We start from the raw sequence: 57,671 nt of genomic DNA, 5'->3' as shown, positions 1-57,671 counted from the left end.
GCCCTGGGCATGCAGGCGTTGGGCCGCAGCCGCCTGTTCAGCCACCGACAGCACCGGGCTGAGCAGGGCCTCGGTCAATTCCTCAGTGTTCGGCTTGATCAACCAGGGGCCTGCCGCCAGGCCGGCGCGCAGGGCGTCGCCGCTGGTGTCCAGGGCGACTTTCAAGCCCAGGTCCTTGAGCCGTACCAGCAGCGCCTGCAACCACTGTGGGCTGACGCCACGGGGCAGGCTGCCGGCAACGACCACCGCGTCATGGCCCGGGGCGATCTGTTCCAGGCGCTCCAGCAACGCGTGTTGCGCCGCCTCGTCGACCTCCGGTCCCGGGCCGTTGACGTCGGTCACACGGCCGTCACTTTCGGCCAGCTTGATGTTGCTGCGGGTCTGCCCCGGCACGCGGATAAAGGCGTCGACAAATCCCCGCTGGGCAAACAGTGCTTCGAAGGCTTGCGGGTTGTCGGCGCCGAGAAAGCCGCTGACGGTCAGTTGGTGACCAAGGTCCGCCAGCACCTGGGCGACGTTCACGCCCTTGCCGGCGGCATGGGTGTACATGGCCTGGCTGCGGTTGACGGTCCCCGGTTCCAGACGCGCCAGTTGCACGGTGAGGTCCAGCGCCGGGTTCAGGGTCAGGGTCAGGATCTTGGCCATTACAGGGCCTCCACGAGGGCGCGCACGTCATCCGCGCTACCGACGGCCAGGGCCTCCTGCGCCAGGACCTGGACCCGGCTCAGGCTCAACTCGCGAATGCGCGCCTTGACCTCGGCAATGCTGCGCCCGGAGACGCTGAGTTCATCCACCCCGAGCCCGACCAGCACCGGCACCGCCAGCGGATCGGCCGCCAGTTCGCCGCAGACCCCAACCCATTTGCCATGGGCATGGGCGGCGCGCACGGTGATGTCGATCAGTTGCAGCACCGCCGGGTGCAGGCCATCGGCCTGGGCCGACAGGGTCGGATGGCCACGGTCGATGGCCAGGGTGTACTGGGTCAGGTCGTTGGTGCCGACGCTGAAGAAGTCCACTTCCTTGGCCAGGACCGGCGCCAGCAAGGCGGCGGAGGGCACTTCGATCATGATCCCCAGTTGCAGGTCGGCGACCGGGATTTCCAGGCGCAGGCGCTCGGTCATGTCCCGGGCCTGGCGCCATTCGTCGACGCTGCCGACCATGGGGAACATGATCCGCAGCGGGCGGTTGTCGGCTGAGCGCAGCAGGGCGCGCAGCTGGGCTTCCATGATTTGCGGGCGTTGCAGGGTCAGGCGAATGCCGCGCACGCCGAGGAAGGGGTTTTCTTCCTTGGCGATCGGCCAGTAAGGCAGCGGTTTGTCGCCGCCCACGTCCAGGGTCCGCACCACCAGCGGGCGCCCGGCCAGGCCGTCGAGGACGCGGCGGTATTCGGCTTCCTGGGTGGCTTCATCCGGCGCTTGCGGGTGGGCCATGAAAATCAGTTCGGTGCGCAGCAGGCCGATGCCTTCGGCGCCGTTTTCCACGGCGCTGGCGACGCCGGCGCTTTCACCGATATTGGCGAACACCTCAACGTGATGGCCGTCGGTGGTGTGAGCCAGTTGATGGCGTTGTTCGGCGGCGGCCTTGAGCCGTTGCTCGCGGCTGTCGCGCTCTTCGCCGGCCCGTTGCAGGGTGCTGCTGTCGGCATCCACATGCAGCCGCCCGCGTTGGCCGTCGAGCAGCAGCGGCGTGCCAGGCTTGATCAGCAACACCGCCGCGCCCGCCCCGACCAGGGCCGGAATGCCCAGGGCCCGGGCAACGATGGCGCTGTGGGCGGTGGCACCGCCCCGGGCCGTGAGGATCCCGGCCACCCGCGCCGGGTCGAGGCGCGCCACGTCCGACGGTCCGACTTCGTCCATCACCAGAATGTAGGGTTGCTCCGGCTCGGCCGGGGTCTCGATGCCGCACAGTTGGGCCAGCACGCGGCGGCCAATGTCCCGCAGATCGGCAGCGCGCTCGGCGAGCAGGGCGTCCTGCAACGACTCCTGCTGGCGGGCGGCAGCTTCGATCACGGCCATCCAGGCGGCTTCGGCGCTTTCACCCTGCTTGAGGCGGGTGTCGACTTCATCGGTCAGTTCCGGGTCGTCGAGCATCTCCTGGTGGGTGATGAAAATCTCGCGAATGGCCTTGGCCTGGCTGCGCTGGATCAGCCCTTCGATATCGCCGCGCACCTGCGCCAGTGCCTGTTGCAGGCGCTGGCGCTCGGTGGCGGTGGACTCGCCGCGCAGCGGGTAATCGATGGCCTGTTGCACCTGAATATGTGCCGGGCCGATGGCGATCCCCGGGGCGGCAGCAATCGCCTGGATCAGGCTGCCGGAAGCCGGGGCGCTGAGGGGCGCCTCGATTTCTTCCGCGGCGGCCGGAGTTTCGCTGACCGCCGGCAGTGGCTCGACCTCTTCGCCCAGGCCCTGCTCAATGGCCGCCAGCAACGCCGGCAAGGCATCGGCGGCGATGGTCGGCTCGGCGATCAGTTCCAGGACCTGGCCGCGCCGGGCACCGAGACTGAGCAGCTTACTCAGGCTTTTCATCGACACCGAGGCACCCTGGCTGTCGAGGATGCGGATGCGGATCTCGCCCTCGAAGCTCTTGGCCAGTTGCGCCAGGACCTTGGCCGGGCGTGCATGCAGGCCGTGGGCGTTGGCCAGGGCAATTCGGGCGCTGGGCCAGTCGGCCGGCAGTTCGCCGCCGAGCACTTCCAATACCGCGCGGCTGCTGGTGGCGCGCCCCAGTTCGTGGCCCCGGCCTTCGATCAGCAGCGCGCACAGGCGTTCGAGCAGCGCCTGGTGCGCCTCACCGAGGCTGGCCAGGCAGAACAGCCCGCTCAGCGGTTGACCGAGGTAGCGGATGGGTTTGTCCGGGGTGACGAAGGCCAGCCCCGGGCGCTTGACCGTCTGCTCGCTGTGCAGCCACCACAGGCCATCGCCCAGGGGCAGCGCCTCGACTTGCTGCAACACCGCGGCAAAGCCGTTACTCACGCAGTCCGCCTGACGCAACAGGCGTGCGCCACGCCAGACCAGTTCTTCAAAATCTTCTGCGGCCACGCCCAGGCCGATCATCTGTGCATCCAGCGCCAGCTCTTGTGGCGCGCCCTGCAGCAGTTTCAGCAGGGCTTCGGCCGAGCTGGCACGACGCAGGGCCTGGCCCAGGTCGGTCTCGCCCAGGGCCCGGGTCAGCAGTTGCAGCAGGCGCAGGTGCTCATCGGATTTGGCGGCAATGCCGATCGCCAAGTAGACGATCTGGCCATCGCCCCAGTCCACGCCCTCGGGGAATTGCAGCAGGCGCACGCCGGTGGCAAACACCTGGTCGCGGGTCTGCGGCGTGCCGTGGGGGATGGCAATACCCTGGCCGAGAAAGGTCGAGCCCTGGGCCTCGCGCGCGTTGAGGCCGGCGAGGTAACCCTCGGCCACCAGGCCGTCGGCAACCAGTTTGTCGGCGAGCAGCTGCAGCGCCGCGGACTTATCCACAGCCGATTGGCCCATGGATATCTGCTCTATGGTGAGCTCGAGCATGCTTTCTCCTATTTAGCGCAGGGGGGCAGCGCTAGGTATTGTTTTGAATGAATCAAAGCTTAGGCGTGTTTGCTGTCGCAAACGGCCGAGGGTGCTTGGCAGGCCCTCCAGCCGTTTCTTCAAGCCTAGAAAATACGCTTGCTGAAACGTTTAATCTAGAATGTTTGGCACGTTACTCGATAATCTCTCATCCTTGAAGCCCTACCGGTCGAATGCATGTTGCGACAATGGTCGCCTGCCCTTATCGGGTAGGATTGACGAAAATGTCCGGCAAGCACCAAAAAAACAAGGAAATCCCGGGTTGAAACTCAGTGATATAGCCAGGCTGGCCGGTGTGTCGGTGACAACCGCCAGCTACGTCATCAACGGCAAAGCCGAACAGCAACGCATCAGCAACGCCACCGTCGAACGGGTGCGCGCGGTGGTCGAGGAGCACGGCTTTACCCCCAACCCCCAGGCCGCCGGGCTGCGCAGCCGACGCACGCGCACCCTCGGGTTTATCCTGCCGGACCTGGAAAACCCCAGTTACGCGCGGATCGCCAAGTTGCTGGAACAAGGCGCCCGCGCCCGTGGTTATCAGTTGCTGATCGCCAGCTCCGACGATGCCCCGGACAGCGAGCGGCAACTGCTGCAACTGTTTCGCGCACGGCGTTGCGACGCCCTGTTCGTCGCCAGTTGCCTGCCCGCCGACGATGACAGCTACCGCACCCTGCAAGCCCAGGGCCTGCCGATCATTGCCATCGACCGGGTGATGCAGCCCGAGCTGTTCTGCTCGGTGATCAGCGACGATCAGCAGGCCAGCCTGCAATTGACCCGCAGCCTACTGCAGCCCCAGCCCAAGCAGATCGTGCTGATCGGCGCACGCCCCGAGCTGAGCATCAGCCAGGATCGTCGCGCGGGCTTCCAGCAGGCGCTGGCGGGCTTCGCCGGCGAGGTGCTGGTGGAGCATGGCGAGGCCTTCAGTCGCGATTGCGGCCGGCAATTGATGCAAGAGCTGTTGCAGCGCCTGGGGCATCTGCCGGATGCGCTGGTCACTACTTCTTATGTGCTGTTGCAGGGGGTGTTCGATGCCCTGCACGACTTCCCGCTCAAATCGCGGCCACTGCGCCTGGGGACCTTCGGCGACACCCAGTTGCTGGACTTCCTGCCACTGCCGGTCAATGCCATGGCCCAGCAGCATCAGCTGATTGCCGACCAGGCCCTGCAACTGGCCCTGGCCGCCGTCGAGCAAGCCCATTACCAGCCTGGCGTGCACGCCATCCCCCGGACTTTCAAGCAGCGTATTCACGAGGCCTGAACGTGGAGCTGATCGACACCCACACCCACCTCGACTTCCCGGACTTCGACGCCGACCGTACGGCGTTGCTGGCCGACAGCCGCGCCCTCGGGGTGCGGCGCATGGTGCTGCTGGGGGTGTATCAGGACAACTGGCAGCGGATCTGGGACCTGGTGCAAGGCGACCGCGAGCTGTACGCCGCCTTCGGCCTGCACCCGGTGTACCTCGATCAGCACCAGCCCGCCGACCTCACGCACCTCGGTGACTGGCTGGCACGCCTGGCCGGCCATCGGCAGGTGTGTGCGGTGGGTGAGATCGGCCTGGATTACTTTCTTGAACACCTGGACCGCCCGCGTCAGCAGCAGCTGTTCGAGGCGCAACTGCAACTGGCGGCCGACTTCCAGCTCCCGGCCCTGCTCCATGTACGGCGCAGCCATGCCGCGGTGATCGCCACGCTCAAGCGCTTCAAGCTCAAGCGCGCGGGGATCATCCACGCGTTCGCCGGCAGCCGCGAGGAAGCCCGGGAATACATCAAGCTGGGGTTCAAGTTGGGCCTCGGCGGCGCCGCGACCTGGCCCCAGGCCCTGCGTATGCACAAGGTGCTGGCCGATTTGCCGCTGGAAGCGCTGGTGCTGGAGACCGACTCACCGGACATGGCGCCGGCCATGTACCCCGGCCAGCGCAACAGCCCGCAACACCTGCCGGCCATTTGCGCCGCCCTGGCGCAGATCATGGGCCTGAGCGCCGAACAACTGGCCGCTGCGAGCACGGCCAACGCCTGCGAGCTGTTCAACTGGCCACCCGCCTGAAGTGGCCGGCGGTAGCGGCCGTCAGACGCGAAACGCGCTGATCAGCTGCTTTAGCTGCACCACCTGCGCCGACAACCGGCGGCTGGCGTCTTCGGTCTGGTGCGCGCCCTCGGCGGTGCGCTCTCCGGCCCGGTTGATCTCGACAATGTTCTGATCGATGTCGTGGGCCACGGCGGTCTGCTGCTCAACCGCCGCGGCAATCTGCTGGTTCTGGTCGACGATCATGCCCACCGCGCCAAGAATGTTCTCCAGGGCCTGCTGGACCTTTTCCGACTGCCCCACGGTGCCGCTGGCCATCTCATGGCTGACGCCCATGGCCTTGACCGCTGCGCCCACGCCGCCATGCAGCTTGGCGATCATCTGGTCAATTTCCTCGGTGGATTGCTGGGTGCGCTTGGCCAGGGTCCGCACCTCGTCGGCCACCACCGCAAAACCACGCCCCTGCTCGCCGGCCCGAGCAGCCTCGATGGCGGCATTGAGCGCCAGCAGGTTGGTCTGTTCGGCGATGCTCTTGATCACTTCCAGGACTCGGCTGATGGACTGGCTGTCACTGGCCAGCTGGTTGATCACCCGCACCGACTGGTCGATCTCCCCCGCAAGCAGGGCGATGCTGTCCTGCTGCGATTCCACCAGGCCTCGACCATTGATGGTCTCGTCGTTGACGCTGTGGGCACTGCTGACCGCCGCCGCTGCGCTGCGGGCCACTTCCTGGGCGGTGGCCGACATCTGGTTCATCGCCGTGGCCACCTGTTCGATCTGGCTGCGCTGCCCGGCCACCGCCTGGTTGCTTTGCGCCGACACGCTCTCGACTTGCCCGGCCTGGCGCTCGACTTCGCCCACGGTCTGCCCCACCAGCTCGATCAGATCGTGGATCTTGGCCACGGTGCCGTTGAACACTTTGCCCAGCTCCCCCAGCTCATCGCGGCTGTGGGCGGTGAAACTGACCGTCATGTCCCCCGCCGCGACCTTGTCCATCACCGCCCCCAGGCGCCGGAGGGTGGTCCGGGTCGAGGCGTAGAAACCGCCGTACAGGTAGACAATCAGCAAAAACACCCCGGCCAGGGCCGCCACCAGCAGCACCATGTGGCTGCGGTTCTGTCCCAGGCGCTGTTGCAGTTCGACGCCGAGAAACTTCAGGGTCGCTTCGTTGAGCTGGTAGGTCTGATCCATCAGGCCGCTGACCTGGTCGTAAAAGCCCTGCCACGGCGTGTCGAGGGTGTCGGCCATCACCACCTTTTCCTCGAACAGCTCACTGGCCTGTTTCAGGCTGCTTTTACTGGCGCTGGCCAGGCCGTCCAGCGCGCTGTGGGCGGCCTTGCTCAACCCCAGGGCGTCTTGCAGCTTGAGGCCGTACTCGGCCTGGAGTTTTTCAATCTGCACCAGCAACTCGTCGAAGCGGGTGCTGGCCGAGGAGTTGAGAAAGCCCTGGCCCAGGGAGTAGGCACCCATCGCCCGCCCCTCGCCCAGGGTCTGGGTGATCTGCGGGGTGACGCTGGTCACCAGTTCGCTCAATTGGCGGATATCACTCTGCCCATCCCGGCTCAGGCCCGATTGGCTGGCGATGATCTGGCTGAAGATTTGCGCGCTGCCCAGCAGCTTGCCGATCAACGCACTTTTACTCTGCAGCGAGTTCTCGCTTTGCTGGACCTTGAAGGCCGCGATCATTTCATCGCGCTTGGCGTCGAATACCCCGATCTGCTCCGGATCGACCGCCACCGCACGCAAGCCTTGCAGGCGTTCGAGCACGGTGCGCTCCAGGGCGCTGATCTTGCTCTCGGTATCGCCGCCCTTGGCGGACTGGCCGAGGGTGGCGTTGATCTGCACCAGGTTGTTCAGGGTTTCCAGGTCGCGCCGCAAGGTCAGGCTGCTGCCCAGCAGGTCGAGGCTTTGCAGCTCGACCTGGGTGCCCTGGAACTCTCGATAGGAATCGCGCACCAGGTAGAAGTTGGTGACCAGCATCGGCAGGAAGAACAACACGCTGATCAGGCTGAACTTCATGCCGAAGCTCAGGCGGTTCATCAGTGCGACGGCGGGATAGAGCAAACTCTTCAAAAGTAGTCTCCCTTCGGGCTTTTTATTGTTATGGGCAGCCGCGCAAAAGGGTCAGAGTGCCACTATTGAGCGTCACGTCTGTATAGCTCAAATCGGCGAAAGGGTTTGTAACTTAAAGTTAACCGCACGCGGGAAACCGGCGCGGGTACTGGGGGATGCGAGAAGGGTTTGAGGCGGGGATCGGGTCAGGGCTGGCGGGCAGCCCCGACCCGGGTCAATCAGCCCAGCACGGTCCACAGGGCAAAGCCTGCGTACCACAGCAGGGCCGCGCGCAGCAGCAACTCCCAGAGCTGGTCCAGGCTATTGACGCCATCGGCGCCCGCCACCGGAGCGGGAATTTCGCCGGCCACCAGGCCGACCTTTTCCACCAACTGTGCAGCGCTGATGTTCCAGTTCAGCAGCTCATGCAGCATCACCCGGCTGACCGCGACAAAGTTGCCGACCAGGGCAAAGCTCGCCGCCAGCAAACGCACCGGAAGCCAGTCGAAGGCATGCCGCAATTGCCCGGCGCGCTCCACCAGGGCTGGCGCCGTGCCGTGCTCGGCGGCCAGGGCCAGCAGCCGATAACTCAAGGCCGCCACCGGCCCCAGCAGGAAGTACCAGAAAATCACCGCGAAGAAGCTTTGATAGGCCTGCCACAGCAAATGCCCTTGCACCCGCTCCAGCAACTGCTCACCGCTGTCGGCGCAGATCCCCAGGTCACGCTGGGCGACATGGGCCGCGGCCTGCAGGTCTTCGCGGCGCCAGGCATCGCGAAACGGTCCGAGCCCCCCCAGCAGATCGCCACGCCCCAGGCTGTAGATCACCACCAGCAAATGCACCGGCAGCGCCAGCAAGCCATAGGCCACCGGCTCCAGTACCCACAGCAGCATGCCCAGCAGGATTGCCGGCAACAGCACCAGCAACGTGAGGATCAACCAGGGCCGATTGCCCAACCGCGGGCTGGCTTGCAACCGGGCCAGTTCCCCGAGCCAGGCACCGTCGCGCTGCACGCGATGACGCAGGGCGGAAAACTTCTCGACCCAGACAGCCAGCAGCAACACCAGAAAACTCATTGTGCGTCCCCCCTTTCCAGGGCTGCGCGATAGCGCGCCCAGTCAAAACCTGGTCCCGGGTCGGTCTTGCGACCCGGGGCGATATCGCTATGACCGCAAATCCGCTGCACGGTGATAGCGCTGTATACAGCCTGTAACTGCCGGGTCAGGGCAATCAGCGAGTGGTACTGGGCATCGGTGAACGGCAACTCATCGGTGCCCTCCAGTTCAATGCCCAGGGAAAAGTCGTTGCAGGTCTCGCGCCCCTCGAAACAGGACACTCCGGCATGCCAGGCGCGATCCAGGCACGAGACAAACTGGGTCACGCTGCCATCACGCTCGATCAGGAAATGCGCAGACACCCGCAGCTCGGCGATCCCGGAAAAATAAGGGTGTTCGGTGACATCCAGACGGTTTTGAAAGAATTCCTGCACTTTACCGGTAGCAAACTGCCCTGGAGGCAGGCTGATGTTGTGAATCACCAGCAGGGAAATTTCATCGCAAGGGCGCAGATTGAAGTTGGGCGACGGGCAATGGCGCACGCCGTGACACCAACCACTGGCAGGGTCCAACTGCATACAGATTCCTTCAACTAGAGCCTTGGGTGGCTCAGTATGCCGCGATCCAGGCCCAGGTTGCGATCACTTGCCGCGATTGAGGCGCTGCAGGTTGTCGATCACCGATTCCAGGGCCCGGTCGAACAGCAAGGTATCGTCGAGGGTGCGCACGGCGGCGCGGTGAAACTCCAGGGCCAGGCCCATGCGGGTGCGTTCCAGGACCTTCATCCCGGTGCGATTGACGAAGATGTACTTGGCGCCGGGCTGGACGATGGCCGCCAATTTGCAGCGCACAGTGTTTTCCTCGTCTTCCTGAAACTCGACCCAGGCACCCAGGCGCAACTGGTCCACCAGCAGCAGGCTGGTGTCGTTGGCGGCCAGGGCCACGGGCGCGGCTTCCAGGGGGCCCTCTTCGGCCGACGCCAGGACTATTTCCTGCTCCACCGCAACCATCGCTGGTGCCTGGGTTTCGAGGGCGACAACCCGGGGCTCGGGGTTTGGGGTCAGGCGCTCGAAAACCTGAAGGTGCAAGACTTCCAGCTGGCTGAAAAACTCACTGGTGGCAAAAGGATCGAATGCGGCGCTGCTCAGTCCGTCTCGCAGCCCCTTGAGCAACCCCGGCACCAGGTTCAGCAGTTGCAGGGCGGCATCGGGCTCATCGTGGCGCTCAACGCTCCACACCAGCTCTTCCATGGTCTGCACGGCGGCTTGCCACTCGGACGACTGCTCGCCGTGCTTGAGGCAGGTCAGCAACAGCACCTTGCTCCAGGCCTGCTGCACAAACTCCACCACCACCTGGGGCAATACCTTGCCCAGCAAGCCGTGGTTCAGCACCTGCTCAACGCGCCGACGCGCCAGCTCGGCCTTGGCCCGCCCTTCTTCGGCATCGCGGGTGCGCTGTTCGAGCAGTTCGCTGCGGCGCCGCTCATCGGCGGTAAAGGCCAGGAAGTCCGCGAGCAACTCGGAGAAAATCGCCGGATCATCGACAAAATCATTCAGCAGCCGTTGCACCACCTGCTCGATCCGCAGGTACAGGCTGTCGCGCTGATGATCGTCGCAGGCGCCCCAGCCCAGGGCGGCCGCAGCAATTTCATTGAGCAGGCGCCGGGCCGGGTGGGAGCCACGGCTGAAGAAGCTCTTATCCAGCACCGCGACCTTGAGCATCGGGATCTGCAGGCGGCCGATCAATGCCTTGAGCGAGTCCGGCACGGTGCGGTCATCGAGAATGAATTCGAAAAGCATGGCAATCAGGTTGATCACATCCTCATCGGCCACCCCGACCACCCGGGATTTACCACTCTTGACGCTGACCCGAGTGAGCAATTGCTCAAGCTGATTGCGCAGGTCGAAGTCGTCCTGGGCGCCGGCCGGCACATATTGTTGCAGGTGCGAAAGCAGGCGCAGCAAGTCGCGGGTCGAGATTGGCTGGGTTTCGGCGCTGGCCTCGAGGGTCGGGGCAACGCTGCCACGCACGTGGAATAACAGCTCCTGCAAGGCGGCAAACACTTCCTGGACACTGTCGTCGATCTGCGGCCCGCCCGATTTGACTGCGGCCTCGCTGGCACTGGCATGGGTGTCGGGGGCGGTGCGATCGGTGCTGCGACGGGCCGGCGCGGGCATCAGCTCAGGCAGGACGCCAGTGGCAATCAACAGCTGGTTGGCTTCGGCGTACAACTGGTGGACTTCGCTGAGCACGTAACGCTCGAAGAGCTTGAGGATGATCAGCTTGACCTTGATCTCCACCCCCAGGTTGCGCCCCGCCTGCATAAAGTACTCGCAGAGCAGTGTCGGCCCCAGGGGGTTGCTGCGTTGATCCAGGCGTTTGCCAAGCAGCGCAGCCAGGCGTGCATGCAGCTGGCCCAACGCCAGGCCATCGCGATTGAGCACCTTGGCCACCATGGCGTCGACGGCCACGGTCCGCTCCAGATCGTCACGGCTCGACTGCGCTGCGGGGTCGTAGCTCACCGCCTGGTGTGCCGCCGCAGTCGGATCGTACTGCACAAGGCCGACAAAGGCCTCGAAGAACATTTCGAGAAAGCCGCGCTCGATGCTTTTGCGCTTGAGGCGCAGGTCGCGCATGGCCTCGAAGAAGGTGTTCTGGTCGACATTGTTTTGCGCCCTGTCGGCCATTTCAAACAGCGTGTCGTCCGCGTTATCGAACAACTCCTGCAAGCCGTGGCGCAGCTGCTGTGCGGCCTTGTCACGCACCTGGAGCAGAATCACAGGCAGGCGGGCGAGCGGCGACGCGGTCGCCTGATCGGTAGCCGCCTTGTGCAAAGGCACTACATTCCCGTCGTTGTGCATCCAAGCCTCCAGAAAGGTGTCGCTGTGCTTCAAGGTGAAAATGGCGGGCGCCGACCGCTCACAGTCGAGTACCTGCAGGCACTCACTGCATGGGGATTTTCAGGGGAAACAAGAGGACGTCAAAGCCATGACGCCAATTACAAGGCGGATTATCTGGCAAAAAGCGTTCCGAGTGCCAGCAGACTCTGCTGATCCTTTGAAATAGCCCGCAATTTATGACCGTCAATAACGGCAAATGACTCGATTGATGCGACAAAAGGCGACGACACACGCGATAAGTGCCGTGCGCGCGCCTTGGGTTCACTCACGGCATGGCCCTATAATCGGCCCCACTTTGTTAGTGGAGCCCGTTATGCCGAATCTACGTCTCGCCGATTTGACCGCCGAAATCGAAGCCAACGTGCGCCGTGCGTTGCTCGAAGACATCGGCAGCGGCGACATCACCGCGCAACTGATCCCGGCCGAGCGCCTGGCCAAAGCCACCATCATTACCCGTGAGGCGGCGGTCATCAGCGGCACGGCCTGGGTCGATGCGGTGTTCCGGCAGTTGGATCCGCGGGTTGCCGTGCATTGGCAGGTCCGCGATGGCGATCGGGTCAGCCCCAACCAGGCGCTGTTCCACCTCGAAGGCCCGGCACGCTCCCTGCTCAGCGGCGAGCGCTGCGCGCTGAACTTCCTGCAACTGTTGTCCGGCGTCGCCACCCGCGCGCAGTACTATGCCGACTTCGTCGCCGACACCCAGGTCAAGCTGCTGGATACGCGTAAAACGCTTCCAGGGCTGCGCCTGGCACAAAAGTACGCCGTGACCTGCGGCAGCTGCCATAACCACCGCATTGGCCTGTACGACGCCTTCCTGATCAAGGAAAACCATATCGCCGCCTGCGGGGGCATCCCTGAAGCCATCAAGGCCGCCCACAAGATCGCCCCGGGCAAGCCGGTCGAAATCGAAGTGGAAAGCCTGGCAGAGCTGCAGGAAGCTCTGGCAGCCGGGGCGGACATCATCATGCTCGACGAGTTGAGCCTGGATGACATGCGCGAAGCGGTGCGTCTGAATGCCGGCAAGGCCAAGCTCGAAGCCAGCGGCGGGATCAACGAAAGCACCTTGCGCACCATCGCCGAGACGGGTGTGGATTACATTTCGATTGGTGCCATGACCAAGGATGTGAAAGCGGTGGATCTGTCGATGCGGCTCAGCATCTAAGTGACAAGGCACAAGCTGCAAGCCGCAAGCTGATCTGCTTTGGCTTGCAGCTTGTAGCTGCTTTTAAACCACCAGATTGTTCATCTCGCAGTACTCTTCCCAATCCACGCCCAATACCTCTGCCGCCTCCTTGTGCAGAACCAGGCGCGCCGCCTCGAACTCTTCCGGGGTCGAGGTGTACTTCAACGTCAGTTCCCACGGCTGCAAGCCCTGGGCTTCTGCCTCATCCTCAAACGCCCATTGGATCTGGTCTTTCTGATCGTCGGCACTCAGGTCCTTGATCTCTTCCGCCAACTGCGGCGAGTCCAGCAGGTACTGCTTGAGTGCTTCTTCGTGTCTGGCTTCTTGGGTCAATGCTTTAGCGGTCATGTCGTTCTCGTTGATCTGGGGAATGGAAGATGGATCTGGATCATCAAGGATCTCTCTGACGCAAAAAACCGTGACAAGCCCGGTTTGTCTGGCCTTCAGAACCATTCGGGGATCATCTGAAAACTGCTACGGGGGTGTTCGTGCAAAGTCCGAATATAGGACCTTTGGCTGACGATTTATACGAGTCGTTACATCAAATCTACAAATAAGCCGACGCCGTCAGGTGTCGACCATTTGTGCAGACGCCCAGGAACAAGTTCCACAGCACAAAGTCATAGCGATGTGCCATCTAGGCACCTCACAAGGAATTCAGGTGATGCGCAATTTTTCGAAGCTTCCGGCCACCCTGTTTGCAACCGGCATGGCTGCCCTGCTGCTCGGCAGTATGGTGCTGCCCAACACGGCTCAGGCAGGGGTTGAACTCAGTTCTGACCACCCTTCGTATTCGGACAAACTGGCTGCCGTGCACAACTCATTCGGCAAGGACGTCGTGGTCCGAAGCGACTTCAGTATTGATGGGATGGAAAAGCTGCAGAGCACGGTCAAGAGCAACTCGGTTGAAATCGAAACCCTGAAAAAAACCATCAAGGACCAGGCGCGCCTTATCGAAGAGCTCAAGCGCAACAACGGCTCGAGTTCCAGTTCGAACGCCAGTGAACTGTCCGACCTCAAGCGCACCGTTCGTGAGCAGCAAAGCGACCTGAAGAACCTCGGCAAACAACTGGACGATCTCAAGCGCAGCGCTGGCTCCAGTTCGAGCGCCAGCGACTTGTCCAGCCTCAAGCGTGAAGTCAGCGACCAGGACCGAGCCCTGGACCAGCTCAAGCGCACGGTCGAGGAGTTGAGCAGAAAAGTGAAGTGATGGGGGGCGCTGGTGCCCGAGACAGGAATCGAACCTGCGACCTTCGCGTTACGAGTGCGCTGCTCTACCGACTGAGCTACACGGGCAGTGAGCTAAACCTAGCACAGCTTTGATCCGCGTCCACCGTCGCCACCGTCTCGGTAACGGGCGGACAAAAAAATGCCCCGCAGCTTTCACTGCGGGGCATTTTCATAACGCTGAAGCGTCAGGCGCGGGTGCGATTAAACGCCCGAAGCCTTGGCCGCTGCCACGTCTTTGATGGACAGCTTGATCCGGCCGCGGTTGTCCACGTCCAGTACCAGTACTTCCACTTCCTGGCCTTCTTTCAGGATGTCGGTCACTTTCTCTACGCGAGCGTCGCTCAGCATCGAGATGTGAACCAGACCGTCCTTGCCAGGCAGGATGTTGACGAATGCGCCGAAGTCGACGATGCGCTCAACCTTGCCGACGTAGATCTTGCCGATCTCGGCTTCCGCGGTGATGCCCAGAACGCGCTGACGCGCGGCTTCTGCGGCTTCCTTGGTTTCGCCGAAGATCTTGATCGAGCCGTCGTCTTCGATATCGATCGAAGCCTTGGTCTCTTCGCAGATCGCACGGATGGTCGCGCCGCCTTTACCGATGACATCACGGATTTTGTCGGTGTCGATTTTCATCGCGATCATGGTCGGAGCGTTTTCCGACAGTTCGTTACGCGACTGACCAATGATCTGGTTCATCTGGCCGAGGATGTTCAGGCGCGCGTCCAGGGCTTGGCCCAGGGCGATCTCCATGATTTCTTCGGTGATGCCTTTGATCTTGATGTCCATCTGCAGCGCGGTCACACCTTTGGCGGTACCGGCTACTTTGAAATCCATGTCGCCCAGGTGGTCTTCGTCACCCAGGATGTCGGTCAGGATGGCGAACTTCTCGCCTTCTTTAACCAGACCCATGGCGATACCGGCAACCGGTGCCTTCATCGGCACACCAGCGTCCATCAGAGCCAGGGAAGCGCCGCAGACCGAAGCCATGGAGCTGGAACCGTTGGACTCGGTGATTTCCGATACCACGCGGATGGTGTACGGGAACACGTCGGCAGCAGGCAGCATGGCCTGAACCGAACGACGAGCCAGACGACCGTGACCGATTTCGCGGCGACCGGCGCCACCCATGCGACCACACTCACCTACCGAGAACGGTGGGAAGTTGTAGTGCAGCATGAACGGGTCTTTTTTCTCGCCTTCCAGGGTGTCCAGCAGCTGTGCGTCACGGGCGGTGCCCAGAGTTGCAACAACCAGGGCCTGGGTTTCGCCACGGGTGAACAAAGCCGAACCGTGGGTCTTTGGCAGAACGCCGACTTCGATGTTCAGCGGACGTACGGTCTTGGTGTCGCGGCCGTCGATACGTGGCTTGCCGTTGACGATGTTTTCGCGAACGGTGCGGTATTCGATTTCGCCGAAGGCAGCTTTGACTTCGCTGGAAGTCGGCTGGCCTTCTTCACCGGACAGCTTGGCGACGACCTGGTCTTTCAGCTCACCCAGGCGCGCATAGCGGTCAGCCTTGATGGTGATGGTGTAAGCCTGGGAGATGGCTTCGCCGAACTCGGAGCGGATAGCGCCCAGCAGTGCGGTGGCTTCTGGCTGTGGAGCCCAGGTCCAGGTTGGCTTGGCGGCTTCGGCGGCCAGTTCCTTGACGGCGTTGATCACCACCTGAAACTCGTCGTGGGCGAACAGTACGGCGCCCAGCATCTGGTCTTCGGTCAGCTCTTTGGCTTCCGACTCAACCATCAACACGGCTTCCGAAGTACCGGCAACGACCATGTCCAGGCTCGATGCTTTCAGTTGCTCGTAAGTCGGGTTCAGCAGGTAGCCGGTGCTTTCATGGAAAGCAACGCGAGCGGCGCCGATCGGGCCGTCGAATGGAATACCGGAGATCGCCAGCGCAGCCGAGGTACCGATCATCGCAGCGACGTCCGGATCGGTTTTCTTGCTGGTGGACAGCACGGTGCAGACAACCTGCACTTCGTTCATGAAGCCTTCTGGGAACAGAGGGCGGATCGGACGGTCGATCAGACGCGAGGTCAGGGTTTCTTTCTCGGAAGGACGGCCTTCACGCTTGAAGAAACCGCCAGGGATCTTACCGGCAGCGTAAGTCTTTTCCTGGTAGTGAACGGACAGAGGGAAAAAGCCCTTGCCTGGATCGGCTTGCTTGGCACCGACTACGGTCACCAATACGCTGACGTCGTCGTCAACGGTGACCAATACTGCGCCGGAGGCCTGACGGGCGATACGGCCAGTCTCGAGGGTAACGGTCGACTGACCGAACTGGAATTTTTTGATTACCGGGTTCACGGTGTCCTACCTTCTTTGTGGCTCTTGGGGAACTTGTCTTCTTGCGAAATTCTTGGGCAACGCCGGGAATCGGCCCAGCTGTCATTGTCCAGGTAAAACTATTGTCCAGATAAAACTTGAGGCTGGGAGCCTGCCATGCGCCAGCGGGAAACCCGCTGACGCACAGCAAACAACCAACCTCTAGCGCAATCGCTTATTAGCGACGCAGACCCAGGCGAGCGATCAGCGAGCTGTAACGGCTCACGTCCTTGCCTTTCAGGTAGTCCAGCAGCTTACGGCGCTGGTTTACCATGCGGATCAGACCACGACGGGAGTGGTGATCTTTACCGTTGGCCTTGAAGTGACCTTGCAGTTTGTTGATGTTGTGGGTCAGCAGTGCAACTTGCACTTCTGGCGAACCAGTGTCACCAACAGCTTGCTGGTAGTCAGCTACGATTTGAGCTTTTTCTTGAACGTCGAGAGCCATGAGGCAATCCTTTTATCAGGAAACGATTCGCGAGAACCGCTTCAATAGGCCGAGGGCAAACCCTCGTATTTTAAAATGAGAAGTGACCATGCCTATTAACAGCCACCCTCGTCCGGTCATTCTGACCGAATCAATCGACGCGGCGCGATGCGCCCGTCTTCGCTCACTTCACCGATACCGATGAAACGACCGTTGTGATCCTGTACCCGTACCATGCCGAACTTCGGGGCATCCGGGGCTCGTACCGGCTGGCCGTTGAGCCAGTAGAACGAGCTGTGCTCCGAGAACTGCAACAGCGGCCAATCCAGCAGGCCGCTGTCCGATGGCATCAGGAAGCGGTCGACCGCTTCGTTGCCGCCTTCGGCATGTACCGCTTCCAACTCTTCCAGCGTGACCGTCTGCGCCAGGGTGAAAGGTCCGGCCTGGGTACGTCGCAGTTCAGCAACGTAAGCGCCACAGCCGAGCTCTTCACCAATATCCTCCACCAGGGTGCGGATATAGGTGCCTTTGCTGCAATCCACTGCAAGCCGCGCAGTATCGCTTTCGAAGGCCAGTAATTCCAAGCGCGCAATAGTAACAGAACGCGCTTCGCGCTCCACTACTTCGCCTGCACGAGCCAGCTTGTACAGCGGCTGGCCATCACGTTTGAGTGCCGAGTACATCGGCGGTATCTGACTGATTTGCCCGCGAAATCTCGGCAACGCCGCTTCGACATCGGTGCGACCAACGGTCACCGGGCGCTCCTGCAAAACCTCGCCCTCGGCGTCCGCCGTAGTCGTGGTCTTGCCCAGTTGCGCCAGGGTTTCGTAACTCTTGTCGGAGTCGAGCAGGTACTGGGAGAACTTGGTCGCCTCACCGAAGCACAGCGGCAATACGCCAGTGGCCAGCGGGTCGAGGCTACCGGTATGCCCGGCCTTTTCAGCATTCAGCAGCCAGCGCACCTTCTGCAAGGCAGCGTTGGAGGTGAACCCCAACGGCTTGTCGAGCAGGATGATGCCGCTGACGTTACGACGGATACGTTTGACCTGAGCCACCGATTACTCCTTGGTGTCTTCGGGTTCTGCCGCAACCGGGTGCTGATTGTCCTCAGCCACGGCACGTTCGATCAGGGCCGACAGGTGGGCACCACGCACGACGCTTTCGTCGTAGTGGAAGTGCAACTGCGGAACGCTGCGCAACTTCATCTCACGGGCCAACTGCATCCGCAGGAAGCCTGCCGCCGAGTTCAGCACCTTGATGCTTTGAGCGATGTCTTCAGCGCTGTCCTGGCCCATCACGGTGATGAAAATCTTGGCGTGACCGACGTCACGGCTGACTTCCACGGCGGTGATGGTCACCAGACCGACGCGCGGGTCTTTCACTTCACGACGGATCAGCTGTGCCAGCTCACGCTGCATCTGATCGCCGATACGTTGGGTACGGCTATATTCTTTTGCCATGTCTTGTTACCTGTTACTGCCCTGCGGTGAAACCCGCATGGTCTGAAAGCGGCAAACGCCCGGCCTGACAGAAGCCAGACCGGGCGTTGCGTTTAGAGTCCTGCTATGGTCCGAGCATGTTTCATGCTGCAGCCCATAGCGGCCCTTGAAGTGCGCGAGTTAGAGGCTGCGAGCAACCTGAACCTTCTCGAAGACTTCGATCTTGTCACCGACTTTGACGTCGTTGTAGCTCTTCACGCCGATACCGCATTCCATGCCGGCACGTACTTCGGAAGCGTCATCCTTGAAGCGGCGCAGGGATTCCAGCTCGCCTTCGAAGATAACGATGTCTTCACGCAGTACACGGATTGGACGGTTACGGTGCACAACACCTTCGATAACCATGCAACCGGCGATCGCGCCAAACTTCGGCGAACGGAACACGTCGCGGACTTCAGCAACACCCAGGATGTTCTCCCGCACGTCGCTGCCAAGCATACCGGTGAGGGCTTTCTTGACGTCTTCGATGATGTCGTAGATCACGTTGTAGTAACGCATATCCAGACCTTCCTGCTCGACGATCTTGCGAGCGCCAGCATCGGCACGCACGTTGAAGCCGAACAGTACAGCGTTGGAGGCCAGTGCCAGGTTGGCGTCGGACTCGGTGATACCACCGACACCGCCACCCACAACACGCACTTGCACTTCGTCGTTACCCAGGCCGTTCAAGGCACCGTTCAACGCTTCCAGCGAACCACGGACATCGGATTTGAGGACGATGTTGAGCGTCTTCTTCTCTTCCTGACCCATGTTCTCGAAGATGTTTTCAAGCTTGCCGGCGTGAGCACGGGCCAGCTTGACTTCGCGGAACTTGCCTTGACGGAACAGAGCCACTTCACGGGCTTTCTTCTCGTCGGCAACCACGCTCATCTCGTCGCCAGCGTCCGGGGTACCGTCCAGGCCGAGGATCTCGACAGGGATGGAAGGACCGGCTTCCTTGATTGGCTTGCCGTTCTCGTCGAGCATGGCGCGAACGCGGCCATAGTTCGAACCGACCAGCACCATGTCGCCTTGGCGCAGGGTACCGTCTTGAACCAGAACGGTAGCAACCGGGCCACGACCTTTGTCGAGACGCGATTCAACCACGACGCCACGGCCAGGAGCCGACGGAGTCGCTTTCAGTTCCAGGACTTCAGCCTGCAGCAGAACAGCTTCGAGCAACTCGTCCACACCAGTACCGACTTTCGCCGAAACCGATACGAACGGGGTGTCGCCGCCCCACTCTTCCGAGGTCACGCCGTGAACCGACAGTTCGCTACGGATGCGATCGAGATCGGCGCCCGGCTTGTCGATTTTGTTCACTGCAACAACCAGTGGAACACCAGCGGCCTTGGCGTGCTGGACAGCTTCAATGGTCTGCGGCATCACGCCGTCGTCCGCTGCAACCACCAGGATCACGATGTCAGTCGCCTTGGCACCACGGGCACGCATGGCGGTAAACGCGGCGTGACCTGGGGTGTCGAGGAAGGTGACCATGCCGCGTTCGGTTTCAACGTGGTATGCACCGATGTGCTGGGTGATACCACCGGCTTCGCCGGCCGCTACCTTGGCACGACGGATGTAGTCGAGCAGCGAGGTCTTACCGTGGTCAACGTGGCCCATTACGGTCACGACTGGTGCACGGGAGAAGGTCTCGCCTTCAAACTTCAGGGACTCGGCCAGGGAATCTTCCAGGGCAGTGTCGCTGACCAGGGTCACTTTGTGGCCCAGCTCTTCAGCAACCAGTTGGGCAGTTTCCTGATCCAGTACCTGGTTGATGGTGGCCGGAGTGCCCAGCTTGAACATGAACTTGATGATTTCAGCTGCCTTGACCGACATCTGTTGAGCGAGATCGCCCACAGTGATGGTCTCGCCGATCTTCACTTCGCGCACGACAGGGCCGGTTGGGCTCTGGAAACCGTGGGCGTTGCGTTTTTTCAGCTTGGCCTTGCCGCGACCACCACGACGGAAGCCATCGCTTTCTTCGTCGGTAGTACGTGGGGCAACGCGAGGTGCCGGTGCCTTTTCCTTGACCGAAGCACGATGCGGAGCGTTTTTGCGCTCACCATCGCCACTGCCACGACGATTGTTATCGTCGGCACGTGGTTTGTCAGGACGGCGCTGTTCTTCACGCTTGCGAGTGTCGACAGCAGGGGCTGGAGCAGCGGCCACGACCGGCGCGCTTTCACGCACAGGCTCGGCAACTGCGGCAGGAGCTGCAGCAACTTCGGTAGTCGTGGTTTGCGCAGCAGCAGGCTGGCGACGCGCTTCTTCTTCGGCGCGACGCTTGGCTTCTTCTTCAGCCTTCTGACGTGCAGCATTTTCTACTGCGCGACGTTCTTCCAGTTCGCGTTTGCGCTCGGCTTCGATTTCTTCCGGGCTGCGCTGTACGAAGACTTTCTTCTTGCGTACTTCAACGCTGATGCTTTTGCTGCCAGCAACACGCAGGGTGCTGGTGGTTTTACGCTGCAAAGTGATCTTGCGCGGTTCTTCCACTTTCGCCTTGTGGCTGCTTTTCAAGTGAGTCAGCAACGACTGCTTCTCACTGTCGCTCACATGTTCCTCGGCGGCGGTGTGCGGCAGACCTGCCTCACGCATCTGCTGCAACAGGCGCTCTACCGGTGTTTTGACCTCATCGGCCAGTTGTTTCACCGTGACTTGCGTCATGCACTTCTCTCCTCAGGCCGCGCCTAATTACTCGAACCAATGGGCTCGGGCGGCCATGATCAACTTGCCGGCACGATCATCGTCAATGCCGTCGATGTCGAGCAGGTCGTCAATAGACTGCTCGGCCAGGTCTTCGCGGGTAATTACGCCGCGCACCGCCAGTTCCATCGCCAAATCCTTGTCCATACCCTCAAGCGAGAGCAGGTCTTCGGCCGGATGGGCGTCTGCCAGCTTTTCCTCAGTAGCGATGGCTTTAGTCAACAAGCGATCCTTGGCCCGAGCGCGAAGCTCGTTGACGGTGTCTTCGTCAAAGCCGTCGATGTTGAGCATTTCTTCCAACGGTACGTAGGCAATCTCTTCCAGGCTGGTAAAGCCTTCATCTACCAGCACCTGCGCCAGGTCTTCGTCGACTTCCAGCTCGTCGATGAAGTTGCGCAGGATGTCGCCGGTTTCTGCTTGCTGCTTAGCCTGGATGTCCGATTCGGTCATGACGTTCAGGGTCCAGCCAGTCAACTGGCTGGCCAGACGCACGTTCTGACCACCGCGACCGATGGCCTGGGCCAGATTGTCTGCGCCAACGGCGATGTCCATGGCATGGGCATCTTCGTCAACGATAATTGCCGCAACCTCAGCCGGGGACATGGCGTTGATCACGAACTGCGCCGGGTTGTCATCCCACAGGACGATATCCACACGCTCGCCACCCAACTCACCGGAAACGGCCTGGACGCGCGAACCGCGCATACCAATGCACGCGCCCTGCGGGTCGATGCGCTTGTCTTTGGAGCGGACCGCGATCTTGGCGCGCGAACCCGGGTCACGGGAGGCAGCCATTACTTCGATCAGGCCTTCAGCGATTTCCGGCACTTCAATACGGAACAGCTCGATCAGCATTTCCGGCGCGGTACGCGACAGGATCAGCTGAGGGCCGCGGTTCTCGGTGCGGATTTCCTTGAGCAGCGCACGCAGGCGCACGCCAACCCGGAAAGTTTCGCGAGAAATGATGTCTTCACGGGCCAGCAACGCTTCTGCGTTGTTACCCAGGTCGACGATCACATTGTCGCGGGTGACTTTTTTCACGGTGCCGGAGATGATTTCACCCAGGCGCTCGCGATAGGCATCGACGACTTGAGCACGCTCAGCTTCGCGAACCTTCTGCACGATGACTTGCTTGGCAGTCTGTGCAGCGATGCGGCCGAACTCGATGGAGTCGATCTTTTCTTCAACGACGTCGCCAACCTTGGCGCCAGGATGCGTTTCAGCAACCTTGCTCGGCCAGGTTTCGATCGCAGGATCGTCCAGGTCGGCTTCCTCGACGACAGTCCAGCGACGGAAAGTCTCGTAGGCACCGGTGTGGCGGTTGATTTCCACACGCAGGTCAACTTCGTCTTCAAAACGCTTTTTGGTAGCCGTGGCCAAAGCCAGCTCCAGCGCTTCAAAAATCACGCTTGCCGGTACACCCTTTTCATTGGATACCGACTCAACAACCAGCAGTACTTCTTTGCTCATCGTACGCCTCGCCTTTCGCAAGCCATTGGATCCGCGGGATCCGCGTCTCAGTCAAAACTGGGAATTATGTTGGCCTTGTCGATCATATCGATCGGCAACAGGAACTCATGGTCTTCTACCTGCACCACGATGTCCTGCTCCTCTATCCCGCGGAGAAGGCCCTGAAAATTACGCCGACCTTCGAAAGGCGAGCGCAGCTTGATCTTCACTTGTTCACCGACATACTTGGCAAACTGTTCAAGAGTGAACAGCGGGCGTTCCATGCCAGGAGAGGAAACTTCAAGGGTGTACTCAACAGTGATTGGATCTTCGACATCCAGAACACCGCTGATCTGACGGCTGACGATGGCGCAATCGTCCACCAGCACACCGCCTTCTTTATCAATATAAACGCGCAACAGTGAGTGGCGGCCTTGAGCTGAAAACTCGATACCCCAGCATTCATAGCCAAGGGCCACGACCACCGGGGCCAACAAGGCCTGCAACTGTTCTAGCTTGCTCGACACCTGAACCCCCTCGTGCATGCTTGTGCAAATAAAAAATGGGCGAAGCGCCCATCCCGGAAACGCCGTTGAATAGCGGCGTTATAAAGTGTCCAGCTAACAAAAAGCCCCTGAAAAGGGGCTCCGCTAAAACTGGTTGCGGGGGCCGGATTTGAACCGACGACCTTCGGGTTATGAGCCCGACGAGCTACCAGACTGCTCCACCCCGCGACAAAGCTGGGGCGGAAGTATACGACCGATCCCCTTAAGGGTCAATGTAACCTTCCACCTACAAGAAAGCCCGCAACAGCGGGCTCTCCTGATAATTGGTACCGAGAAGGGGACTCGAACCCCTACACCCTATGGGCACAACCACCTCAAGGTTGCGTGTCTACCAATTCCACCACCTCGGCAAATACTGCGTTACTGCGTGAAACCCTTCTTACTTTTGCTCTTGAGCTGGAGGTACGTCAGTCGCAGTGTTAGCCGACTTTTGCTCTTGAAGCACCGGTACATCATCAGAAGCCGGCTTTTGCTTTGGAACTTCCAACACCGCTGGGTTTGGCAAACCTACTTGAGTCAGCTCATGAGCTTTCTCTTTAGCAAAGTAACCTAACCCCAAGCTGGTTATGAAGAAACCTGCGGCAAGTATAGCAGTAAACTTACTAAGAAAGGTAGAGGAACCTTGGCTTCCGAACACAGTATTTGAAGCACCTGCACCGAAAGACGCACCAGCATCCGCACCTTTACCCTGCTGCAGCAAAACCAGAGCAACTACGCCCAGAGCGCCCAGCAGATGAAAAACGACTACGACTGTTTCCAGCATTTTTTCAGTTTCCCGCGGCGCGACAAATCGCACCGAACTCATCTGCATTCAGGGAAGCTCCACCAATGAGCCCCCCATCGATATCCGGCATGCCGAACAGTTCGACCGCATTGGCCGCCTTCACGCTGCCGCCGTATAGAAGCCGCACACCTCGTGCGACCTCAGAATTCTCTGCCGCCAACTGCGCGCGAATGGCTGCGTGCACATCCTGCGCCTGTTGCGGTGAAGCAGTCAGCCCGGTGCCAATGGCCCAGACCGGCTCGTAAGCGATGACCGCATTGGCGAAAGCGCCAACACCCAGCTCTTCGATGATGCTGCCCAGTTGACGCCCGACAACTTCCAGGGTCTTACCGGCTTCGCGCTGCTCCAGGGTCTCCCCCACACACAGTATCGGCTTCAAGCCACATGCCTGTGCTGCTGCGAACTTGCGGTTGAGAGTCACATCACGCTCGCCCATGATCAGGCGGCGTTCAGAGTGCCCAACCAGCACCAGAGAACAACCTGCGTCCACCAACTGACTGGGAGCAATCTCACCCGTCAGCGCACCTTGCATGGATTCCACCGCAGAATTCTGCGCGCCGACCGAAATCGACTTTCCTTTCAGGCCATCAATCACTTGATTGATATACAGGCAAGGAGGGAATACCGCGACATCAACACCGCTAGGCAAGGCCAGATGACGAAGGCCATTGATCAGCTCAGCGACGCTGGCGCGGGTACCGTGCATCTTCCAGTTACCAGCTACCATAGGGCGACGCATGCTGTACCTCGTCGGTCAAAGTGGGCGCAGATGTTACCCAACCGCGTTAACACTGGCAAGCCGAAATCAGGCAGAAACTTCAGCAACCAGTTTTGCCAGCTCATCGGCGTAGCCACGAACCACAGCCTCGTCGTCACCTTCGACCATGACGCGCACCAAAGGCTCGGTACCCGACTTGCGCAGCAACACGCGACCGCGCCCCGCCATGGCAGCCGTAACACGCTCACACGCTTCCTTGACCGCCGGATGCTCGACCGGGTTCTTGCCACCGGAAAAACGCACGTTGACCAGGACTTGCGGGCACTTGCGCAGCGCCTGACGGGACTGAGCCAAGCTCTCGTTACGCGTCTTGAGCGCCATCAACACCTGGAGTGCAGCGATGATTGCGTCACCCGTGGTGGCATGCCGGAAACACACGATATGCCCCGAATTCTCGCCGCCCACCTGCCATTTACGCTCGATCAGCTCGGCAATCACGTAGCGGTCGCCGACATTGGCGCGCACGAAGGGAATCCCCAGATCAGCCAGGGCCAGTTCGAGCCCCAGGTTGCTCATCAAGGTCCCTACAACGCCGCCCTGCAGGCGATCACGCTCGTGCAGATCACGGGAAATGATAAACAGCAGCTCATCGCCGTCGACAATCGCCCCGGTGTGATCGACCATCAGCACCCGGTCGCCGTCGCCATCGAAGGCAATCCCAAGGTCGGCATGCTCAGCCAATACCGCGGCCTGCAACTGCGACATATGGGTCGAACCGCAATTGTCGTTGATGTTCAAGCCGTTGGGCTGCGCCGACAGCACAGTGACGTCAGCACCCAACTCGCGGAACACGCTTGGAGCCACCTTGTAGGTAGCGCCATGAGCACAGTCGAGGACGATTTTCAGACCCGCAAAACTGGTGCTGGAAGGTACGCTGCTTTTGCAAAATTCAATGTAACGCCCAGAGGCGTCATTGATCCGCGACACTTTGCCCAGCTTGCTCGACTCCACCACGGTCATGGGGGCGTCCAGCAGCTCTTCGATCATCAATTCCACTTCATCCGGAAGCTTGGTGCCCTCACCGGAGAAGAACTTGATGCCGTTATCATCATGCGGATTGTGCGACGCACTGATCACAATCCCGGCCTCGGCATGGAACGTCCGCGTCAGATAAGCAATGGCCGGCGTCGGCATAGGCCCCAGCAGCAAAACATCGGCACCTGCGGCGGAAAGACCGGCCTCCAGTGCAGATTCGAACATGTACCCGGAAATTCGCGTGTCCTTACCCACCAGAACACGACAAGCGCCCATGCTACGGAAGGCCATACCAGCGGCCCAACCGAGCTTGAGCATGAAATCGGGGGTAATCGGGTACACGCCCACACGACCGCGAATGCCGTCGGTGCCAAAGTATTTTTTAGTCATAAGTGCTCCATCATTCTTATTCGGCCATTTCCACTGCCGTGATCATCCGCACCACATCCACCGTCTCTGCCACATCATGGACGCGCAAAATCCGCGCGCCCTTGCCCATGGCCAGCGCAGCGAGAGCCAGGCCACCATAGAGGCGCTCTCCCACCGGACGATTCAGGGCGTGACCTATCATGCTCTTGCGGGAAACCCCTACCAGCAGGGGGCGTCCGAAGACATTCAAGGCCTCCATATGCTTGAACAGGCTCAAGTTATGCTGCAGGGTCTTGGCGAAACCAAAACCCGGATCAAGCACGATCCGCTCAGCTGCGATGCCGACCGCCGCACATTGAGCCATGCGCTCAGCCAAAAACTCACACACTTCTTCAGTCACGTTGCGATAGTGCGGATCATTCTGCATATCGCCAGGCTCACCCAGCATGTGCATCAGACATACCGGCAAGCCGGTAGCTGCAGCCGCGTCCAGCGCACCATCACGCTGAAGGGAGCGCACATCGTTGATGAGGCCAGCCCCCAGGCGCGCAGTCTCTCGCATGACCGCAGGCGTGGAAGTGTCCACAGAGATGATCACATCCAGTTCGCGATGAATCCGCTCGACAATCGGCGCCACTCGCTCCAGCTCCTCCAGGGGAGAAACCGCTCGTGCGCCTGGCCTAGTCGACTCACCGCCAACATCGATCAGCGTAGCACCGGCCGCAACCATTGCCTCGGCATGCCGCAAGGCAGCGTCAAGCTGGCTGAAACGACCGCCATCGGAGAAGGAGTCAGGAGTGACATTAAGAATGCCCATAACATGCGTATGGGCCAAATCAAGAACCCGGTTGCCGCAAGGCAACCGGGTTGAGGACGACACAGAAGTCATTTCAAACCTTAATGGTCAGCAGCTGGGCCGCCGATCGGGGTTTCTGGACGCTCATTCTGCACAACAGGTGGAGTAGTGCCCGAGCCACCTTCCCAATCCCGCGGCTCACGCGGAGTACGACCCGCCATGATGTCGTCGATCTGCTCGGCATCAATGGTTTCGTACTTCATCAAGGCATCGGCCATGGCATCCAGCTTGTCACGGTTATCCGTCAGGATCTGCTTCGCCGTGCCATAACATTGATCAATGATGCTGCGCACTTCGGAGTCGATCAGCTTGGCCGTCTCACCCGAGAAACTCGCGCTTTGACCGCCACCGCCGCGACCGAGGAATACTTCACCCTCTTCTTCGGCATACATCAACGGGCCAAGCTTCTCGGACAGGCCCCACTTGGTGACCATGTTCCGTGCGATCTGACTCGCCCGCATGATGTCGTTGGAGGCGCCGGTGGTCACACCGTCGAAACCCAAGGTCATCTCTTCAGCAATACGGCCACCGTACAGGGAGCAGATCTGGCTGATAAGGGCGCGCTTGGACAAGCTGTAGCGATCTTCTTCCGGCAGGAACATGGTCACACCCAGCGCACGACCGCGCGGAATGATCGACACTTTGTAAACCGGGTCATGCTCAGGCACAACACGGCCGACGATAGCGTGGCCCGCCTCGTGATAAGCGGTGTTCTGCTTTTCTTTCTCGGACATGACCATGGATTTGCGCTCGGCGCCCATCATGATCTTGTCTTTGGCCAGCTCAAACTCTTTCATTTCAACGATGCGTTTGCCGGTACGAGCCGCAAACAAAGATGCTTCGTTCACTAGGTTGGCCAGGTCGGCGCCCGAGAAGCCAGGGGTACCACGAGCGATCACGGCCGGAGCGACGTCCTCACCCATAGGCACTTTGCGCATGTGAACCTTGAGAATCTGCTCACGACCACGAATGTCCGGCAAACCGACGACAACCTGACGGTCGAAACGGCCCGGACGCAGCAAAGCAGGATCCAGTACGTCCGGACGGTTGGTCGCAGCGATCACGATGATGCCGTCGTTCATTTCAAAGCCATCCATCTCAACCAGCAACTGGTTAAGCGTCTGCTCGCGCTCGTCATGACCGCCGCCCATGCCGGCGCCACGGTGACGACCGACGGCGTCGATTTCATCGATGAAGATGATGCACGGCGCGTGCTTCTTGGCTTGTTCGAACATGTCGCGAACACGACTGGCGCCCACGCCGACGAACATTTCGACGAAATCAGAACCGGAAATGGTGAAGAACGGGACTTTTGCTTCGCCGGCAATAGCCTTGGCCAGCAGGGTTTTACCGGTACCTGGAGGGCCAACCATCAGCACACCACGAGGAATGCGGCCACCCAGACGCTGGAACTTGCCCGGATCACGCAGGAACTCGACCAGCTCGCCCACTTCTTCCTTGGCTTCGTCGCAACCTGCAACGTCACCCAGGGTGGTCTTCACCTGATCTTCAGAGAGCAGGCGCGCCTTGCTCTTGCCGAAGCTCATGGGTCCGCCCTTGCCGCCTGCACCGCCCTGCATCTGCCGCATGAAGAACATGAACACGGCAATGATGACCAAAATCGGGAAGCTGGCGACCAGAAGCTGGGTCCAGATGCTTTGCTGCTCAGGCTGCTTGCCTTCGACAACCACGTGGTTATCCACCAGGTCACCGATCAGGCCATTGTCCTGGATAGCAGGACGGATGGTCTTGAAGCTGTCGCCATCGTTGCGTTTGCCGGTGATCACGTAGCCGTCTACCGCTACGCGCTCGACCTTGCCATCCTTAACTTGCTGGATGAAGTCGGAATAGTTGAGGGTCTGCGGCTCGTTAGGGCTGGAGAAGTTGTTCATTACCGTCACCAGGACAGCCGCAATGATCAACCACAGGATCAGATTCTTTGCCATATCGTTCAATTAACTACCCTCTGAAGCAAGCTCCGCTACTGGCGCGCGCTTCGCATGATATTCACCGGCCTAACTTACTACATTACCTACGGCTCTGGCAGGCGCCGTCTGTAACCCTTTGTGAAACACTTTCTACACAATATTCGCTAATGCTCACGGGGCGAAATACGAAAAACCTATCGACCCGCCAAAAAACCTCGATTTACTCGCTACGGCCGCGGTAGCCCCAAGCCAGCATGTATTGCTCGCGGGAACTGCCACGGGAAGAATCCGGCTTGATCATCTGGACCTTGTCGAATTTCTGACGAGCGTCCTTCACGTAAGCATCAAACCCTTCGCCCTGAAACACCTTGATCACGAAATTACCACCCGGCTTGAGTATCCGAGCCGCCAGATCAAGCGCCAGCTCACATAAAAACATGGCTTTCGGCATGTCCACCTCAGGCGTACCACTCATATTGGGGGCCATATCGGAAATCACAAGGTCCACCTGCGAATTACCAACAGCTTCAAGGATCTGAGCGAGCACGTCGTCCCGGGTGAAGTCACCCTGGATGAAAGTCACGTCCGGAATGCTGTCCATTTCCAGGATGTCGGAGGCGATCAGACGCCCCTGACCACCGATCAGCCGACTAGTGACCTGCGACCAGCCACCGGGCGCCGCTCCCAGGTCGACAACACTCATACCTGGACGGATCAGTTTGTATTTCTCCTGGACCTCCAGAAGCTTGTAACTCGCACGCGAGCGGTAACCATCCTTCTGCGCCTGCTTCACATAGGGATCATTGACATGTCTTTGCAGCCACTTAAGGCTTGTCTTGGAACGGGCCACGGGCCACCTCAAATAAAACGGGTAGTGATTAACTGGGCGGTCCCGGACTCGCTCGGGTAAACTGGCCGCCGCTTTTTACAAGATCAGACGCAGGGGTCAGATTATGCCGCTCACTCAAGAGCAGAAGAAACAGTACAAATCCATTGGCCACCATCTGAAACCAGTATTGACTGTGGCTGACAACGGTTTGACCGAAGGTGTATTAGCCGAACTTGAACGCGCCTTGAGCGATCATGAGCTGATCAAGATCAAACTCAACATCCTCGAGCGCGAGTCTCGCCTGGCGGTCATCGCCGAGCTGTGCAAGGCGGGCAAGGCTGACTTGGTGCAAGTCATCGGCAAAATGGCGTTGATTTACCGCAAAAACGCCAAGGTAAACAAGCAACTGTCGAACGTCCATCGCTTCCACTGACGTCGACAAGGGTCAAGGGTGCGCTTCGCGTACCCTGCCACCCCATCCAGGGACTGGCTGCAGCACCAGCACCAGGCCGGAAAACCCAAGCACAAGATAGCTGAACAATTGCCAGCGTTGCGCCTCAGGCAACAGCATGCGCACCACGAAATACATCGCACACGCATAAAGCCCCATCAGCAGCAGCTGCCCGCGAATATCCCGCCACACGCTTGCCAGTCCTTCGGACTGAATCAATATCAGCACCTGCAACACCAGGCACGCCGCCGAAAAGCCCACCAGCAACGCACCCAGCATTTTGCCGATATCGTCGATCAGCAGCGGTGCCAAGCCTATTTGCTCGAGCACCGGCAGCAAACCGATGTGCAGAAGCCACAAGCCACCGACCCAGAGCATCTGGGCCAGTTGCCAAAGCATGGCACCCGCGCGAAGCGGGTGTCGTCTTTCAGATGTGACGAACTTCGACAATCTCGTACTCGATAACGCCACCTGGCGTTTTGACGGCGACCACATCACCCTCTTCCTTGGCAATCAAGGCACGGGCCAGTGGCGAACCGACGGAGATCTTGCCGAGTTTGAAGTCCGCTTCATCCTCTCCCACGATTTGATAGGTCACGCTTTCGTCAGTTTCGACGTTGGCGATCTCGACCGTGGTGCCGAAAATCACTTTACCGGTGTGAGGAATGGTCGTGACATCGATGATCACCGCATTCTGCATGCGGCCTTCGATATCGCGAATCCGCGCCTCGACCATACCTTGCTGCTCGCGGGCAGCATGGTATTCGGCGTTCTCTTTAAGGTCACCCAACTCGCGGGCCGTTCCGATGTCCTGGCTAAGCTTAGGACGAACGACCTTGGTCAGGTGAGCGTGCTCTTCTTCCAGGGCTTTAGCGCCCTGGACAGTCATCGGGTATTTGATCATGCCTTCAATCCTGCGTGTAGATCCTGCAAGCGGCGCACGGTCTTCTCGGGACCGAACTTCAACGCTTCGCAGATGGCTTCGCCAGCAGCAATGGTCGTGGTGCAGTAGATCTTGTGCTGCAAGGCATTACGACGAATGGAGTAGGAATCAGCGATCGACTGGCGACCTTCCGTGGTGTTGATGATCAGGGTGACTTCGTCATTCTTGATCATGTCGACCACGTGCGGACGACCTTCGGTCACCTTGTTCACACGACGCACTTTCAGGCCGGCAGCTTCAATCAGCTTGGCAGTCCCGGCAGTGGCAACCACTTCGAAACCCAAGTTGATCAGATCACGAGCCACACCTGCAACCAGCGGCTTGTCATCGTCACGCACGCTGATGAACGCGGTACCGCCAGTCGGCAACACTTCGCTGGCACCCATCTGGGCCTTGGCGAAGGCTTCGCCGAAGGTGTCACCGACACCCATCACTTCACCGGTGGACTTCATCTCTGGGCCGAGGATCGGGTCCACGCCAGGGAACTTGGCGAACGGGAACACCGCCTCTTTCACACTGTAGAAGTTCGGAATAATTTCCTTGGTGAAACCGATTTCCTTCAGGGTTTTACCCGCCATCACGCGAGCCGCGATCATGGCCAGGGAAACACCGATGCACTTGGATACGAACGGTACGGTACGGGAAGCGCGCGGGTTGACTTCGATGACGTAGATGTCCTCGCCTTGCAGCGCCAACTGCACGTTCATCAGGCCGACAACACCTAGCTCCAGGGCCATTTTCTTGACCTGTTCGCGCATCTCGTCCTGGATATGCACAGGCAGCGAGTATGGCGGCAGGGAGCAGGCAGAGTCACCGGAGTGAACACCGGCCTGTTCGATGTGCTGCATAATTGCGCCAATCACCACATCGGTACCGTCGCAAACCGCATCCACGTCCATTTCGATGGCGCAGTTGAGGAAGTGGTCGAGCAGTACAGGGCTGTCGTTAGACACTTTCACCGCGTCACGCAGGTAGCGCTTGAGTTCTTCTTCTTCGTATACGATTTCCATCGCCCGACCGCCCAGCACGTAGGAAGGACGCACCACCAGCGGATAGCCGATCTTGCTGGCTGCACGGATGGCTTCATCTTCGCTGCGCACGGTGGCGTTTGGTGGCTGACGCAGGTTCAGGCGTTCAACCATTTGCTGGAAGCGCTCGCGGTCTTCGGCACGGTCAATCGCATCAGGGCTGGTGCCGATGATCGGCACGCCAGCAGCTTCCAGGGCACGCGCCAGTTTCAGCGGGGTTTGGCCGCCGTACTGGACGATCACGCCTTTAGGCTTCTCGACGCGGCAGATTTCCAGCACGTCTTCCAGCGTTACCGGCTCGAAATACAGACGGTCGGAAGTGTCGTAGTCAGTGGAAACGGTTTCCGGGTTGCAGTTGACCATGATGGTCTCGTACCCGTCTTCGCGCAGCGCGAGGGCGGCGTGTACGCAGCAGTAATCGAACTCGATGCCCTGGCCGATACGGTTTGGACCACCGCCCAGGATAATGATCTTGTCGCGGCCCGATGGCGCAGCTTCGCACTCCTCCTCGTAGGTGGAGTACAGGTACGCGGTGTCGGTGGCGAACTCGGCGGCACAGGTGTCAACACGCTTGTAGACCGGGAAGATATCCAGTTTGTGGCGATGCGTGCGCAGGTTCTTCTCGGTCACACCCAGCAGCTTGGCCAGACGCTGATCGGAGAAACCCTTGCGCTTGAGGCGGAACATCAGGTCGCGGTCGATGGAGGACAGACCGAGGGTCTTGACCTTCTCTTCTTCCTTGATCAGATCTTCGATCTGCACCAGGAACCACGGATCGATCATGTTCATGCCGAAGATGTCTTCGACGGTCATGCCGGCGCGGAAAGCATCAGCCACGTACCAGATACGCTCAGCGCCCGGCACGGTCAGCTCGCGCTTGAGCACGCTCATGCTTTCCGGGTTGCTCAGGTCGAGCTTCTCGTCCAGACCGCAAACGCCCACTTCCAGGCCACGTAGGGCTTTCTGCAGAGACTCCTGAAAGGTCCGGCCGATGGCCATGACTTCACCGACAGACTTCATCTGGGTGGTCAGGCGAGCGTCGGCCTTCGGGAATTTCTCGAAAGCAAAACGTGGCAGCTTGGTCACGACATAGTCGATCGAAGGCTCGAAGGACGCCGGCGTAGCGCCGCCAGTGATTTCGTTTTGCAGCTCGTCCAGGGTGTAACCGATCGCCAGCTTGGCGGCGATGCGCGCAATCGGGAAGCCGGTAGCTTTCGATGCCAGTGCCGAAGAACGCGATACACGCGGGTTCATCTCGATCACGACCATGCGGCCGGTGTCCGGGCAAATACCGAACTGAACGTTGGAACCGCCGGTTTCAACGCCGATCTCACGCAGTACCGCCAACGAGGCGTTGCGCATGATCTGGTATTCCTTGTCCGTCAGGGTCTGTGCTGGCGCAACAGTGATCGAGTCACCGGTGTGCACGCCCATCGGGTCAAAGTTTTCGATGGAGCAGACGATGATGCAGTTGTCCTTCTTATCGCGGACAACCTCCATCTCGTACTCTTTCCAGCCGATCAGGGATTCGTCGATCAGCAGCTCTTTGGTCGGCGACAGGTCCAGGCCGCGAGCGCAGATTTCTTCGAACTCTTCACGGTTGTACGCGATACCGCCACCGGTGCCGCCCATGGTGAAGGACGGACGGATGATGCACGGGAAGCCGAGCTTTTCGAGGACCGCATTGGCCTCTTCCATGCTGTGGGCGATACCCGAACGCGGGCAGTCCAGGCCGATGGATTTCATCGCCTTGTCAAAGCGCGAACGGTCTTCGGCCTTGTCGATGGTGTCAGCGTTGGCGCCGATCATTTCTACGCCGAACTTCTCCAGAACGCCTTCGCGCTCCAGGTCCAGAGCGCAGTTCAGAGCGGTCTGGCCACCCATGGTCGGCAACAGGGCGTCTGGACGCTCCTTCTCGATGATCTTGGCAACGGTCTGCCACTTGATCGGCTCGATGTAGGTGGCGTCGGCCATGTCCGGATCGGTCATGATGGTGGCCGGGTTGGAGTTCACCAGGATGACGCGGTAACCCTCCTCGCGCAGGGCTTTACAGGCCTGGGCGCCGGAGTAGTCGAATTCGCAGGCCTGGCCGATCACGATCGGGCCAGCGCCGAGAATCAGGATGCTTTTAATGTCTGTACGTTTTGGCATGGGTTTGTCACTCAAATCCGCAGGTCAGTCGGCAAGCCGTCTTGATCAATTTCTGAAGCTCCAAGGGGGCCACCGGGTTGATCGGGGCCGCCCTCGGACGACTTCTCGCTACATTCTCAAGGCGAGCGCTTAGCGTCGCTTGGCCATCTCGTTGATGAAGCGGTCGAACAGCGGCGCCACATCGTTCGGGCCTGGGCTGGCTTCAGGGTGACCCTGGAAGCTGAAGGCGCTCTTGTCGGTACGCTCGATACCCTGCAGGGTGCCGTCGAACAGCGACTTGTGAATCGCCCGGACGTTGGCTGGCAGGGTCGCTTCATCTACCGCAAAACCGTGGTTCTGGCTGGTGATCATCACCACACCGGTATCCAGGTCCTGGACCGGGTGGTTGGCGCCATGGTGACCGTGACCCATTTTCAGAGTCTTGGCACCGGAGGCCAGGGCCAGCAGTTGGTGACCGAGGCAGATACCGAATACAGGAATCTCGGTTTCCAGCACTTCCTTGATGGCCTTGATGGCGTAGTCGCAAGGTTCCGGATCGCCAGGACCGTTGGACAGGAATACACCATCCGGCTTCAGGGCCAGGACATCGGCAGCCGGGGTCTGTGCAGGGACCACGGTTACGCGGCAGCCGCGCTCGACCAGCATGCGCAGGATGTTCACCTTGACGCCGTAGTCGTAGGCCACCACGTGGTACGGCAGCTCGGAGGCCTCGATGGTCGCGTGGCTGTCGGTTTTCAGGTCCCAGACAGTCGAGCGCCACTCGTATTGCTTCTGGGTGCTGACGACTTTCGCCAGGTCCATGCCCTTGAGGCCAGGGAACCCCTGGGCGGCGGCGATGGCGGCTTCTTCGGAGATGTTGTCACCGGCCATGATGCAGCCGTTCTGTGCGCCTTTCTCACGCAGGATGCGGGTCAGGCGACGGGTGTCGATACCGGCGATAGCCACAACATTGTTGGCTTTCAGGTAATCGGACAGGGACATGGTGTTACGCCAGTTGCTCGCAACCAGTGGCAGGTCACGAATGACCAGGCCGGCGGACCAGACGCGGTCGGATTCGGCGTCTTCCGGTGTGGTGCCGGTGTTGCCAATGTGCGGGTAAGTCAGGGTAACGATCTGCTGGGCGTAGGAAGGATCGGTAAGGATTTCCTGATAGCCGGTCATGGCGGTGTTAAACACCACCTCACCAACGGTTTGACCGTCGGCTCCAATTGCTTCGCCGCGAAAAATGCTGCCATCAGCAAGGGCGAGTATGGCTGGCTTAGTCAAGAAGACCTCCCGTAAATAAAGCCTGAAAGGGCGATCGCAGGTGTAAAAAAGCGGAGTGACGTATGGACACGTCACCCCGCTCATTCACTGAATTATTCTGCGCGCTTTTAGTGAACACACTAAAGCTGTAGCTTACAGAAAAAGGCTTTTTCGGTCCACCGCTAATGAGCCTAAAAGGCAGAGGAATGCGACAGAACATCGCTTAGCGGGATAAAACAGGGCTCAGGCACATGGCTGAACCCTGCTTTGAGTGCATCATCAGCGCAGGTCGAGCACATCCTGCATATCGTAAAGACCTGGCTCGCGACCGTCCAGCCACAACGCCGCACGCACCGCCCCCTTGGCAAAGGTCATGCGGCTGGAGGCCTTGTGAGTGATCTCAAGACGCTCACCCTCTGCAGCGAACAGGACCGTGTGATCGCCCACCACATCACCACCACGAACCGTGGCGAAACCGATGGTTTCACGATCACGCACACCGGTATGGCCTTCACGGCCATAGACCGCCACTTTCTGCAGATCACGCCCCAGCGCATCGGCAATCACCTCGCCCATACGCAGGGCCGTGCCCGAAGGGGCATCGATCTTGTTCCGGTGATGGGCTTCGATGATTTCAATGTCCGCATCATCACCCAGCACCCGCGCCGCCATGTCCAGCAGCTTCAGCGACAGGTTGACGCCGACACTGAAGTTGGCCGCGAACACGATTGGAATATCCTTGCCCGCCTCGGCCAGCACCTGCTTCTGCGCAGCATCAAGCCCAGTCGTGCCGATCACCATCGCCTTGCCCGCCTTGCGGCAGAAGGCCAGGTTTTTCAGCATCACTTCCGGCAAGGTGAAGTCGATCAAGACATCGAATTCATCGGCGACACCCTCGAGATTGCCCGATAGCGGCACGCCGATACGACCCAGGGAAGCCAGCTCGCCGGCATCGACCCCGATCAACGTGCTGCCAGGACGCACAATGGCAGCAGTAAGGCCGGTCAGCGGCGCACGTTGCTGCACCGCCTCGACCAGGATCTTGCCCATGCGCCCGGCGGCGCCCATCACAGCTATACGTCGCATGTGTCGCTCCTTACAGATCGCCGAAGAAGCGCTTCACGCCTTCAAACCAACCAGTGGTTTTCGGTGAATGGGTATTGTCATCGGCCAGGGAGCTGCGCAGCTCTTCCAGCAATTCACGCTGACGACGCCCCAGATTGACCGGAGTCTCCACCGCAACGCGGCACATCAAATCACCCGCACCGCCACCACGCACCGGCGCCACACCCTTGCCACGCACGCGGAACTGCTTGCCGGTCTGAGTCCCCTCGGGAATCTTCAACTTGACCCGACCATCGAGGGTCGGAATCTCCAGCTCGCCGCCCAGCGCCGCATCAACAAAGCTGATTGGCACTTCACAGAACAGGTGCTTGCCGTCGCGCTGGAAGATCGCGTGCTCACGCACATTGATCACCACGTACAGGTCGCCGGTAGGCCCACCCTGCGCACCCGCCTCACCTTCACCCGACAGACGGATACGGTCGCCGGTATCGACACCCGCCGGCACTTTGACCGACAGCGTCTTGTACTCTTCGACACGGCCTTCGCCGTGGCAGGAGTCGCACGGATCGGAAATGATCTTGCCCTGGCCATGGCAGCGCGGGCAGGTCTGCTGCACCGAGAAGAAGCCCTGCTGCATGCGCACTTGGCCAATACCGCCACAGGTCGGGCAAGTGATAGGCGAGGAGCCTTTCTTGGCACCCGAACCATCGCACGGCTTGCAATTGACCAGCGTCGGAACGCGGATATTCACGGTAGTACCGCGCACCGCCTCCTCCAGGTTCAACTCCAGGGTGTAGCGCAAATCGCTGCCGCGCTGAGCGCCGCCACGGGAACCGCCACGACCGCCGCCGAAGAAATCACTGAAGACATCACCGAAGATGTCGGAGAAGTTCTGACCACCGAAGCCAGCACCGCCGCCACCCATGCTCGGATCAACACCGGCATGACCGTATTGGTCATAGGCGGCGCGCTTGCTCGAATCAGAGAGTACTTCATAGGCCTCGTTGGCCTCTTTGAACAGTTCTTCCGACGCTTTGTCGTCAGGATTACGGTCCGGGTGATGCTTCATCGCCAGGCGCCGGTAAGCCTTCTTCAGGTCGGCCTCGCTGGTGCCTCGCTCAACACCCAATACTTCGTAATAGTCACGCTTTGCCATAAGTCTTTGCACTCTTAAGGACGTCCGGCCAAGCTCTCCTGAGCCTCGCCAAACTCGTTGAGCCCCAATACAGGCCCGGACCCAACTCACGTCAATTCAACGATCCTGGTCTTTGAAAAAACCAGCCAGCAGTGGCCGGCCATTGCGGTAATCCCGCTCGGAAAGCAGGAGCATTTCCGGCCATACCGCCACCCCGCGTGACAGGTCACGCCGAGTAAAAAATTTCGCTTGCTCCAGACACGCCAACGCGGGAGCAAGCTCCCGCGCGGCGACATCCTACCAGCCACCGCACAAAGGCAGTCAACTGGCCGACCAACAAGCAGTCTTACTTGTGGTCTTTTACTTCTTCGAACTCAGCGTCGACTACATCGTCAGCTTTTTCAGCCGACTCGCCTTGCTGAGCCGCGCCTTCTGCAGGCTGAGCCTGTTCGGCGTACATCTTCTGAGCAACCGGCGCCGAGACTTTGGACAGCTCTTCAACCTTGGCGTCGATGGCTGCCTTGTCGTCGCCTTTGACGGCGGCTTCAAGGGCAACCACAGCCGCTTCGATTGCGGTTTTCTCTTCAGCGGTCACTTTGTCGCCGGCATCAGCGATCATTTTGCGAGTCGAGTGAACCAGGGCGTCACCTTGGTTACGCGCGCTGGCCAGCTCTTCGAACTTGCGGTCTTCGTCGGCGTTGGTTTCAGCATCGCGAATCATCTGCTGAATCTCTTCCTCGGACAGACCGGAGTTGGCCTTGATCACGATCGACTGAGTCTTGCCGGTGGCCTTGTCTTTGGCGCCTACGTGCAGAATGCCGTTGGCGTCGATGTCGAAGGTCACTTCAATTTGTGGCACGCCACGTGGTGCTGGTGGAATCTCGGCCAGATCGAACTTGCCCAAGGACTTGTTCTGGGCCGCTTGCTTACGCTCACCTTGCAGCACGTGAATGGTCACAGCGCCCTGGTTGTCGTCGGCAGTCGAGAACACTTGCGATTTCTTGGTAGGAATCGTGGTGTTTTTCTCGATCAGCGCGGTCATCACGCCACCCATGGTTTCGATACCCAGGGTCAGCGGGCTGACGTCGAGCAGCAGGACGTCTTTCACGTCACCGGCCAGTACCGCACCCTGGATAGCAGCACCCATGGCAACCGCTTCGTCCGGGTTGACGTCTTTACGTGCTTCTTTACCGAAGAACTCGGTCACCAGCTTCTGCACCAGCGGCATACGGGTCTGACCACCGACCAGGATCACGTCGTTGATCGCGCCAACTTCGATACCCGAGTCTTTCAGAGCGATGCGGCAAGGCTCGATGGTGCGCTGAACCAGGTCTTCAACCAGAGCTTCCAACTTGGCGCGAGAAATCTTCACGTTCAAGTGCTTAGGACCGGTGGCATCTGCAGTGATGTACGGCAGGTTGACGTCGGTCTGCAGGCTCGAGGACAGCTCGATCTTGGCTTTTTCGGCAGCTTCTTTCAGGCGCTGCATGGCCAGCGGGTCACCCTTGAGGTTCATGCCGCTTTCTTTCTTGAATTCGTCGACGAGGTAGTCGATCAGACGAATGTCAAAGTCTTCACCACCCAGGAAGGTGTCACCGTTGGTGGCCAACACTTCAAACTGGTGCTCACCATCAACTTCGGCAATCTCGATCACCGAAACGTCGAAGGTACCGCCACCCAGGTCATAAACGATCACGGTGTGATCGCCCTTGGCCTTGTCCATACCGTAAGCCAGAGCGGCCGCGGTTGGTTCGTTGATGATGCGTTTTACGTCCAGGCCAGCAATACGACCGGCGTCTTTGGTGGCTTGACGCTGGCTGTCGTTGAAGTAGGCCGGAACGGTGATCACCGCTTCGGTCACTGGCTCGCCAAGGTAGTCTTCGGCAGTCTTCTTCATCTTTTTCAAGATTTCAGCCGAAATCTGTGGCGGCGACATTTTCTGGCCGTTCACTTCAACCCAGGCGTCAGCGTTGTCAGCCTTGACGATCTTGTAAGGGACCATCTGGATGTCTTTCTGTACCACTTCTTCTTCGAAGCGACGACCGATCAGACGCTTCACCGCGTACAGGGTGTTATGCGGATTGGTCACTGCCTGACGCTTGGCCGACTGACCAACCAGGATTTCGCCATCGTTGGCATACGCAACGATCGACGGCGTGGTACGCGCGCCTTCGGCGTTTTCGATAACTTTAACGTTGCCGTTTTCAAGAATAGAGACGCAGGAGTTGGTAGTCCCCAGGTCGATACCGATAATTTTGCCCATGTTAACTCTCCCGAAACTTTGGATTTTGTTGCCGCAGCGGTGGTGGCCAACTGCGGTAGCACTTAAACGCTTGACTTCTAAATGGGGGCCTTACGGCTGATTTCAAGCCTTCTCATCAATAGAAGGCGAAACCGGAGCCGGAGCCTTGCTGACCACGACCATGGCCGGGCGCAGCAGGCGGCCATTGAGCTGATAGCCCTTCTGGAACACTTTGAGCACGCTGTTGGGTTCCATATCGGCGCTTTCCTGCATGGCCATCGCCTGATGATGCTCGGCGTTGAACGGTTCACCGTGCGGGTCGATGGCTTCCAGCTGATAGCGCTTGAGGGTGTCGTGGAACATCTTCAGGGTCAGCTCGATCCCTTCACGCATCGGACGAATACTTTCGTCATCCGCGCTGGACAGCTCCAGGCCACGCTCGAGGCTGTCGATCACTGGCAACAGATCGCCAGCAAAGCGCTCCAGCGCGAATTTGTGCGCTTTTTCCACGTCCTGCTCGGCACGGCGGCGGACGTTCTGCAGATCGGCAGCAACACGCAAAGCCTGATCCTGAGCGCCGGCCAGCTGCTCTTCGAGCACTTTTACACGAGCCACCAGGTCTTCGCCCGAGGTCTCGGGAGCCTGATTGGCGTCTAGATTTTGCGTATCCAGCGTCTGTTCGTCAGCCATGAAATTCTCCTTTCAATAACGTCCGTGAGCTCAACTCACGCTTCTGTCCCGGTATATGGGGTCGCATTTCTCAGGTTCAAGGGCTCGACCCATGGCAAAACCTTTCAAGACTGGAAACACACCTGGGTTCGACATTCCTGGTTGCGCTAAAAAAGTTTTCCACCCAAGCAAATCGAGCTAAGGGAGGGCATTGTCAGCCAGAAACAAAACACTGTATAAATAACCAGACTTAAAGCCTGGGAGCGGCCGTCATGCTGGTGCACCTGTCCGTACACAACTACGCCATCGTTGAACATCTCGATCTGGAACTGGATCGCGGGATGAGCGTCATCACGGGCGAAACCGGCGCCGGCAAGTCGATCATGCTCGACGCCCTGGGCTTGACCCTGGGGGATCGCGCCGACAGTGGCGTGGTGCGTCCGGGCGCAGACAAGGCCGACATCCTCGCGACGTTCGACCTTGTGGATATCCCTGAAGCCCGTACCTGGCTGGCCGAACGCGATCTGGACAGCGAGAGCCCGTGCATTTTGCGCCGGGTCATCACGGCCGAAGGGCGCTCGCGCGGCTATATCAACGGCTCGCCCTGCCCGCTGGGGGATCTCAAGGCCCTCGGCGAACTGTTGATCGATATCCACAGCCAGCACGAACATCAGTCGCTGCTGAAAACCGAGACCCATCGGCGCCTGCTCGACGAGTACGCCGGCGCTACCGACCTGTCGCGCCAGGTACAGCTTGCCGCACAACGCTGGCGCCAGACGCGCCAGGAGCTTGAACGCCTGTCCAACTCAGGCGACGAGCAACGCGCCCGCCATCAACTGCTCAGCTATCAAATGGAAGAGCTGGAAAACCTGGGTCTGGGCGACAACGAACTGGAGCAACTGGAACAGGAACACAAAAACCTGACCAACGCCGAAACCCTGCTCGGCATTTGCCGACAGGTGGTCGAGCAATGCAGTGAAAGCGATTCCGGCAATGTCCTCAATGCCCTGACCGCCAGCCTCAATCGCCTGTCGAGCGTCGGCAACTCGCCGACCGCCCTGGGCGAAGCCACCAACCTGCTGGCCAGCGCTCAGATCCAGGTCGAGGAAGCCGTGGGCGAGCTGAATCGCTTTCTCGACCACTTCGATGCCGACCCGGCACGCCTGCAACAACTGGAGGAGCGCCTCGACGCTATCTATACCCTGGCTCGCAAGCACCGAATCCAGCCAACCGAGCTGGCAGCCATGCAGCAACAGCTGCTGGATGAAATCGAAGCGCTGGACGCCAATGACGAATCCATCGAGCGCCTCGGTGACGAGCTGAAGTCATATGCCCGGCATTACCAGGAGAAAGCCAAGGAACTGAGCCGCCTGCGCCAGCAAGCCGCCACCACCCTGGCCAGTGCGGTCGAGCAGGAGATACAGCGCCTGGGCATGCCCGGCGGGCGCTTCACCATCGAGCTGCACGCCAACACCAGCGATGAGTTGCTGCCCTATGGCCTGGAACAGGTGGAATTGCTGGTCAGCGCAAACCCTGGGCAACCGCTCAAGGCCCTGGCCAAGGTCGCGTCCGGGGGCGAACTGTCACGTATCAGCCTGGCGATCCAGGTGATCACTGCGCAAACCTCCCGAGTACCGACTTTGGTATTCGACGAAGTGGATGTGGGTATCGGTGGCCCGACCGCAGAGATTGTTGGCCAATTGTTGCGTCGGCTGGGCGAACGAGGCCAGGTACTCACCGTCACTCACTTGCCGCAAGTGGCTGCCCAGGGCCATCAGCATCTATTCGTGCATAAGGTGCGCGGTAGCGACGCCACCCATACGGCGGTGTCCAAACTGGGTAAGACCGAACGGGTCGAAGAGGTCGCTCGCATGCTGGGCGGCATCGACCTGACTAAAGAGTCGCTGGCCCATGCGAAAAAGATGGTGGTGACCGCAAAAATCTAAGCGTTCGTTACTCGAAAACCAGAAAGCACGAAGGCGACCCTAGGGTCGCCTTCGTTCGTTTCGCGGACATGGCCCGCGCGACATGCTTACTTTTTCTTGTGGCGTACGTACAGCACCAAGTTGTGATCCACCAACTCGAAGCCATGCTTCTCGACGATCGCCTTTTGCAGTTTTTCGATTTCCTCGTCGAAGAATTCGATCACTTCGCCAGACTCCACGTTGACCATATGGTCGTGGTGGCCGCCGTCGGCCAGTTCGAATACAGCGTGGCCGCCATCAAAATTGTGGCGAACCACAAGGCCTGCAGCTTCGAACTGAGTCAGTACACGGTAAACCGTGGCCAGACCGACATCCTCGCCAGCTTCCATCAGCGCCTTGTAAACATCTTCGGCGCTCATGTGTCGCTGCTCGGCGGAATCGAGCATTTGTAGAATTTTGACCCGTGGCAGAGTCACTTTAAGGCCGGCTTTACGTAGTTCGCTATTTTCAACCATGGTCAGCTTTCTCGCGGATGCTGCTTCGCAGCTTCTCTTAATGCGGGTATGATCGGGGTTTACGTTGTCCCAGCCAAGATAGTGGAAGTCGCCCACCGATGCAAAACACCAAGCTCTTGCTAACCAGTTTCACCTTCGTGGGACTGCTCGCACTCGCCGGTTGTTCATTCCCCGGGGTTTACAAAATCGACATCCAGCAGGGCAATGTCGTCACGCAGGACATGATAGACCAGTTACGCCCGGGAATGACCCGCCGGCAAGTACGGTTTATTATGGGCAACCCTCTGCTGACCGACACGTTCCATGCCGATCGCTGGGATTATTTGTATAGCCTGCAACCAGGGGGCGGTGAGCGCCAACAGGAACGCGTCAGCGTTATCTTCAATGGCAATGACCAACTCGTCAGCCTTTCGGGCGACTTCATGCCTGGCGTAAGCCGCGACGAAGCCCTGCTGGGCAAGGACAGCGGCACCACCGTGACCGCGCCGGCCGAGAACACCGAGAAGCCAAAACCAGAGAAACCAGTCAAGCCTGGCTCTCTGCTGGATCAGATCCAGAAAGACGTGGATGGGGTAAAAGCCGTCCCGGTTCCGACACCGGAGCCACTGGACACTTCGCCACAATAAGTTGTGTCGAAATAAAAAAGCCCGGCATGTCCGGGCTTTTTATTGCGTGTTTTCTGGCCAGGAGCGCTAATCCTGCAGGCGGGCCTGTGCTGCCTTGGCCGCGCGCAGGCGCCTGACCTCCTTTGGATCCGCCAGCAACGGACGATAAATTTCAATCCGCTCACCCGCCTGCAGCACGTGCCGATCAGGATCGGCAATCACTTTGCCAAAAATCCCCACGGGGCAAGACTGCACATCCAGCTCGGGAAACTGCGCAGCAATGCCGGAAGCCATCAGCCCCGCACGAAGAGTCGAGCCGGCTGGCAGCGATACCTTGAGCAACACTTGGCGGTCGACGGCGGCATACACCACCTCGATCTCGATGGTTGACTCAAGCATGCAACTGTTTGGCGCGCTGACAGAACGCATCAACCAGGGTATTCGCCGCCTGGTTGAACAAGGGGCCCAGGGTGGCCCGTACCAGCGGCCCGGCATAGTCGAACGACAGGTCCAGACTGATCTTGCAGGCCTTCTCCCCCAACGGTTTGAAAACCCAGACCCCGTGCAACTGATTGAACGGCCCCTCCTCCAGGTTCATCTCGATCGACTGCCCCGGGACCAGGATATTGCGCGTTACAAAATGCTGGCTGAGCCCGCCCTTGGCCACCGCCAGGCTGGCGCGCATATGCTCATCACTGCTTTCCAGCACTTCGGCAGATGAGCACCAGGGCAGGAATTCCGGATAACGCGCCACGTCATTGACCAGCTCATAGAGAAACTGCGCCGGATAAGGCAAAAGGGCCGAGCGTTGAATATGGGTCGTCATGTCAGCGTCATTTCCACAGCTGGGCGGCAAACACTACAAGAATGCCGATGGGCGCTACATAGCGCATCAAAAACAAGGTCAAGGCGAACAACACAGGGCTGCGCATCGACAGTTCATCACGAACCGCATCGCGCCCCATCACCCAGCCAGCAAACACCACGAAACACAAACCACCCAGAGGCAGCATGATCCGCGAGGTGAAGAAGTCGATCACTCCAAAGAGGTCCAGGCCGCTGGCCGCCCCCCACTGGTAGAGATGAAAAACCCCGCCTTCGTTCACGAAAAATTTGGCCTGCTGCCAGATGTTAAAGGAGAAAACCGTCCCCAATCCCACGAACCAACAGCTGAAGGCCAGCCAGAATGTTACCCAGGCGCGGCGGATTTTAGTCCTCTCAACCAGATAAGCCACCATGGGTTCAAGCAAGGAAATCGCCGAACTCCAGGCAGCAATGGCCACCAGGACAAAAAACACTACGCCCATCAACTGGCCGAATGCCACATTACCGAAGGCAAATGGCAGGCTGACGAACATCAGCCCCGGCCCCTCGCTGGGGTTGAGCCCGGCGGCAAACACAATCGGAAACAGCGCCAGCCCAGCCACCAGCGACACAAAAGTATCGAGCAGCGCGACGCCCACTACAGTACCGGACAGCGATGCATTCTTCGGCATGTAGGCGCCATAGATCATGATCGAACCGACACCCACGCTCAGGGAAAAGAACGCGTGCCCCATGGCCGGCAGCAACCCGTCGAGTACCTTTTCCGGGTTGAAGTCGAACATGAAGTGCACACCCTGCATGAAATTCCCGGTGGTCATGCTGTAGCCCAGCAGCACGAGGAGCATCACGAACAGCAGCGGCATCATGATCCGCAGGCTGCGCTCAAGCCCCGCGACCACACCCTTGGCGATCACCAGGGCCGACAGCAGCATAAACAAGCTGTGCCACAGCGTCAGGCGCCAGGGGTCGGCCGTGACCGAGGCGAAGTAGGCTCCGACCTGGTCAGCCGTCACGCCCTGGAAATCGCCGCGCCCCATATCAATGATGTAGTCCAGCGACCAACCACCGACCACGCTATAAAAAGAAAGAATCAGCAGCGCCGTGATCATCCCGGCAAAGGCACCCCAGGACCATTTGGCCGAGTGCCCGGCTTCGGTCGCCAGCACTTTAAGGGCATTGGCCGGGCTTTGTCGGGCGCGCCGGCCGATCAGGGTTTCTGCCAGCATCACCGGGATACCGATCAGGGCAATGCACAGCAGAAACATCAGGACAAAGGCACCGCCGCCGTAGACGCCGACCATGTAGGGAAACTTCCAGATACTGCCCAAGCCCACGGCAGAACCCGTCGCGGCGAGTATGAAGACCCAACGGCTAGCCCAGCCGCCGTGGACAGAAACCTTGTCTGACGACATCGTTAACGCGCCCAACCGATAAAAAAGAGGGCGCATTGTCCGGGATTCACTCATAGGGCTCAAGCACGCAGCTTCACCGTAGCCGACAGCCTTGCAACTCCCTATAATGCCGCCCCTATGGCTAATCAGAAGAAACACCCAACAGGGACCATCGCGCAAAACAAAAAGGCGCGACACGATTACTTCATCGAACATCGGTTCGAGGCTGGTCTGGTCCTGGCCGGCTGGGAAGTAAAAAGTCTGCGGGCGGGCAAGGCGCAACTGGTCGACAGTTACGTGCTGCTCAAGGATGGCGAGGCCTGGCTGCTGGGTAGCCATATCACGCCACTGACCACCGCTAGCACCCACGTCATTGCCGACCCGGTACGCACGCGCAAGCTGCTGCTCAACCAGCGCGAGCTGGCCAAGCTGTTTGCCGCGGTGCAGCAGAAGGGTTACGCGTGTGTCTGCCTGTCGCTGTACTGGAGCAAGCATTTGATCAAATGCGAAATCGCTCTGGGCAAGGGCAAGAAGGAATACGACAAGCGTGACACTGAGCGCGAACGCGACTCCAATCGTGAGCTGCATCGCGCCGTGCGCAACAAGGGCAAGGAAGAGTAAGACCTCGACCTGCACCCCTTGCCACCGGCATGCCGGCTCCTGATCCAGGAGCTGGCTGCCGGCGTTTACCCCGCCTACATCCCCTTGCGCCGCTCCGCGCGCGCCATGCGCTGCACTTCCTGACGCACTTCCTCCAGCACTTCCTGCACATACAGAATGTGGCGACTGGAGACTTCCCGCGCCTGTTCCGCGCGCCCTTCGATAATCGCCAGATACAAATCACGGTGCTGACTGATCAGCATGTCGCGGGTTTCCGTGCGCTGCTTGTACATGCCGCCGATGTTGGTCACAACGTTGCGCTTGAGCAGGTCGAACAGCCCGCGAATAGTGTGCAGCAACACCGCGTTATGGCTGGCTTCGGCGATGGCCAGGTGAAACCTGGCATCGGCGGCGCCCTCTTCGATCCGGTTGCTATCGCCTGGGCGGCTGTAACAGTCCTGCAGTTCCTCAAACGCTGCCGTCAGCCGCTCGCGGTCCACCTCGGTGGCGCGCAAGGCCGCGTAATAAGCGCAAGAGGCTTCCAGGGTGTGGCGAAACTCCAGCAGATCGCGCTGGGCTTCAGGGTTGCTTTCCAGCAGGTGTAGTAGCGGATCGCTAAAGGTCGAGCCGAGGGAATCGACCACATAGTTACCGCCCCCCTGGCGACTGATCAGCAAACCCTTGGCTGTCAGTTTCTGGATCGCCTCGCGCAATGAAGGACGTGACACGCCAAATTGTTCGGCCAAGGCCCGCTCGGCCGGCAAGCGTTCACCTGACGTCAAAGTGCCCTCAAGGATCATGCCCTCGAGCCGCTCGACAATATCGTCAGACAAACGGCGCTGACGTATCTGATCAAACCCCATAACCCACTCTCCACCATCCCGACCATGTGCCGGGCTCTCTATTCTGGCCTATTGAGTCCGGGCCGACACCTACCAGACGCTGCTCGATTGAACCGATCAGATGCTCGCCACATAGCGCATTCGACAAAAGTTTTAGGGCGGCAAATTGACACATCCCACACAAGGCTTTTACCCTAGCCAACAGTGATTGTAAATTGGTCTTACCAATTTACCGAATCACATCGAAGTGCCTGACCAACAACAATTAGGGGCCACCCCATATGCAAACCTGGCAACAGCTCTATAGTCCGCTTGGCAGCCTCGGCCTGTCCGCCCTCGCCGCCGTTATCCCGATCGTGTTCTTCTTCCTGGCTTTGGCCGTGTTCCGCCTCAAAGGACACGTCGCCGGGAGCATTACCCTGGCCTTGTCGATTCTGGTGGCGATCTTTGCCTTCCAGATGCCTGTCGACATGGCCCTCGCTGCCGCTGGCTATGGATTTGCCTACGGTCTGTGGCCTATCGCCTGGATCATTGTCGCCGCTGTCTTCCTCTACAAACTGACCGTAAAAAGCGGCCAGTTCGAAGTCATCCGCAGCTCGGTGCTGTCGATCACCGACGACCAGCGCCTGCAAGTGCTGCTGATCGGTTTTTGCTTCGGTGCCTTCCTCGAAGGTGCCGCCGGCTTCGGCGCGCCGGTGGCGATCACCGCCGCGCTGCTGGTAGGCCTGGGCTTCAACCCGCTGTACGCCGCCGGCCTGTGCCTGATTGCCAACACCGCGCCCGTGGCCTTCGGTGCCTTGGGGATTCCGATCATCGTCGCTGGCCAGGTGACAGGTATCGACGCGTTCAAGATCGGCGCCATGACCGGTCGCCAGCTGCCGCTGCTGTCGCTGTTCGTGCCGTTCTGGCTGGTGTTCATGATGGACGGCATGCGCGGGGTCAAAGAAACCTGGCCTGCCGCGCTGGTCGCCGGCCTGAGCTTTGCCATCACCCAGTACTTCACTTCGAACTTCATCGGCCCGGAACTGCCGGACATCACCTCGGCCCTGGCCAGCCTGATTTCCCTGACCCTGTTCCTCAAGGTCTGGCAGCCAAAACGCAGCGCGGGCGCACAAATCGCCGGCGCGACCTCAGGCACCGCAATCACTGCCAGCGCCGGCGGCTTCGGCCTGCCGCGCAGCACAGTGGCCTCGCCTTACAGCCTGGGTGAAATCTTCAAGGCCTGGTCGCCGTTCCTGATCCTGACCGTGCTGGTGACCATCTGGACCCTCAAGCCCTTCAAGGCCATGTTCGCCGCGGGTGGCTCGATGTACAGCTGGGTGTTCAACTTCGCGATTCCGCACCTGGATCAGATGGTGATCAAGGTCGCACCGATCGTCACCAACCCGACCGCGATTCCGGCGGTGTTCAAGCTCGACCCGATTTCCGCGACCGGCACTGCGATTTTCTTCTCGGCGCTGATCTCGATGCTGGTGCTGAAGATCGATTTAAAAACTGGTCTTACCACTTTGAAAGAGACCTTTTACGAGCTGCGCTGGCCGATTCTGTCGATCGGCATGGTGCTGGCCTTCGCCTTTGTCACCAACTATTCCGGCATGTCCTCGACCATGGCCCTGGTCCTGGCCGGCACCGGCGCGGCCTTCCCGTTCTTCTCGCCGTTCCTTGGCTGGCTCGGTGTGTTCCTGACTGGCTCGGACACCTCGTCCAATGCCCTGTTCAGCTCGCTGCAAGCCACCACCGCGCACCAGATCGGGGTCAATGACACCCTGCTGGTGGCGGCCAACACCAGTGGCGGCGTCACCGGCAAGATGATCTCCCCGCAATCGATCGCCGTGGCCTGCGCCGCGACCGGCCTGGTGGGCAAGGAATCCGACCTGTTCCGCTTTACCCTCAAGCACAGTCTGTTTTTTGCCACTATTGTCGGTCTCATCACCCTGGCCCAGGCTTACTGGTTTACCGGCATGCTGGTGCACTAAGCGCGACACGTAGACGCAAGAACCTGCGCCGGGCCAGCCCCCGGCGCAAGCAATTCACAACCGGGTCTGCAAGGCTGCTGAAAGTTTGCCTCTTTACTATCAGCAGCCTCAGCGGACGGATAACCGGGACCACCCGGAGACACGCCTGATGAGCGAGCTTTTTTACAACGCTGTGCCCAATGCGACCCGCGTCGCACCGCCGCTGGCCGAACCACGCCAGTACCCCAGCGAAAAACCGCAGCAGGTCTATCTGTTCGGAACCTGCGTGGTCGACCTGTTCTATCCCGAAGCCGGGATGGACGCGATTCATCTGCTGGAGCGCGAAGGCATTCGCGTCGAGTACCCGCAAGGACAAAGCTGCTGCGGACAACCGGCCTACACCTCGGGCTATACCGAGCAGGCACGGGCCGTGGCGCGCTCGCAACTGGCGCTGTTTGCCGGGGACTATCCGGTGGTGGTGCCGTCCGGCTCCTGCGCCGGGATGTTGCGCGAGCATTACGCCGACTTGTTCAAGAATGAGCCGCAGATGCTGATACAGGTTCAGGCCCTCGCGGCGCGGACCTACGAGCTGGCGGAGTTCCTGCTGTTTGTATGCAAGGTGCAACTCAAGGACAGCGGCGAGCCGATCAAGGTCGCGCTGCACACCTCGTGTTCGGCACGTCGGGAAATGAACACCCACCTGCATGGCCGCCAATTGCTGTCGCAGTTGGGCAATGTGGAACGGGTCGAACACAGCCATGAAAGCGAATGCTGTGGCTTCGGCGGGACTTTCAGCGTCCGAATGCCAGACATCTCCGGCGCGATGGTGGCGGACAAGACCCGCTCGCTGAAAGAGTCCGGCGCGCACAAGGTGCTCAGCGCCGACTGTGGCTGCCTGATGAACATCAACGGCTCGCTGGAGAAACAACAGGCCGCGCTGCGTGGGCAACACCTGGCAAGCTTCCTCTGGCAGCGTACCGGGGGTGGCCAATGAGCACGCCGCAGCTGATACCGACCGTTACCGTGTCGGAAGATTTTCGTACCCGGGCCCACCAGGCCCTGGGTGATACGCAACTGCGCAATAACTTTCGCAGTGCGATGGATTCATTGATGACCAAGCGTGCGGCGTCGTTCAGCGATGCCCACGAGCGGGAACATCTGCGAGCGCTGGGCAATGCTGTCCGCGCCCGTGCGTTATCCAAGCTGCCCGACCTGCTCGAGCAACTTGAACAGAACCTGACCCGCAACGGTGTGACAGTGCACTGGGCGGAAACGGTGGACGAGGCCAATGGCATCGTCCTCTCGATCATCCGCGCTCACGAGGCACGGCAAGTGATCAAGGGCAAATCGATGGTCAGCGAAGAGATGGAAATGAACCATGTCCTCGCTGAACAAGGCATTGAATGCCTTGAGTCGGACATGGGCGAATTTATCGTCCAGCTCGACCACGAGAAGCCTTCACACATCATTATGCCGGCGATCCACAAGAACGCCGGTCAGGTCGCGTCCTTGTTCCACGACAAACTTGGCGTGGAGTACACCAAGGACGTTGACCAACTCATTCAGATCGGTCGCAAGGTCTTGCGGCAGAAGTTTTTCGAAGCGGACATCGGCGTCTCCGGCGTCAACTTCGCGGTGGCCGAGACCGGCACCCTGCTGCTGGTGGAAAACGAAGGCAATGGGCGCATGTCCACCACCGTGCCGCCGGTGCACATTGCCGTCACCGGCATCGAGAAAGTCGTCGAGAACCTGCGCGACGTAGTGCCGCTGCTGTCGCTGCTGACCCGCTCGGCCCTCGGCCAGCCCATCACCACCTACGTCAATATGATCTCCGGGCCACGCCAGGCGCATGAGCTCGACGGCCCGCAGGAAGTGCACCTGGTGCTGCTGGACAACGGTCGCAGCCAGGCCTTTGCCGACAGCGAGCTGCGCCAGACCCTGAACTGCATCCGCTGCGGCGCCTGCATGAACCACTGCCCGGTCTACACCCGCATCGGCGGCCACGCCTACGGCGAGGTCTACCCCGGTCCGATCGGCAAAATCATCACCCCGCACATGGTCGGCCTGGCGAAGGTTCCGGATCACCCCAGCGCTTCGTCGCTGTGCGGCGCCTGCGGTGAAGTGTGCCCGGTGAAGATCCCGATCCCGGCGCTGCTGCGGCGCCTGCGCGAAGAAAACGTCAAGGCCCCGGACAGCCCTCATCAAGTGATGCGCGGCCAAGGCAGCAAGTACTCGCGCAAGGAACGCTTCATCTGGAACGCCTGGGCCCGGCTCAACAGCTCGCCCACGCTCTATCGGCTGTTTCTCCTGGCCGCCACTCGCCTGCGTGGGCTGACGCCAGGCAATGTCGGGCCCTGGACGCAAAACCACAGCGCGCCGAAACCTGCCGCTCGCTCACTGCATGACCTGGCCCGCGAGCACTTGGCCAAACAGGAGGACCGCCGATGAGCGCCAAACAGAACATCCTCGCCAAGCTGCGCCACAGCCTGACCGGCACCACCACGGTGGCGGACAACTTCGACGAAGCGCTGGTGACCGAGCCCTACACCTACAGCCCGGAACAACGCATCCCGCAACTGCGCAAACTGATGGAAGCGGTGCACACCGAAATCCACCTCAGCACCGGCGCCGATTGGCCCGGGCTGCTGGCCCAGCTGCTCAAGGACCGGCAATTGCCCAGCCTGCTGATCGCCCCCACCACGGCCCACGGCCAGCGTGTCACCGCGTACTGGGCTGAACACTCGGATCTGCCGACACTCAAGGCCTACGACCGGCCGGTGGAAGAGTGGAAAGCCGAGTTGTTCAACGACACCCCGGCCAGCCTCACCACCACCCTCGGCGCAATTGCCGCCACCGGCAGCCTGATCCTGTGGCCGACCCGGGAAGAGCCGCGCCTGATGAGCCTGGTGCCGCCGGTGCATTTTGCCCTGCTCAAGGCCAGTGAAATTCGCGACAACTTTTATCAGGTCCAGCAGCAGATGAACTGGGCTGCCGGCATGCCGACCAATGCCCTGCTGGTGTCCGGCCCGTCGAAGACTGCCGACATCGAGCAAGTCCTGGCTTACGGCGCCCACGGCCCGAAAGACCTGGTGGTACTGATCCTGGAGGACCAATGAGCCTACCGGCCGCTTTCCTGCGTGATGCGCAGCAACTGATTCCCCAGGAGCGACGTTTCGACGACCCGCTCTCCACCCTGGCCTTTGGCACCGACGCCAGTTTTTATCGGCTGATCCCCAAGCTGGTGATCCGCGTCGAGTCCGAAGACGAAGTGGTCGCCCTGCTCGAACTGGCCCAGCGTGACCGCGTGCCGGTCACCTTCCGCGCCGCCGGCACCAGCCTTTCGGGGCAGGCCATCAGCGACTCGGTATTGATCGTGCTGGGGGATAACTGGAACGCGAAAGAAATCCGCGGGCAAGGCATGCAGATCCGTCTGCAACCGGGAGTGATCGGGGCCCAGGCCAATGCCTGGCTGGCACCGTTCGGGCGCAAGATCGGCCCTGACCCGGCCTCGATCAACGCCTGCAAGATCGGCGGTATCGTCGCCAACAACGCCAGCGGCATGTGCTGCGGCACCGCGCAAAACACCTATCACACCCTGGCCGGGATCCGCCTGGTACTGGCCGACGGCAGCCGCCTCGACACCGAAGACGGCAACAGCGTGGCCGCGTTCCGCAACAGCCACGGCGAACTGCTGGAGCGCCTGGCAACCCTGGGCCGCGAGACGCGGGCCAATGCCGAGCTGGCGGCCAAGATCCGCCATAAATACCGCCTGAAAAACACCACCGGCCTGTCGCTCAATGCCCTGGTGGATTACGACGAGCCTGTGGATATCTTGAGCCATCTGCTGGTGGGCTCCGAAGGCACCCTGGGTTTTATCAGCGCAGTGACCTACGACACGGTGATCGACCACCCGAACAAGGCGTCGGCGCTGATCGTGTTCCCCGATGTGGAAACCTGCTGCAACGCCGTGACCGTGCTCAAGAGCCAACCGGTCTCGGCCGTGGAACTGCTGGACCGCCGCAGCCTGCGCTCGGTGCAGGACAAGCCCGGGATGCCGGCCTTTGTCCAGCAACTGTCGGCCAGTGCCTGCGCGCTGTTGATCGAGTCCCGCGCCGCGTCGTCGTCGCTGCTGCACGAGCAACTGGCGCAGATCATGAATTCCCTGGCCGCCTTCCCGGTGGAAAAGCAGGTGGACTTCACCGAAGACCCGCAGGAAAACGCCAAGCTCTGGGCAATCCGCAAGGACACCTTCCCCGCCGTGGGCGCGGTGCGTAAAACCGGGACCACGGTCATCATCGAAGACGTGACGTTCCCGGTCGAACAGTTGGCTATCGGCGTCAACCGCCTGATCGAGCTGTTCGACAAGCACCATTACGACGAGGCGATCCTGTTTGGCCATGCCCTGGAGGGCAACCTGCACTTCGTCTTCACCCAAGGCTTCAACAGTGCCGAAGAAGTGGCGCGTTACCAGGCGTTCATGGATGACGTGGCGCAGTTGGTGGCGGTGGAGTTCGGAGGTTCGCTCAAGGCCGAACACGGCACCGGGCGCAACATGGCGCCCTTTGTCGAGCTGGAATGGGGCAGCGATGCCTACCAGTTGATGTGGCAACTCAAGCGTCTGCTCGACCCCAACGGCATCCTCAACCCGGACGTGGTGCTCAGCGACGACCCGCAAATCCACCTCAAGCACCTCAAGCCGCTGCCGGCGGCGGACGAGATTGTGGATAAGTGCATCGAGTGCGGGTTCTGCGAACCGGTGTGCCCGTCCAAGGGGCTGACCTTGAGTCCGCGCCAGCGCATCGTCATCTGGCGCGATATCCAGGCGAAAAAACGTGCCGGCATCGACACCCGCGAACTGCAAGAGGCCTATCAGTACCAGGGCATCGACACCTGCGCCGCGACGGGTCTGTGTGCGCAACGCTGTCCGGTGGGCATCAACACCGGGGAGCTGGTGAAGCAACTGCGCAGCCGCAACGCCACCCACGGCAAGACCGCCGACTGGCTGGGCAATCACTTCGCGACCACCTTGCAGGGCGCGCGCTTTACCCTGCACGTGGCCAACGGCGCGCGCATGCTGCTGGGGGCTCCGCGCCTGGCCAGGCTGTCGGCGTCCTTGAGCAAGCTGTCCAAGGGTCAGGTCCCGCAATGGACCAGCGCCATGCCGCAACCGGAAAAGGCCATCCGTTTCAGCCCCAGCGTCAGCGATCAGCGCCCACGGGTGGTGTACCTGGCGGCGTGCGTCTCGCGGGTGATGGGCCCGGCAGCAGGCGACAAGGAACAGATGTCGCTCTATGACAAGACCCGGGGCCTGCTGGAAAAAGCCGGCTTCCAGGTGGTGATCCCCGACAACCCGGACAGCCTCTGCTGCGGCCAGCCGTTCGCCTCCAAAGGCTATGCGGAGCAGGCCGAACACAAGCGCCAGGAGTTGATCGGCGCCCTGCTCCATGCCAGCCGTGGCGGCCTCGACCCGATCTACTGCGACACCAGCCCGTGCACCCTGCGCCTGGTCCAGGACCTGGGCGATGTGCGTCTGGACCTGTACGACCCGGTACGTTTCATCCGCACCCACCTGATGGACCGGCTGGAATTCACCCCCCAGGAAGCACCTATCGCAGTGCATGTCACCTGCAGCACCCAGCACCTGGGAGAAAGCCAGGCCCTGATCGACCTGGCCCGGCGCTGCAGCAGCAACGTGGTGATTCCGGAGGGTATCCACTGTTGCGGTTTCGCCGGCGACAAGGGCTTCACCACCCCCGAACTCAATGCCCATTCACTGCGCAACCTCAAGGACGCGGTGCAGCATTGCAGCGAAGGGATCTCCACCAGCCGCACCTGTGAAATCGGCCTCAGCCAGCACGGCGGCATCGACTATCACGGGCTGGTGTACCTGGTGGACAGGGTCACCCGGGCCAAGGTGGCCTGAGGCATCAACCTGACTGAAAAGGGGCATCTTTGCCCCTTTTTAGTGCCCCCGGCACTAGCCAGGTGGTTTTTTCATAACCGGAGTAAAAAAAACCGAATTCCTGCGCGCGGCTATAGTCATCTGCTTAGGCCCCAGTGAATGAGGCTTATAACCGACCTCGGCAGGTTGTCCTGATTGATCGGCAGCACCGAGACTAATCGTTCAAGGAGATACCTTATGAAGCGTTCTGCATTGGCTGGACTGTTCATTACTGCGGCAATGTTGGCCTCCCCGGTGTTCGCGGCCGCGCAGGAAGACCTGTGTCAGATCAACCTGCAAAAAATCCGCGACGCCAAAGTCAGCACTGAAGCCATGAGCGAGCAACTGAGCAACGACATCGACGCGTCGGTTCAACAGGCAACCGCCGAGAAAGCCAAAGGCACCGAGGAAGGCACCAAGAATTGCATCTCGCTGACCACCCAGGCGATCCAGAAATTGCAGAACAACACCAAGGGCGATCAGTAAGCAACCGCTCAAGGTCAACCTTCGGGTTGGCCTTCTGAGCCCGGTTGGCGTACACTGTGTCGACCTGCTGGTTACGTACAGCAGGTTCGGGGCCGTTTAGGATTCGACGCCGGTTGCGAAACTTTAGGTGCATGCCGAGTTGGTAACAGAACTCGTAAATCCACTGTTGCAACTTCCTATAGTTGCCAATGACGAAACCTACGGGGAATACGCTCTCGCTGCGTAAGCAGCCTTAGCCCTTCCCTCCTGGTACCTTCGGGTCCAGCAATCATCAGGGGATGTCTGTAAACCCAAAGTGATTGTCATATAGAACAGAATCGCCGTGCAGTACGTTGTGGACGAAGCGGCTAAAACTTACACAACTCGCCCAAAGCACCCTGCCCGTCGGGTCGCTGAGGGTTAACTTAATAGACACGGCTACGCATGTAGTACCGACAGCGGAGTACTGGCGGACGGGGGTTCAAATCCCCCCGGCTCCACCATTTAGTCTTCCCAGGAAGACCCAGAAAAGCCGTAAAGCCTAGAGAAATCAAAGCTTTACGGCTTTTTTCTTGCCCGCGTTTTCCCACCTGATCCCAGGGCATCCCACAGTTGACGGGGGCATATATGGGGGCATAAAACGCTCATCAGCTCGCTCGGAGAGGATGTGCCCCCAATGCCCCTGAAAGACACCAACTGCCGCAACGCTAAGCCCCAGGACAAGCCCTATCGGCTATACGACGAACAGGGTCTGTACCTTGAAGTGCAGCCCAACGGAGGCCGTTACTGGCGCTTGAAATACCGTTTTTTGGGAAAGGAAAAACGCCTGGCTCTTGGTGTTTACCCTGAGGTCGGCTTGCAGGAAGCTCGGCGCAAACGTGATGACGCTCGCGTCCAACTTGCCAGCGGCCAAGATCCTTCGCTGCAAAGACGCATGGCCAAGGTGGTCAGCCAACTTGATCACCAGCACACTTTTGAATCGGTTGCCACGCAGTGGCTCAATATTCGCGAATCCTCCTGGGACCCGGAGTACACCCGGACTGTACGGCAGCGCCTTGAGCTCAATGCCTTCCCCTGGCTGGGAAAACTCCCGATTAGCAGCATCAGCACGCCCATGCTGGTCGAAAACCTCCAGCGCATTATCAAGCGCGGCGCTCGCGAGACGGCGCGTCGTGTTGCCCAGATCTACAAACAGATTTTTGAGTTCGCCGAAGCTGCCGGCATCACCCCGCCCAACCAGATAGGGAATCTCTCACGGACGCTCCCAGCCAAGCGGGTGAAACACTTTGCTGCCGTGACCGATCCTGAAAAACTCGGGGCACTGCTCAAAGCACTGGATAGCTACACGGGAACAATGCCTGTTTGTTGTGCACTCAAACTGGCCCCATTGCTGTTCTGCCGGCCCGGTGACCTGCGCCACATGGAGTGGTCGGAGGTCAATCTGGATGCGGGCGAGTGGTTGATTCCCGGCCACAAGATGAAAGGGCTCACTGCCACCAAACAGGATCGGCCGGATCATTTGGTTCCTCTCAGCCAACAAGCAATCGCGGTTCTGCGCGAGCTGAAACCACTCACCGGCAGACATCGGTACGCCTTCCCCTCGGCACGAGGAGGCGACCGGCCGATGTCCAACAATGCAGTACTCAGCGCGTTACGCCGCATGGACATCAGCGGCGACGAAATGACTGGGCACGGCTTTCGTGCGACAGCGAGAACCATAGGCGCTGAGGTGCTGGGGTTTCGCCCCGATCTTCTGGAGCATCAGCTTGCTCACACGGTAAAAAATCCGCTGGGACGTGCGTACGATCGAACCACCTTCTTGCCGGAGCGGCGTGAAATGATGCAGATCTGGGCCGACTTTTTGGACTCGATAAAACGCTGAATGCAAGCGCCCCCATCAGCCAGCAAGCCTTCAAGCTAATACGAGCACTATCTTATCGCTCCAGTACTGGCTGAATTGCTAAACTGCGCCGATTTGGCGCCTGTAATGCGCCAGGCGCAGTCCAAAAGGAATTCCTACCGATGTCAGCCTTATCAGCTTTGCTGAATACCTACCGCAGCGCTTCTGTCACCGAACGCGAAAAAGGTACTTATTAACCCGGCAATCAAATACACCAAATCATGCTGCGTAGGCGATACGTGGATGCCGGAAATAAGAACGGATTCTTTGAGGGCGTAATTGCAATCGTCTCATGACCGAGCGAACACGCCTTTCCAG

Annotated in this window: 48 protein-coding genes, 3 tRNA genes and 1 other RNA gene (1 of these 52 running past the window's edge); 16 read left to right on the top strand and 36 right to left on the bottom strand. The window is 60.1% G+C overall.

Annotation, left to right across the window (positions count from 1 at the left end):
- Both pfkB and ptsP read right to left on the bottom strand, forming a co-directional pair.
- On the bottom strand, positions 1–645 hold the 5' portion of the coding sequence (gene pfkB / locus AC19YX_RS34505) for a 1-phosphofructokinase (protein ID WP_500607992.1). Its footprint begins 297 nt before the window's first position; 645 of the gene's 942 nt are visible here — the first part of the coding sequence; the start codon lies at positions 643–645; its stop codon lies beyond the left edge, outside the window.
- The gene (gene ptsP / locus AC19YX_RS34500) at positions 645–3,506 is read right to left on the bottom strand and encodes a phosphoenolpyruvate--protein phosphotransferase (protein WP_500607991.1); all 2,862 of its coding nucleotides are present in this window, start codon (positions 3,504–3,506) and stop codon (positions 645–647) included. Before ptsP ends, pfkB begins: the two co-directional genes overlap by 1 nt.
- Positions 3,507–3,807: 301 nt before the next feature.
- On the opposite strand from ptsP, the gene cra reads away from it, so the two are divergent.
- Entirely contained in the window at positions 3,808–4,803 is a 996-nt protein-coding gene (cra, locus tag AC19YX_RS34495) for a catabolite repressor/activator (RefSeq protein ID WP_078469796.1), read from the top strand.
- A 2-nt stretch (positions 4,804–4,805) separates the two neighbouring features.
- Positions 4,806–5,591 carry a TatD family hydrolase gene (locus tag AC19YX_RS34490; RefSeq protein WP_500607990.1) on the top strand — a complete coding sequence of 262 codons (786 nt, stop codon included), beginning with the start codon at positions 4,806–4,808 and terminating at the stop codon, positions 5,589–5,591.
- Positions 5,592–5,612: 21 nt separating this feature from the next.
- On the opposite strand, the gene AC19YX_RS34485 is transcribed toward AC19YX_RS34490, so the two are convergent.
- From AC19YX_RS34485 to AC19YX_RS34470, 4 genes are all read right to left on the bottom strand, one after another.
- The gene (locus AC19YX_RS34485; protein ID WP_443217306.1) at positions 5,613–6,317 is read right to left on the bottom strand and encodes a methyl-accepting chemotaxis protein; all 705 of its coding nucleotides are present in this window, start codon (positions 6,315–6,317) and stop codon (positions 5,613–5,615) included.
- A gap of 1,544 nt (positions 6,318–7,861) precedes the next feature.
- Entirely contained in the window at positions 7,862–8,698 is an 837-nt protein-coding gene (ampE, locus tag AC19YX_RS34480; RefSeq protein WP_201129427.1) for a regulatory signaling modulator protein AmpE, read from the bottom strand.
- Positions 8,695–9,255, bottom strand: a complete 561-nt coding sequence (gene ampD, locus AC19YX_RS34475; protein ID WP_078469792.1) for a 1,6-anhydro-N-acetylmuramyl-L-alanine amidase AmpD — start codon at positions 9,253–9,255, stop codon at positions 8,695–8,697. The genes ampE and ampD overlap by 4 nt, the downstream gene beginning before the upstream one ends.
- Positions 9,256–9,318: 63 nt before the next feature.
- Positions 9,319–11,538 carry a DUF1631 domain-containing protein gene (locus AC19YX_RS34470; protein WP_201129425.1) on the bottom strand — a complete coding sequence of 740 codons (2,220 nt, stop codon included), beginning with the start codon at positions 11,536–11,538 and terminating at the stop codon, positions 9,319–9,321.
- A gap of 352 nt (positions 11,539–11,890) precedes the next feature.
- Here AC19YX_RS34470 and nadC point away from each other — a divergent pair, with 352 nt between their 5' ends.
- A complete protein-coding gene (gene nadC, locus AC19YX_RS34465; protein WP_078469790.1) occupies positions 11,891–12,739 on the top strand; it encodes a carboxylating nicotinate-nucleotide diphosphorylase in 849 nt (282 codons plus the stop codon).
- A gap of 63 nt (positions 12,740–12,802) precedes the next feature.
- Here the strand turns inward: nadC and AC19YX_RS34460 are convergent, their stop codons facing one another.
- Positions 12,803–13,108, bottom strand: a complete 306-nt coding sequence (locus AC19YX_RS34460; RefSeq protein ID WP_201129424.1) for a DUF6388 family protein — start codon at positions 13,106–13,108, stop codon at positions 12,803–12,805.
- 316 nt (positions 13,109–13,424) lie between these two features.
- On the opposite strand from AC19YX_RS34460, the gene AC19YX_RS34455 reads away from it, so the two are divergent.
- A complete protein-coding gene (locus tag AC19YX_RS34455) occupies positions 13,425–13,970 on the top strand; it encodes a hypothetical protein (protein WP_500607989.1) in 546 nt (181 codons plus the stop codon).
- Positions 13,971–13,980: 10 nt separating this feature from the next.
- Here the strand turns inward: AC19YX_RS34455 and AC19YX_RS34450 are convergent.
- From AC19YX_RS34450 to rlmE, 16 genes are all read right to left on the bottom strand, one after another.
- Positions 13,981–14,056, bottom strand: a tRNA-Thr gene (locus AC19YX_RS34450).
- Between the two features lie 135 nt (positions 14,057–14,191).
- Positions 14,192–16,297, bottom strand: coding sequence for a polyribonucleotide nucleotidyltransferase (gene pnp / locus AC19YX_RS34445; protein ID WP_020299906.1), 2,106 nt, complete (start codon positions 16,295–16,297; stop codon positions 14,192–14,194).
- 196 nt (positions 16,298–16,493) lie between these two features.
- Positions 16,494–16,763 (bottom strand): 30S ribosomal protein S15, encoded by a 270-nt coding sequence (gene rpsO, locus AC19YX_RS34440; RefSeq protein WP_020299907.1) that lies wholly within the window; start codon positions 16,761–16,763, stop codon positions 16,494–16,496.
- Between the two features lie 116 nt (positions 16,764–16,879).
- On the bottom strand, positions 16,880–17,797 hold the full coding sequence (gene truB, locus AC19YX_RS34435) for a tRNA pseudouridine(55) synthase TruB (RefSeq protein ID WP_020299908.1): 918 nt from the start codon (positions 17,795–17,797) through the stop codon (positions 16,880–16,882).
- A 3-nt stretch (positions 17,798–17,800) separates the two neighbouring features.
- Entirely contained in the window at positions 17,801–18,202 is a 402-nt protein-coding gene (rbfA, locus tag AC19YX_RS34430; RefSeq protein WP_078469788.1) for a 30S ribosome-binding factor RbfA, read from the bottom strand.
- A 159-nt stretch (positions 18,203–18,361) separates the two neighbouring features.
- Positions 18,362–20,887 (bottom strand): translation initiation factor IF-2, encoded by a 2,526-nt coding sequence (infB, locus tag AC19YX_RS34425; RefSeq protein ID WP_020299910.1) that lies wholly within the window; start codon positions 20,885–20,887, stop codon positions 18,362–18,364.
- 27 nt (positions 20,888–20,914) lie between these two features.
- The gene (nusA, locus tag AC19YX_RS34420; RefSeq protein ID WP_020299911.1) at positions 20,915–22,396 is read right to left on the bottom strand and encodes a transcription termination factor NusA; all 1,482 of its coding nucleotides are present in this window, start codon (positions 22,394–22,396) and stop codon (positions 20,915–20,917) included.
- Positions 22,397–22,443: 47 nt separating this feature from the next.
- Positions 22,444–22,902, bottom strand: coding sequence for a ribosome maturation factor RimP (gene rimP / locus AC19YX_RS34415; RefSeq protein WP_020299912.1), 459 nt, complete (start codon positions 22,900–22,902; stop codon positions 22,444–22,446).
- 130 nt (positions 22,903–23,032) lie between these two features.
- Positions 23,033–23,109, bottom strand: a tRNA-Met gene (locus AC19YX_RS34410).
- A gap of 96 nt (positions 23,110–23,205) precedes the next feature.
- Positions 23,206–23,291, bottom strand: a tRNA-Leu gene (locus AC19YX_RS34405).
- A gap of 29 nt (positions 23,292–23,320) precedes the next feature.
- Entirely contained in the window at positions 23,321–23,704 is a 384-nt protein-coding gene (secG, locus tag AC19YX_RS34400) for a preprotein translocase subunit SecG (protein ID WP_078469786.1), read from the bottom strand.
- A gap of 4 nt (positions 23,705–23,708) precedes the next feature.
- Entirely contained in the window at positions 23,709–24,464 is a 756-nt protein-coding gene (tpiA, locus tag AC19YX_RS34395) for a triose-phosphate isomerase (protein ID WP_020299914.1), read from the bottom strand.
- A 66-nt stretch (positions 24,465–24,530) separates the two neighbouring features.
- Positions 24,531–25,868, bottom strand: coding sequence for a phosphoglucosamine mutase (glmM, locus tag AC19YX_RS34390; protein WP_078469785.1), 1,338 nt, complete (start codon positions 25,866–25,868; stop codon positions 24,531–24,533).
- Positions 25,869–25,884: 16 nt separating this feature from the next.
- Positions 25,885–26,736 carry a dihydropteroate synthase gene (folP, locus tag AC19YX_RS34385; protein ID WP_421548060.1) on the bottom strand — a complete coding sequence of 284 codons (852 nt, stop codon included), beginning with the start codon at positions 26,734–26,736 and terminating at the stop codon, positions 25,885–25,887.
- Between the two features lie 8 nt (positions 26,737–26,744).
- Entirely contained in the window at positions 26,745–28,649 is a 1,905-nt protein-coding gene (ftsH, locus tag AC19YX_RS34380) for an ATP-dependent zinc metalloprotease FtsH (protein WP_078469783.1), read from the bottom strand.
- A gap of 202 nt (positions 28,650–28,851) precedes the next feature.
- The gene (rlmE, locus tag AC19YX_RS34375) at positions 28,852–29,481 is read right to left on the bottom strand and encodes a 23S rRNA (uridine(2552)-2'-O)-methyltransferase RlmE (RefSeq protein WP_020299918.1); all 630 of its coding nucleotides are present in this window, start codon (positions 29,479–29,481) and stop codon (positions 28,852–28,854) included.
- 103 nt (positions 29,482–29,584) lie between these two features.
- On the opposite strand from rlmE, the gene yhbY reads away from it, so the two are divergent.
- Positions 29,585–29,893: a ribosome assembly RNA-binding protein YhbY gene (gene yhbY, locus AC19YX_RS34370; protein ID WP_201129421.1), complete on the top strand. Its 309-nt coding sequence runs from the start codon at positions 29,585–29,587 to the stop codon at positions 29,891–29,893.
- Positions 29,894–29,905: 12 nt separating this feature from the next.
- Here yhbY and AC19YX_RS34365 read toward each other — a convergent pair whose 3' ends face one another.
- From AC19YX_RS34365 to grpE, 8 genes are all read right to left on the bottom strand, one after another.
- Positions 29,906–30,310, bottom strand: a complete 405-nt coding sequence (locus AC19YX_RS34365) for an MFS transporter (protein WP_078469781.1) — start codon at positions 30,308–30,310, stop codon at positions 29,906–29,908.
- Between the two features lie 28 nt (positions 30,311–30,338).
- Complete coding sequence (gene greA / locus AC19YX_RS34360; RefSeq protein WP_020299921.1) at positions 30,339–30,815, bottom strand: transcription elongation factor GreA; 477 nt, start codon at positions 30,813–30,815, stop codon at positions 30,339–30,341.
- Positions 30,812–34,033, bottom strand: a complete 3,222-nt coding sequence (gene carB / locus AC19YX_RS34355) for a carbamoyl-phosphate synthase large subunit (RefSeq protein ID WP_201129420.1) — start codon at positions 34,031–34,033, stop codon at positions 30,812–30,814. The genes greA and carB overlap by 4 nt, the downstream gene beginning before the upstream one ends.
- A gap of 129 nt (positions 34,034–34,162) precedes the next feature.
- Positions 34,163–35,299 carry a glutamine-hydrolyzing carbamoyl-phosphate synthase small subunit gene (gene carA, locus AC19YX_RS34350; RefSeq protein WP_201129417.1) on the bottom strand — a complete coding sequence of 379 codons (1,137 nt, stop codon included), beginning with the start codon at positions 35,297–35,299 and terminating at the stop codon, positions 34,163–34,165.
- 258 nt (positions 35,300–35,557) lie between these two features.
- Positions 35,558–36,364 carry a 4-hydroxy-tetrahydrodipicolinate reductase gene (gene dapB / locus AC19YX_RS34345; RefSeq protein ID WP_500607988.1) on the bottom strand — a complete coding sequence of 269 codons (807 nt, stop codon included), beginning with the start codon at positions 36,362–36,364 and terminating at the stop codon, positions 35,558–35,560.
- 10 nt (positions 36,365–36,374) lie between these two features.
- Positions 36,375–37,499 (bottom strand): molecular chaperone DnaJ, encoded by a 1,125-nt coding sequence (dnaJ, locus tag AC19YX_RS34340; RefSeq protein ID WP_020299925.1) that lies wholly within the window; start codon positions 37,497–37,499, stop codon positions 36,375–36,377.
- Between the two features lie 325 nt (positions 37,500–37,824).
- On the bottom strand, positions 37,825–39,741 hold the full coding sequence (gene dnaK, locus AC19YX_RS34335) for a molecular chaperone DnaK (protein WP_020299926.1): 1,917 nt from the start codon (positions 39,739–39,741) through the stop codon (positions 37,825–37,827).
- 102 nt (positions 39,742–39,843) lie between these two features.
- A complete protein-coding gene (gene grpE / locus AC19YX_RS34330) occupies positions 39,844–40,410 on the bottom strand; it encodes a nucleotide exchange factor GrpE (RefSeq protein ID WP_020299927.1) in 567 nt (188 codons plus the stop codon).
- Between the two features lie 251 nt (positions 40,411–40,661).
- On the opposite strand from grpE, the gene recN reads away from it, so the two are divergent.
- The gene (recN, locus tag AC19YX_RS34325; RefSeq protein WP_020299928.1) at positions 40,662–42,335 is read left to right on the top strand and encodes a DNA repair protein RecN; all 1,674 of its coding nucleotides are present in this window, start codon (positions 40,662–40,664) and stop codon (positions 42,333–42,335) included.
- An 86-nt stretch (positions 42,336–42,421) separates the two neighbouring features.
- On the opposite strand, the gene fur is transcribed toward recN, so the two are convergent.
- Positions 42,422–42,829 (bottom strand): ferric iron uptake transcriptional regulator, encoded by a 408-nt coding sequence (gene fur, locus AC19YX_RS34320; protein ID WP_020299929.1) that lies wholly within the window; start codon positions 42,827–42,829, stop codon positions 42,422–42,424.
- Between the two features lie 98 nt (positions 42,830–42,927).
- Between fur and AC19YX_RS34315 the strand changes: the two genes are divergently transcribed.
- A complete protein-coding gene (locus AC19YX_RS34315; RefSeq protein ID WP_020299930.1) occupies positions 42,928–43,455 on the top strand; it encodes an outer membrane protein assembly factor BamE in 528 nt (175 codons plus the stop codon).
- 66 nt (positions 43,456–43,521) lie between these two features.
- Here AC19YX_RS34315 and AC19YX_RS34310 read toward each other — a convergent pair whose 3' ends face one another.
- From AC19YX_RS34310 to AC19YX_RS34300, 3 genes are read right to left on the bottom strand one after another with little or no spacing between them, the layout of a single operon-like run.
- Entirely contained in the window at positions 43,522–43,833 is a 312-nt protein-coding gene (locus AC19YX_RS34310) for an RnfH family protein (RefSeq protein ID WP_500607997.1), read from the bottom strand.
- A complete protein-coding gene (locus AC19YX_RS34305) occupies positions 43,826–44,260 on the bottom strand; it encodes a type II toxin-antitoxin system RatA family toxin (RefSeq protein WP_020299932.1) in 435 nt (144 codons plus the stop codon). The genes AC19YX_RS34310 and AC19YX_RS34305 overlap by 8 nt, the downstream gene beginning before the upstream one ends.
- A 7-nt stretch (positions 44,261–44,267) precedes the next feature.
- The gene (locus tag AC19YX_RS34300; RefSeq protein ID WP_500607996.1) at positions 44,268–45,671 is read right to left on the bottom strand and encodes a sodium-dependent transporter; all 1,404 of its coding nucleotides are present in this window, start codon (positions 45,669–45,671) and stop codon (positions 44,268–44,270) included.
- Between the two features lie 117 nt (positions 45,672–45,788).
- On the opposite strand from AC19YX_RS34300, the gene smpB reads away from it, so the two are divergent.
- Positions 45,789–46,271 (top strand): SsrA-binding protein SmpB, encoded by a 483-nt coding sequence (gene smpB / locus AC19YX_RS34295; protein ID WP_020299934.1) that lies wholly within the window; start codon positions 45,789–45,791, stop codon positions 46,269–46,271.
- Between the two features lie 74 nt (positions 46,272–46,345).
- On the opposite strand, the gene AC19YX_RS34290 is transcribed toward smpB, so the two are convergent.
- On the bottom strand, positions 46,346–47,113 hold the full coding sequence (locus AC19YX_RS34290) for an FCD domain-containing protein (RefSeq protein WP_500607987.1): 768 nt from the start codon (positions 47,111–47,113) through the stop codon (positions 46,346–46,348).
- 260 nt (positions 47,114–47,373) lie between these two features.
- Between AC19YX_RS34290 and AC19YX_RS34285 the strand changes: the two genes are divergently transcribed.
- From AC19YX_RS34285 to AC19YX_RS34250, 8 genes are all read left to right on the top strand, one after another.
- Positions 47,374–49,068: a lactate permease LctP family transporter gene (locus AC19YX_RS34285; protein WP_500607986.1), complete on the top strand. Its 1,695-nt coding sequence runs from the start codon at positions 47,374–47,376 to the stop codon at positions 49,066–49,068.
- A 148-nt stretch (positions 49,069–49,216) separates the two neighbouring features.
- Positions 49,217–50,041, top strand: coding sequence for a (Fe-S)-binding protein (locus AC19YX_RS34280; protein WP_500607985.1), 825 nt, complete (start codon positions 49,217–49,219; stop codon positions 50,039–50,041).
- Positions 50,038–51,495, top strand: coding sequence for a LutB/LldF family L-lactate oxidation iron-sulfur protein (locus tag AC19YX_RS34275; RefSeq protein WP_500607984.1), 1,458 nt, complete (start codon positions 50,038–50,040; stop codon positions 51,493–51,495). The genes AC19YX_RS34280 and AC19YX_RS34275 overlap by 4 nt, the downstream gene beginning before the upstream one ends.
- On the top strand, positions 51,492–52,163 hold the full coding sequence (locus AC19YX_RS34270; protein ID WP_500607983.1) for a LutC/YkgG family protein: 672 nt from the start codon (positions 51,492–51,494) through the stop codon (positions 52,161–52,163). The genes AC19YX_RS34275 and AC19YX_RS34270 overlap by 4 nt, the downstream gene beginning before the upstream one ends.
- Positions 52,160–54,970 carry an FAD-binding and (Fe-S)-binding domain-containing protein gene (locus AC19YX_RS34265; RefSeq protein ID WP_500607982.1) on the top strand — a complete coding sequence of 937 codons (2,811 nt, stop codon included), beginning with the start codon at positions 52,160–52,162 and terminating at the stop codon, positions 54,968–54,970. Before AC19YX_RS34270 ends, AC19YX_RS34265 begins: the two co-directional genes overlap by 4 nt.
- 216 nt (positions 54,971–55,186) lie before the next feature.
- Complete coding sequence (locus tag AC19YX_RS34260; RefSeq protein WP_078469766.1) at positions 55,187–55,474, top strand: PA2433 domain-containing protein; 288 nt, start codon at positions 55,187–55,189, stop codon at positions 55,472–55,474.
- 88 nt (positions 55,475–55,562) lie between these two features.
- Positions 55,563–55,956: a transfer-messenger RNA gene (gene ssrA / locus AC19YX_RS34255) on the top strand.
- Positions 55,957–56,129: 173 nt separating this feature from the next.
- Positions 56,130–57,335, top strand: a complete 1,206-nt coding sequence (locus AC19YX_RS34250; protein WP_023109106.1) for a tyrosine-type recombinase/integrase — start codon at positions 56,130–56,132, stop codon at positions 57,333–57,335.
- The last annotated feature ends 336 nt before the right edge of the window (positions 57,336–57,671 follow it).

This window comes from Pseudomonas sp. MF09150 (assembly GCF_059862355.1).
This window is presented reverse-complemented; position numbering and strand designations above follow the sequence as displayed.

Bases quoted from the DNA above. Each gene is read 5' to 3' on its own strand.
- ptsP (WP_500607991.1), bottom strand. From the start codon at position 3,506: ATGCTCGAGCTCACCATAGAGCAGATATCCATGGGCCAATCGGCTGTG.
- AC19YX_RS34485 (WP_443217306.1), bottom strand. From the start codon at position 6,317: ATGTCGGCCACCGCCCAGGAAGTGGCCCGCAGCGCAGCGGCGGCGGTC.
- ampE (WP_201129427.1), bottom strand. From the start codon at position 8,698: ATGAGTTTTCTGGTGTTGCTGCTGGCTGTCTGGGTCGAGAAGTTTTCC.
- ampD (WP_078469792.1), bottom strand. From the start codon at position 9,255: ATGCAGTTGGACCCTGCCAGTGGTTGGTGTCACGGCGTGCGCCATTGC.
- AC19YX_RS34470 (WP_201129425.1), bottom strand. From the start codon at position 11,538: ATGCACAACGACGGGAATGTAGTGCCTTTGCACAAGGCGGCTACCGAT.
- nadC (WP_078469790.1), top strand. From the start codon at position 11,891: ATGCCGAATCTACGTCTCGCCGATTTGACCGCCGAAATCGAAGCCAAC.
- AC19YX_RS34460 (WP_201129424.1), bottom strand. From the start codon at position 13,108: ATGACCGCTAAAGCATTGACCCAAGAAGCCAGACACGAAGAAGCACTC.
- AC19YX_RS34455 (WP_500607989.1), top strand. From the start codon at position 13,425: ATGCGCAATTTTTCGAAGCTTCCGGCCACCCTGTTTGCAACCGGCATG.
- rpsO (WP_020299907.1), bottom strand. From the start codon at position 16,763: ATGGCTCTCGACGTTCAAGAAAAAGCTCAAATCGTAGCTGACTACCAG.
- rbfA (WP_078469788.1), bottom strand. From the start codon at position 18,202: ATGGCAAAAGAATATAGCCGTACCCAACGTATCGGCGATCAGATGCAG.
- infB (WP_020299910.1), bottom strand. From the start codon at position 20,887: ATGACGCAAGTCACGGTGAAACAACTGGCCGATGAGGTCAAAACACCG.
- nusA (WP_020299911.1), bottom strand. From the start codon at position 22,396: ATGAGCAAAGAAGTACTGCTGGTTGTTGAGTCGGTATCCAATGAAAAG.
- secG (WP_078469786.1), bottom strand. From the start codon at position 23,704: ATGCTGGAAACAGTCGTAGTCGTTTTTCATCTGCTGGGCGCTCTGGGC.
- tpiA (WP_020299914.1), bottom strand. From the start codon at position 24,464: ATGCGTCGCCCTATGGTAGCTGGTAACTGGAAGATGCACGGTACCCGC.
- glmM (WP_078469785.1), bottom strand. From the start codon at position 25,868: ATGACTAAAAAATACTTTGGCACCGACGGCATTCGCGGTCGTGTGGGC.
- folP (WP_421548060.1), bottom strand. From the start codon at position 26,736: ATGACTTCTGTGTCGTCCTCAACCCGGTTGCCTTGCGGCAACCGGGTT.
- ftsH (WP_078469783.1), bottom strand. From the start codon at position 28,649: ATGGCAAAGAATCTGATCCTGTGGTTGATCATTGCGGCTGTCCTGGTG.
- yhbY (WP_201129421.1), top strand. From the start codon at position 29,585: ATGCCGCTCACTCAAGAGCAGAAGAAACAGTACAAATCCATTGGCCAC.
- AC19YX_RS34365 (WP_078469781.1), bottom strand. From the start codon at position 30,310: ATGCTTTGGCAACTGGCCCAGATGCTCTGGGTCGGTGGCTTGTGGCTT.
- greA (WP_020299921.1), bottom strand. From the start codon at position 30,815: ATGATCAAATACCCGATGACTGTCCAGGGCGCTAAAGCCCTGGAAGAA.
- carB (WP_201129420.1), bottom strand. From the start codon at position 34,033: ATGCCAAAACGTACAGACATTAAAAGCATCCTGATTCTCGGCGCTGGC.
- dapB (WP_500607988.1), bottom strand. From the start codon at position 36,364: ATGCGACGTATAGCTGTGATGGGCGCCGCCGGGCGCATGGGCAAGATC.
- dnaJ (WP_020299925.1), bottom strand. From the start codon at position 37,499: ATGGCAAAGCGTGACTATTACGAAGTATTGGGTGTTGAGCGAGGCACC.
- dnaK (WP_020299926.1), bottom strand. From the start codon at position 39,741: ATGGGCAAAATTATCGGTATCGACCTGGGGACTACCAACTCCTGCGTC.
- grpE (WP_020299927.1), bottom strand. From the start codon at position 40,410: ATGGCTGACGAACAGACGCTGGATACGCAAAATCTAGACGCCAATCAG.
- recN (WP_020299928.1), top strand. From the start codon at position 40,662: ATGCTGGTGCACCTGTCCGTACACAACTACGCCATCGTTGAACATCTC.
- fur (WP_020299929.1), bottom strand. From the start codon at position 42,829: ATGGTTGAAAATAGCGAACTACGTAAAGCCGGCCTTAAAGTGACTCTG.
- AC19YX_RS34315 (WP_020299930.1), top strand. From the start codon at position 42,928: ATGCAAAACACCAAGCTCTTGCTAACCAGTTTCACCTTCGTGGGACTG.
- AC19YX_RS34310 (WP_500607997.1), bottom strand. From the start codon at position 43,833: ATGCTTGAGTCAACCATCGAGATCGAGGTGGTGTATGCCGCCGTCGAC.
- AC19YX_RS34305 (WP_020299932.1), bottom strand. From the start codon at position 44,260: ATGACGACCCATATTCAACGCTCGGCCCTTTTGCCTTATCCGGCGCAG.
- AC19YX_RS34300 (WP_500607996.1), bottom strand. From the start codon at position 45,671: ATGTCGTCAGACAAGGTTTCTGTCCACGGCGGCTGGGCTAGCCGTTGG.
- smpB (WP_020299934.1), top strand. From the start codon at position 45,789: ATGGCTAATCAGAAGAAACACCCAACAGGGACCATCGCGCAAAACAAA.
- AC19YX_RS34290 (WP_500607987.1), bottom strand. From the start codon at position 47,113: ATGGGGTTTGATCAGATACGTCAGCGCCGTTTGTCTGACGATATTGTC.
- AC19YX_RS34285 (WP_500607986.1), top strand. From the start codon at position 47,374: ATGCAAACCTGGCAACAGCTCTATAGTCCGCTTGGCAGCCTCGGCCTG.
- AC19YX_RS34280 (WP_500607985.1), top strand. From the start codon at position 49,217: ATGAGCGAGCTTTTTTACAACGCTGTGCCCAATGCGACCCGCGTCGCA.
- AC19YX_RS34275 (WP_500607984.1), top strand. From the start codon at position 50,038: ATGAGCACGCCGCAGCTGATACCGACCGTTACCGTGTCGGAAGATTTT.
- AC19YX_RS34270 (WP_500607983.1), top strand. From the start codon at position 51,492: ATGAGCGCCAAACAGAACATCCTCGCCAAGCTGCGCCACAGCCTGACC.
- AC19YX_RS34265 (WP_500607982.1), top strand. From the start codon at position 52,160: ATGAGCCTACCGGCCGCTTTCCTGCGTGATGCGCAGCAACTGATTCCC.
- AC19YX_RS34260 (WP_078469766.1), top strand. From the start codon at position 55,187: ATGAAGCGTTCTGCATTGGCTGGACTGTTCATTACTGCGGCAATGTTG.
- AC19YX_RS34250 (WP_023109106.1), top strand. From the start codon at position 56,130: ATGCCCCTGAAAGACACCAACTGCCGCAACGCTAAGCCCCAGGACAAG.